We start from the raw sequence: 52,745 nt of genomic DNA, 5'->3' as shown, positions 1-52,745 counted from the left end.
GACCCACACCGACAGGGTCGTGAAGCCGAAGGGCCGCAGCATCAGCACCAGCGGCAGCTCCTTGACCGCGTCGATGAGCACCAGCGTCGCCGCCACCGCCACGCCGGGGCGGGCCAGCGGCAGGTGCACCTGCCGCAGCAGCCTGCCCGGGCCGGCGCCCAGGGTCATCGCGGAGGCGCTGACGCTGGGGGAGACGCGCGAGAAGCTCGCCTCGACCGCCTGGTACGCCGGCGCGGTGAACCGCACGACGTAGGCGACCAGGATGCCGAGCACCGAGCCGGTCGCCAGCAGGCCGGTGCCGCCCTCGACCCCGAGCGCGACCAGGGCGCGGTCGGCGCCCGCGAAGACGGCCAGCACGCCGATGCCGACCACGGCGCCGGGGACGGCGTACCCGAAGGTCGTGACCTGGGCGGCGCCGCGCACCAGCGCCCCGCCGCCCAGGCGCAGTGCGTGCGAGATGGTCAGCGAGACCACGACGCACACCACGGCGGCGATCGCGGCCACCACCAGCGAGCTGGTCAGGTTGTCGACGAAGCGCTCGTCGACGACCGCGCCGGCGTCGTCGCCCAGCGCCGAGACGGCCCAGGTGACCAGTCGCAGCACCGGCAGCGCGAAGGCCGCGCCGACCACGCTGAGTCCGGCGGCCGTGGCCGCGGCGGCGCGCCAGCCGGTGAGGCGGCGGCGTTCGAGGCCGCGCCCGCGCCCGCCCTTCTGGTGGTAGCGCGCCCGGCCGCGCAGCGCCCGCTCGGCGGCGAGCACGGCCACGGCGAAGACCAGCACCAGCACCGCCAGCGAGATGGCCGAGCCGACGTCGTAGGTGCCCTTCCAGGTCAGGTAGACCCCCACCGAGACGGTGCGCACGTTGAAGTACTGCACCGTCGCGAAGTCGGTGAGCACCTCCATCGTCACCAGCGCCAGGCCGGCGGCGAGCGAGGGCCGCGCCAGCGGCAGCAGCACGGTGCGGAACGCCCGGGCGCGCGAGGCGCCCAGCGTGCGCGCCGCGTCGTACGCCGTCGGCGCGAGCTCGAGGAACGCCGCGCGGGTCAGCAGGTAGACGTAGGGGTAGAGCGTGAGCACCAGCACGACGACCGCGCCGCCGAGCGAGCGGACCGGCAGCGCGCCCAGGTCGTCGCCGAGCACCGAGCGCAGCGCGCCCTGGACGGGCCCGGCGTAGTCGAAGGTGGAGAGGAAGACGAAGCCCAGGATGTAGGCGGGCATCGCCAGCGGCAGCACCAGCAGCCAGCTCAGCACCCAGCGCAGCGGGAACTCGTAGGCGGTGACCAGCCACGCCAGGCCGGTGCCGAGCGCGGCGGTGCCCACGGCGACCAGCACCAGCAGCGCGAGGGTGGTGGCCACCATCTCGGCGACCCCGCCGGGCATCCGCAGCCCGCCCTGGCCCACGGCGTAGGCGGCGACGGCCAGCACCGGGCTGGCCACCACCAGAGCGATCAGCAGGACCGCCAGCGACCAGCCGGGTCGCCCCGCGCCCCGGGCGGTGCTGCTCACGTCACCGGTACCCGGCCTCGTCGAGCAGCTCGACGGCCTCGGAGTTCAGCGAGCCGTAGGCGCGCGCGTCGACGGGCATCCGGTCGAACTCGCCGAAGGACGCCGCGAGCGGCTCGGGCTCGACCTCGGGGTTGACGGGCAGCTCGTGGTTGGCGTCGACGAAGGCGCTCTGCCCGTCGGTGGCCAGCCACTCGAGGAGCTGCTGGGCCTCCTCGGGGGCGTCGGTGCCCTCGACGAGGCCGGCGCCGGAGATGTTGACGTGGGTGCCGTCGCCCTCCTGGCTGGCCCAGTAGAGCTCGACGTCGAAGTCCGGGTCCTCCTCGAGCATCCGCGCGAGGTAGTAGTGGTTGCTGATGCCGACGTCGCAGCCGCCGGCGTCGATCGCCTCGAGCAGCTCGACGTCGTTGCTCATGATCTGCACGTCGTTGTCGACCCAGCCCTGCACGATGTCGAGGGCCTTCTCGCGCCCGTGCAGGTCGATCAGGCTGGCGACCAGGCTCTGGGTGTACGACGCCGTCTCGTCGCGCATGCAGACCCGCCCGGCCCACTGCGGGTCGCCGAGCGCGGCGTAGGTGTCGTTCGCGTCGAGGTCGGCCGGGTCGACGCTCTCGGGGTCGTAGACGACGGTGCGGGCGCGCATCGCCAGGCCGTACCACTGCCCGTCGGGGTCGCGCAGGTCCTGCGGCACCGCCTCGTCGAGCACGGTCGAGTCGACCGGCTGGAGGACGCCCTGCTCGGCGGCGTTCCAGAGCATCCCGGCGTCGACGGTCATGAAGATGTCGGCGGGGGTCGAGTCGCCCTCGGCCTTGAGCCGCTCGAGCAGCTCGGCGTCGTCACCGGAGAGGAACTCGACGCTGATGCCGGTCTCGTCGGTGAACTCGGCGAACGCCTCCTCGAGGTCGTAGTGCCGTGCCGTGTAGATCTGCAGGTCCGCGTCGTCGCCGCCACCCAGGGCCGAGCAGCCGGTGAGGGCGAGGACGGCCGAGGTGGCCACGGCGGTCAGGACGGGGCGGGCGCTGCGCTTCACGCGGGTTCTCCTGGAGCGGGGCGGGGGAAGGGCCGCGGACGGACGTGTCCGGGTGTTGGTGAGGCTAACCTTCCCACCCTGAGGGCGCCGATTCCAGGTCGGTGGGCGAGACCCTGCTCGAGCCCCGTCGTCCGGCCCCGGACGCACCGCGGGCGGGGGCGCCCTCCCGGACCGTGTGGGTCCGACGCCCCCGCCCGTGCGGGTCGTGCTGGTGTTGCGGGGTGGTGCAGCTCAGCCGGCCATCGAGGCCTCGACCTCGTGGGTCTCGCTCGCCTCGACGCCCTCGTCGACGGCCAGGTTGTTCGCCATCCCCCAGGCGACGGCCTGGGTGCGGCGCTCGACGTCGATCTTGCGGTAGGCCTGACGGATGTAGGTCTTGATCGAGTTGATGCTCAGGTTGAGCTTCTCGACGATCTCGCCGTTGGTCATGCCGGCGGTGATCAGGGTGAGGATCTCGAGCTCGCGCGGGGTCAGGCGGCTGCCGGCCGGGGCCTCGGGACGCAGCGGGGCCGGGGCCGGGGCCTCGACGACGGGCGCCTTCTCGGGGGCCGGGGCCTCGGGCACGCGGCGCCCGGAGACGAGGTCCTCGAGCGCGACCACGAGCTGTGCCGCGGTCAGCGTCTTCGGCAGGTACATGTTGGCCGGCGAGGCCGGCAGCTGGTCGCCGGTGGCCCAGCTGAAGACCACCGGGTGGGCCTCGGCCGAGCGCTGCAGGTCGCGCAGCATGGCGGCGCCGAAGGCGGACTGGCCCACGGGCTCGTAGAGCACCACGTCGAGGTCCTCGGGGTGCGCCAGCGCCTGGCGCATGTCCACCAGGCGCACCCGGTCGGCGTACGGCGTCAGCAGCGTCTGCAGGCCGGCGACGGCGAGGTCGTGGTCGTCGACCATGGTGACGGTCAGCGGGGCGGCGTTCTCGTGCGTCATTCTTCAACACCTCTGGGGTTCGGCTGTGACGGATGAGCTGTGTCTGTGTCTGTCTGGGGCGGCGCCGCGGCGTGCGCCGGACTGCCTACACCTCAGTCATGTCCGCCTGGTGCAGAGTTCAACCGTCTTCGGAGGTTATTTCACCCGTCGGGGTGGGCGGAGGTTTGAAGGCGGCGTGCAGGGGCACGGTGCCGCCTCAGGAGCTCGTGCCGTCCTCAGGGCCCTGCCGGGAGGCCTGGCGGCCGGTGCCGACCAGCGACCGGGCGGCGGTGACCGGGTCGCCCGCGAGCACCTCGGCACCCCACCTCTGGGCCGCCGCCTCGTCGGCGACCGCCCCGGCGAGGACCACCCGCGTGGCCCCCGCGAGCCGGCGCACGGCCTCCCGGTCGGCCTCGGTCACGTCGAAGGCGCCCGGGGCGGTGCCGGCCAGGACGAGCAGGTCGGGTGCCACGACCGCGACGGCGGCCTCGAGCGAGGCCACCGGCGTGCGCGGGCCCAGGAAGCGTGTGCGCCAGCCGGCCCGCAGGAGCACCACCTCGAACGCCTTGAGCGCGATGTCGTGCTGCTCGGTGGGCGGGCAGGCCAGCAGGGCCAGCGGGCCGCTGCGCGAGCCGGGCGCGATGGAGAGCGCGGCCAGGCGCGCCCTGACCAGGTCGCTGGCGAAGTGCTCGTCGGCGACGTCGAGCTCGCCCGCCGCCCAGCCGTCGCCCACGCCGGCGAGGAAGGGCAGCAGCACGTCCTTGATGGCCGTCTCGGCCGAGACCTCGGCGAGCACCCGGTCGAGCGCGGCGTGCATCGAGCTGACGTCGTAGGCCACCATCGCGGCCTGCAGCTCCTCGAGCGTGCCAGTCACGTCGAGGGCACCGCTGGTGGGGTAGCGGGGGCCCGGCGCGCCCGGCAGTCGGTGGTCGGACCGCTCGGCGGCCAGCACCTCCGCGGCCGCCTGCCCCGCCGGTACGCCGCGTCGCCGGGCGTCCTGCATGGCGCGGGCGCGGCGCTCGTCCTCGGGGCCGTAGAGGCGGTAGCCGGAGTCGCTACGGGTGGGGCTGAGCAGCCCGTAGCGCACCTCCCAGGCCCGCAGCAGCGTCTCGGAGACCCCGACGCGCGAGGCCAGCACGCCGATGCGCCAGCGTTGAGCGGGTCGGGAGGCCATGGTGTGCGGGAGTTTAGACGAACCCTGCACGGCGCTGCCGGGCGTCGGCGCCACCGTGGAGGCGTGGCGAGGGCTCAGACGGCCTCGGCCAGCGCGCCGCGCATCTGCGTGAGCACCCGCTGCAGCAGGCGCGAGACCTGGATCTGCGAGAGGCCGAGCCGCTGGGCGATCTCGCGCTGCGACAGCTCGTCGACGAAGCGCCAGCGCAGGATCTGCTGGTCGCGGTCGGCCAGCGAGGCGACGAGCGGTCGCACCAGCAGTCGTGCCTCGGCCTGCTCCTGGGAGCGGTCGGCGTCGTCGGCGACGTCGGGGGTCGGCCCCTCGCCCTCGCCCGCGCCGCCCGAGCTGCCCGAGCTGATCGGCTGGTCGAGGGAGAGCAGGCTGAAGCAGGTGCGGGCCGACAACGCCTCGCGCACCACCTCGACGGACTCCTCGACCTGCGTGGCCAGGCCCTCGAGCGTCGGTGTGTCGTAGCGGTCGAGGCTGGCGCCGGTGCGCACCAGCCGGGTGTGGGCGCGCTGCACGTCGCGGGGCGGGCGGATGGTCCAGCCGTGGTCGCGGAAGTGCCGGCGGATGTCTCCCTCGATGGTCGGCACGGCGTAGGCCAGCAGGTCGCGCGCGTGGGCCGCGTCGAAGCGGCGTACGGCCCGCACGAGCGCCAGGTAGGCGACCTGGGTGAGGTCCTCGACCGGGATGCCGCGCCGGGCGTAGCGGCGGGCCACCGCCTCGGCGACCCGCATGTTCACCCGCACGACCTCGTCGTGGTAGGCGCGGCGCTCGGCGTCGTCGTCGGTGGCGGCGGCGCGGGCCAGCAGGCTCGTGGTGGCCGCGGCGCGCTCGGCGTCGGAGGCGCGGAAGGTGGAGCGTCGCTCGGCGAGGGTGCTGGTCATGTCCTGCTGCCTTCCGTGTCCTGCTCGATGCCCTGCGGGTGTCCTGGCGAGATGTCCTGCGGGGGCGGTCTGCTGACCTGAACAGGAACCTACACAACCTTTGACAAACCTTCTACAGGGTCACCCCTCCGGGTCGGTGCGACATGATGCGCGGCGTGGAGAGCACCCGCCCGACGCCCGACGCCCGGCCTGCGCGCCGCTTCCGCACGCGGCGTACGCCGTTCGGCTCGTGGGTGCTCGGCACCGAGGCGCAGTCGCCGCGGCGGCTGCGGGTGCGCGTGCAGACCCTGCTGACCCTGTCGCTGACCCTGACCCACGGCATCGGTGCCGGGGTCGTGCTGCTGCTCTCGCTCTTCGTGGTCACCGCCCCGGCGCCGGAGGGCGCGACCTGGCTGGCCCTGACGATCTCGGTGCCGGTCTACGTCGGCGTCGCGCTCGTGGTCGGCACCGTGTGGGGCACCAGCGTCGCGCTGCGCGGCCTGCGGTGGGCCCTCGACGGCGCCGAGCCCACGCCGCTCGAACGGCGGCGGGTGCTGCGGGTGCCGCTGCGACTCACGGTGCTCGCCGGCGTGCTGTGGCTGGTCGCCGACGCCCTGTTCGTGGGGCTGTCGCTGTGGCTGCAGCCCGAGCGGGCGCTGAGCACCGGGCTGACCGTGGCCATCGGCGGCGTCGTGGCCTGTGCGGTGGCCTACCTGTTCTCCGAGTTCGCGCTGCGCCCGGTCGCCGCCCGGGCACTGGCCGGCGGCACCGCCCGCGAGTCCGCCGGCCGTCCCCGCGGCCTGGGCGTGGGCGGGCGGATGCTGATGTTCTGGCTGCTGGGCACCGCGGCCCCGGTCGTCGGGCTCTCGCTCGCGGCGCTGCTGGTGCTGGTCGGTGATTCCGTGAGCACCCGCCGGCTGGCCGTCGAGGTGCTGGTGCTCGGGGGAGTGGTGCTGGTGGTCGGGCTGCTGGTCACCGTGCTCAACGCCCGGTCGGTCGTGGCGCCGCTCGCCTCGGTGCGCCTCGCGCTGCTCGAGGTCGAGCGCGGCGACCTCGACCAGCGGGTCGCGGTCTACGACGCCACCGAGCTCGGCGAGCTGCAGGCCGGCTTCAACCGGATGGCCGAGGGCCTGCGCGAGCGCGAGCACCTGCGCGACGTCTTCGGGCGCCACGTCGGCCACGAGGTCGCCCGCGCCGCCAGCGGCGGCGAGGTGCGGCTGGGCGGGGAGACCCGCGAGGTCAGCGTGCTCTTCGTCGACCTCGTGGGCTCCACGACGATGGCGGCCGAGCGCGACCCGGCCGAGGTGGTCGCCGTGCTCAACGCGTTCTTCGAGGTGGTCGTCGACGAGGTCGACCGGGCCGGCGGGCTGGTCAACAAGTTCATGGGCGACGCGGTGCTCGCGGTCTTCGGCGCCCCCGTCGACCAGCCCGGCCACGCGGGCGCCGCACTGTCGGCCGCGCGCCGCATCGACGAGCGGCTGCGCGCCGAGCGTCCCGACGTGGCCGCCGGCATCGGCGTGTGCACCGGCCCGAGCGTGGCCGGCAACGTCGGCACCCGCAGCCGTCTCGAGTACACCGTCATCGGCGACGCGGTCAACGCCGCCGCCCGGCTCACCGAGCTCGCCAAGGCCGAGCGCCCACGGGTGCTCAGCACCCGCGAGACCGTGCTGGCCGCGCGGGCTGCCGGAGCCGACGACGAGGCGGAGCGGTGGGAGGACGCGGGGTCGACGGTGCTGCGCGGGCGCCCGTCGGCCACCGAGCTGGTGCGGCCGCGGCCCGACGGCAGCTGAGCAGCGGCTGCCGAGCGCCTGTGCGGGGCCTGTCTAGGGCCTGTCCGGGGCCTGTGAAGCCTGTCACGACGGGGGGTCGTGATTGCTGATCGGGCCTGCCGGGGCCGGACACTCGGAGTCGTGCACACCCCCCTGCCCGCCTCCGCCGCCCCCGTCGTCGCCGGCGCCGGCACGTCACGGGTGCTGTGGATCGACGTGGCCAAGGGCCTGTCCATCCTGCTGGTGGTGCTGCACCACGCGGTGGTCAAGAACCTCGAGATCGACGCCCCCGAGTCGCTGGCCGCGGTGGCGGCCGGCTGGGGCGCGGTGACCAGCGCCCTCAAGCCGGTGCGGATGCCGCTGTTCTTCGTGCTCAGCGGCTACGTGGCCGCCCGCGCCGTGCACCGGCCCTGGGCGCAGGTGCGCCGCCGCGCGCTGGCGCCGTACTACACCTACGTCGTGTGGCTGCTGCTGCTCGGCGCGTTCTTCTCGGTCGAGCGGCTGCTGCCGATGAACCGCACCCAGGACCTGGGCGAGCTCGCCGAGGACCTGGTCTGGGCCTCGACCGGCGTGTGGTTCCTCTACGCGCTGGCCCTCTACTTCATGCTCGCCAAGCTGCTGGCCGGGCTGCCCCCCGGCTGGGTGCTCGCCGGGGCCGCCCTGGTCTCCGCGCTCTCCTCCCAGCTGGGCATCGAGCAGTGGAACCGCTTCTCGGTGCTCTTCCACTTCACCTACTTCGCCCTGGGCGCGCTGGCGCCGCGGGTGGTGCGCCGCCTCGCCGAGGGCCCGAGCGCCAGGTGGGGCGGGGTGCTGCCGCTGACGGCGGCGTACGTCGCGCTCGCGGTGCTGCTGGCCCTCCTGCCCCTGTCGAGGAGCGTGCACCTGCTGGTGGCCAGCGTCGTCGGCGTGCCGCTGGGGCTGCGGGTCGCCGCGGTGCTCGCGCGCAGCGGGGCGCCGGCGCGGGTGCTGGGCTGGGTCGGTCGCCGCACGCTGCCGATCTACGTGCTGCACACCGTGGTGCTGGCGAGCATGCTGCACCTGCCGCCGCTGCTCGACCTCGAGCAGGGCTCGGTGGTGCGCGGCGTTCTGCACCCGGTGGCGCTGAGCACCGTCGCGGTGCTGGTGTCGCTGGCCGTTCACTGGGTGCTGCTGCGCCTGGGCGCGACCTGGTTGTTCACGATGCCCGGGCGGCCCGCGCGGGCGCGCCGTCAGGCCCCGCGCCGCTCCACCGAGGTGCGGGCGTCGAGCAGCGAGGGCCCGTACCAGGTCAGCAGCCGCCCGTCGACGAGCTCGCAGGGCGAGCGCAGGGCCTCGGGCCCGTCCGTGGCCGTGAACTCGTAGGGCTCGTCGGGCAGCAGCACGGCGTCGGCGCCGAGGGCGTCGATCTCCTCGACGTCGAGCGTCGGGTAGCGGCTCTCGGCGCCGTCGGCGGGCAGCGTCTGCCAGCCGAGCCGGCGGCACAGGTCGCTGGTGAAGGTCTCCGGTCCGACGACCATCCACGGGTCGCGCCAGATCGGTACCACCACGCGGCGGGTGATCTCGGGCAGCGGCCCGCGCCACAGCTCGCGGGCCCGCGCCAGCCAGTCGGGGCGCTCCCAGCCGATCCCGTCGAGGAGCCGCTCCATCGACGCCACGGCGCCGGGCACGGTCTCGATGTCGGTGACCCAGACCCGCACCCCCGCCTCGCGCAGCCGGCGCACGTCGAGCTCGCGGTTCTCCTCCTTGTTGGCCACCACCACGTCGGGCTCCAGCGCCCGCACCGCGGCCAGGTCGGGGTTCTTGGTGCCCCGCACCCGCGTGGTCTCCAGGTCGGTGGGCCGGATGCACCACTGCGTCGCGCCCACCACGGCCCCGCGGTCGACCGAGACCAGCGCCTCGGTCAGCGACGGCACCAGCGAGACCACCCGCCGTGCCGGGCGCGGGCCGTCGTACGTCGTCCCCAGGTCGTCCATCTCACCCATGTGCCCCACCTTCCTGACTCGTCCCAAATCTCACGCTGACCCGGCCCTAACTTCCCGCTGACCCGGCCCCAACTTCACCCTGACCCGGCCCCAATTTCACGCTGACCCGGCCCGAACTTCACCCTGACCCGGCCCGAACCGGCTGACTGCAGGTCCGGGCCGACTCGGCACGAAGCATGGGCCGGGTCAGCGGGAAGTATGGGCCGTCTCGGCGCGAAGTATGGGCCGGGTCAGCGGGGTGTGGGGCGGGTCAGACGTTGCGGCGGTAGGCCCCGCCGACCTCGAAGAAGGCCTCGGTGACCTGGCCCAGCGAGCAGACGCGGGCGGCGTCCATGAGGACCGCGAAGACGTTCTCGCCGGAGGTGGCCGCGGCCTTGAGGCGGGCCAGGGCCTCGGCGGCCTCGTCCTCGTGGGCGCGCTGGAACTCGTGCACCCGGCGCAGCTGCGACTCCTTCTCCTCGTCGGTGGCGCGGGCCAGCTCGACGTGCTGGGGAGTGGCGTCGTCCTCCACCTCCTTGAGGAAGGTGTTGACGCCGACGATCGGCAGCGAGCCGTCGTGCTTGCGGTGCTCGTAGAGCATCGACTCGTCCTGGATGCGACCGCGCTGGTAGCCGGTCTCCATCGCGCCGAGCACGCCGCCGCGCTCGTTGATCCGGTCGAACTCGGCCAGCACGGCCTCCTCGACGAGGTCGGTGAGCTGGTCGATGATGAACGAGCCCTGCAGCGGGTTCTCGTTCATCGCCAGGCCCCACTCGCGGTTGATGATCAGCTGGATGGCCAGCGCGCGGCGCACCGACTCCTCGCCCGGCGTCGTGACCGCCTCGTCGTAGGCGTTGGTGTGCAGCGAGTTGGCGTTGTCGTAGATCGCGATCAGCGCCTGCAGCGTGGTGCGGATGTCGTTGAAGTCCATCTCCTGCGCGTGCAGGGAGCGCCCGGAGGTCTGCACGTGGTACTTCAGCTTCTGCGAGCGCTCGCTGGCGCCGTACTTGTCACGCATCGCCACCGCCCAGATCCGGCGCGCGACGCGGCCGATCACGGAGTACTCCGGGTCCATGCCGTTGGAGAAGAAGAACGACAGGTTGGGCGCGAAGTCGTCGATGTCCATGCCGCGCGCCAGGTAGGCCTCGACGTAGGTGAAGCCGTTGGCCAGGGTGAAGGCGAGCTGGCTGATGGGGTTCGCCCCGGCCTCGGCGATGTGGTAGCCGGAGATGGAGACCGAGTAGAAGTTGCGCACCTGCTTCTCGATGAACCACTCCTGGATGTCGGCCATCATCCGCAGCGAGAACTCGGTGGAGAACAGGCAGGTGTTCTGGCCCTGGTCCTCCTTGAGGATGTCGGCCTGCACCGTGCCGCGCACGCTGGCCACCGCGTGGGCGGCCAGCATCGCGGTCTCGTCGGCGTCGGGCTCGCGGCCCTCGCGCTCGCGGAAGGAGTCGACCTGCTGGTCGATGACGGTGTTGAGGAAGAAGGCCAGCACCGTGGGCGCGGGGCCGTTGATCGTCATCGAGACCGAGGTGGTCGGCGCGACCAGGTCGAAGCCGTCGTAGAGCACCTTCATGTCGTCGAGGGTGGCCACGGAGACGCCGGAGGTGCCGACCTTGCCGTAGATGTCGGGGCGCTCGTCGGGGTCGCGGCCGTAGAGGGTCACGGAGTCGAACGCGGTCGAGAGCCGCTTGGCCTCGCCGTCGGCCGAGAGGATCTTGAAGCGGCGGTTGGTGCGTGCGGGGTCGCCCTCGCCGGCGAACATCCGCGCCGGATCCTCGCCGTCGCGCTTGAACTTGAAGACGCCGGCGGTGAAGGGGAAGAGCCCGGGCAGGTTCTCGCGGCGCCAGAAGCGCACCAGCTCACCCGCGTCGTCGTACGACGGCAGCGCGACCCGGGGGATCTTGTTGCCGCTGAGCGACTCGCGGGTCAGGGTGGTGTGGATCTCCTTGTCGCGCACCACCACGACCTGCTCGTCGCCGGAGTAGGACTCCACCACCGAGGGCCACGCCTCGAGCTGCTCGGCGACCTCGGGGTCGAGCTGGCGCCGGGCCTTCTCGAGCAGGGCCGGCACGTCGCCGGCGTCGTGGTCCTCGAGCTCGGCGGTGACGGCCTCGAGGCGCTGGACCCGGCGCGCCGCCTCGGCGAGCTGCTCGGTGCGCTGGTGGTAGCTGCGCACGGTCTCGGTGATCTCGGCCAGGTAGCGCACCCGGTCCTGGGGCACCACGGCGCGGATGCCGGAGGAGTGCTTGACCTCGACGGGGGCCAGGGTGCCCTCCTCGGCGGGCAGGCCCTTCTCGACCAGGACGCCGCGCAGGTGCTGGTAGAGCGCGGTGACGCCGTCGTCGTTGAAGGTGGCGGCGCTGGTGCCGAAGACCGGCATCTGGTCGGGCTGCTGGCCGAACGCCTCGCGGTTGCGCACCAGCTGGCGGCCCACGTCGCGCAGCGCGTCCTTGGCGCCGCGGCGCTCGAACTTGTTGATGGCCACGGTGTCGGCGAAGTCGAGCATGTCGATCTTCTCGAGCTGGCTGGCGGCGCCGAACTCGGGCGTCATCACGTACATCGCGGTGTCGACGAACGGCACGATCGCCGCGTCGCCCTGGCCGATGCCGGGGGTCTCGACGATGACCAGGTCGAAGCCGGCGGCCTTGGCGACGTCGATGACGTGCGGCAGGTGGTCGGGCAGCTCGTGGGCGCCGCGGGTGGCCAGGGAGCGGAAGAACACGCGGTCGCCGTCGAGGCTGTTCATCCGGATCCGGTCGCCGAGCAGCGCCCCGCCACCCTTGCGTCGGGTCGGGTCGACGGCGATCACGGCCACGCGCAGCTTGTCCTGCTGGTCGACGCGGAAGCGGCGCACCAGCTCGTCGGTGAGCGAGGACTTGCCCGACCCGCCGGTGCCGGTGATGCCGAGCACCGGGGCGTGGCTGCGCGCGGCGGCCTCCCGGATCGTGTCGAGCTCGCCGCCCAGGCGGCCCAGCTCGGCGCCGGTGATGGCGCGGGCCACCGCGAACCGGTCGCCGCTGAGCACCTGCTCGGCGGTGACCGAGCCGGCCTCCCACAGGTCGTGGTCGCAGTCGGCGACCACGCTGTTGATCATCCCGACCAGGCCCATCCGCTGCCCGTCCTCGGGGGAGAAGATGGTGACCCCGGAGTCGCGCAGGCGCTGGATCTCGTCGCGGACGATGACGCCACCACCACCGCCCACGACCTTGACGTGCCCGGCGCCGCGCTCGCGCAGCGACTCCACGAGGTACTCGAAGTACTCGATGTGCCCGCCCTGGTACGACGACACGGCGACGCCCTGCACGTCCTCCTCGAGCGCGGCGTCGACGACCTCGGCCACGGAGCGGTTGTGCCCGAGGTGGATCACCTCGCAGCCCTGGCTCTGGAAGATCCGCCGCATGATGTTGATCGAGGCGTCGTGGCCGTCGAAGAGGCTCGAGGCCGTGACGAGGCGGACGGGGTGGGTGGGCTGGTGCAGGTCGCTCATGCGGGCTCGCTCCGGGGAAGATAGTTGGACGTCCAACTATCTCAGCATAAGTGATGCCCGTCGCACCCGGAACCCCTACGTGCCGGTAGTCGGGTGGTCTGAGAGGCAGGGGTGGCTCAGTCGACCCGGTCGCCCGCGCTGGCGCGCAGCTCGCCCAGCAGCCGGGTCAGCTCGGCCGTCGACTCCGCGCCGATGCCGGGGGCGCCGAAGACGTCGGTGTTGAGCCCCTCGGTCGCGCGCTCGACGACCTCGCGCCCCGCGTCGGTGATCTCCGCCAGCACCACGCGGCGGTCGCCGTCGCCGCGCACGCGGCGTACGAAGCCCTGCTTCTCGAGGCGGTCGACCGCGCTGGTGACCGAGGTGGGGTGCACCTGCAGCAGCGAGCCCAGGCGCATCATCGGCAGCCGCCCGGCCGAGGAGAAGGACAGCAGCCGCAGCACCTCGTAGCGCGCGAAGGTCAGGTCGAGCGGGCGCAGCACCGCCTCGATCCGCCCGCTCAGCAGCTGCTGGACCCGCACCACCGACGTCACCAGCGCCATCCCGTCGGCGGCGTCGGCCCAGCCGTGGGCCACCCACTGTCGGTGGGCCTCGCGGATCGGGTCGCGCTCGCTCATGGGGTCGCAGTCTGGCAGGAGCTCCCCAGCCACCACAGAACTAGAACGTGTTCTCGCGCTCGGCGTACGATGCCGGCATGACCGCGCCTCCCGACGTGCTGGCCCCCGCGACCCTCGGCCCGGTGCGGCTGCGCAACCGCACCGTCAAGGCGGCGACGTTCGAGGGCCGCACCCCCGACGGCCAGGTCACCGACGCGCTCGTCGACTACCACCTCGAGGTGGCGCGCGGCGGGATCGGGATGACCACGGTCGCCTACCTCGCGGTCGCGCCCGAGGGCCGCACCCACCGCGAGCAGGTCGTCGTCGGGCCGGCCACCGAGGCCGGGCTGGCCCGCCTCGCCGAGGCTGTCCACGACGCCGGCGCCGCCGTCGCCGGCCAGGTCGGTCACGCCGGCCCGGTCGCCAACGGCCGCTCCAACGGGGCGCGCGCGATCGCGGCCAGCCGGATGCCCAGCCCGCTGTCGATGCAGATGGTCGCGGCGGCCACCGAGGCCGACCTGGCCCGCGTCACCGGGGCGTACGCCGCGACCGCGCGCACGCTGGTGCGCGCCGGCTTCGACTGCCTCGAGCTGCACATGGCGCACTCCTACCTGGTCTCCTCGTTCCTGGCCCCGGGGCTGAACCGCCGCACCGACCGCTGGGGCGGCTCGCTGGAGAACCGCGCCCGCCTGGCGCGCCAGGTCGCGCGGGCGGTGCGCGAGGAGGTCGGCGACGCGGTCGCGGTGACCGCCAAGCTCTCGCTCTCCGACGGCTTCCGCGGCGGCGTGACCACCGACGAGGCGGTCGAGGTGGCGCAGCTGCTCGAGGCCGACGGCTGCCTCGACGCGCTGCAGCTCTCGGGTGGCTCGTCGCTGATGAACCCGATGTACCTCTTCCGCGGCGACGTGCCGCACCGTGAGTTCGCGGCGGCGATGGGCGGCCTGGTCGGCTGGGGGATGCGCACCCCGGTGGGCCGCTCGTTCCTGAAGTCCTACCCCTTCGAGGAGGCCTACTTCCGCGACCGGGCGCTGCGAGTGCGCCAGGCCGTCGACCTGCCGCTGATGCTCCTCGGCGGCATCAACCGGCTCGAGACGATGGAGCAGGCGATGGCCGACGGGTTCGAGTACGTCGCCCTGGCCCGCGCGGTGCTGCGCGAGCCGGACCTGGTCGACCGGCTGTCCCGCGAGCGCGCGGCCGGGCGCAGTGGCGAGGGCGCCTGTATCCACTGCAACCTGTGCATGCCCACCATCTACGCCGGCACGCACTGCCCGGTGCGCGACGCCGCCGGTACCCCAGTGCCGGGAGGGCGCGAAACCCTTCCGCAGATCTAGAACGTGTTCTAGATTGCGAGCATGACACAGGTCGTCCCCGAGAAGCCCCTGCGCGTCGTCGTCTGGTCCACCGGCACCATCGGTCGCCACGCGATCGCCGGCATCGACGCCCACCCCGACCTCGAGCTGGTGGGGGTCTGGGTCTCCAACCCCGACAAGCACGGCCGCGACGCCGGCGAGCTGGCCGGCCTCGGTCGCGAGCTGGGCGTGCCGGCCAGCACCGACCGCGAGGAGCTGATGGCGCTCGCGCCCGACGCCGTCGTGCACGCCGCGATGACCGACGACCGGCCCTTCGAGGCCATCGAGGACCTGCTCTGGATGCTCGAGCAGGGCGTCGACGTGGTCTCCTCCGGGCCGGTGCTGCTGCAGTGGCCCGCCGAGATCCTGCCGCCCGACATGATCGAGCGGATCGCCGAGGCCGGGCGCCGCGGCGACGCCAGCCTCTACGTCAACGGCATCGACCCCGGCTTCGCCAACGACGTCCTGCCGCTGGTGCTGAGCAGCCTCTCGCAGCGCATCGACCTGGTGCGGGTCAGCGAGATCGCCGACTACTCCACCTACTACCAGCCCGTGGTGATGGGCGACCTCTTCGGCTTCGGCCGTCCGATGGAGGAGGTGGGGATGCTGTGGCAGCCCGGCATCCTCTCGATGGCCTGGGGCAGCGTGGTGCGCCAGATCGCCGCCGGCCTCGACGTCACCCTCGACGAGCCGCTGACCGAGGAGGTCGACCGGCGCGCCGCCGAGGTCGACACGCCCAGCGTCAGCGGCGACATCGCCGCCGGCACCATGGGTGCGGTCCGCTTCCGGGTGGTCGGCAAGGTCGACGGCGTCGAGCGGGTCGTGCTCGAGCACGTCACCCGCACCGCCCCCGATCAGGTGCCCGAGTGGCCGACCCCGCCCGAGGACGACGGCTGCTACCGCGTCGAGATCCTCGGCGAGCCGGTGCTGAAGCTCGACCTGACCCACCACGGCGAGCACGGCGACCACAACGTGTCGGGGATGATCACCACCGCCCAGCGCCTGGTGAACTCGCTGCCCGCCGTCTGCGCCGCCGCTCCGGGCCTGGTCACCGCCCTCGACCTGCCGCTGGTCACCGGGCGCGGGCTGGTGGCGCGCTGATGGGCATCCTCGAGCGCTTCACCCTCACCGACCACGTCGCCGTGGTCACCGGCGCCGGGCGCGGGATCGGCGCCGCCACCGCCGTCGCCCTCGCCGAGGCCGGCGCCGACGTGCTGCTCTCCGCGCGCACCGCCTCGCAGCTCGACCGGGTCGCCGAGGCGGTGCGGGCCACCGGCCGGCAGGCCCTCGTGGTGCCCGCGGACCTCTCCGACACCGAGGCGGTCGCCGCGCTCGCGGAGGCGGCGTACGACGGGTTCGGGCGGCTCGACACGGTCGTCAACAACGTCGGCGGCACGATCCCCAACGCCTTCCTCGAGACCGACGTGGCCTACCTGGAGGAGGCGTTCCACTTCAACGTCTCGACCGCCCACGCGCTCAGCGTGGCCGCGGTGCCGCTGATGCTGAAGGGCCCCGACGACGCGCAGCGCTCGATCGTCAACATCTCCTCGATGATGGGCCGCGCCTCCGGGCGCGGCTACCTGGCCTACGGCACCGCCAAGGCGGCGCTGGCGCACTGGGCCCGCCTGGCCGCCACGGACCTGGCGCCGCGCATCCGCGTCAACGGCATCTACGTCGGCTCGGTGATGACCAGCGCGCTCGAGTTCGTCGCCGGCCAGCCCGAGATGATGGACCAGCTCGAGACCAAGACGCCGCTGGGCCGCGTCGGGGAGGCCGAGGACATCGCGGCCGCGGTGCTCTACCTGGCCTCGCGCGCCGGCCAGTACGTCACGGGCAAGGTGCTCGAGGTCGACGGCGGCATCCAGCAGCCGAACCTCGACCTCGGCCTGCCGGACCTCGGGTGAGCCGTCCGGCGAGCGGGGCCTAGGGTCGGTCGGGTGACCGCGTCAACCAGTTCTCCCCAGCCCGATCAGCCCGGCCAGGCCGGCCGGCCCGGCCGGCCGCCCCGCGGCGGCACGCCCACGGCGTACGCCGTCTCGCCCGACTCCGGCGAGCACTGGACCGTCGAGGGTGCCTGGGAGGTCGCGCCCGGCATCCACCGGATCCCGCTGCCGCTGCCGATGGACGGCCTGAAGGCGATCAACGTCTACACGATCGAGACCGACGACGGGCTGACCCTGGTCGACGGGGGCTGGGCGATCCCCGAGGCGCGCGAGCTGCTCGACCGCTGCCTGAAGGGGATCGGGGCCGGCTTCGGCGACATCAAGCGGTTCCTGGTCACCCACGTGCACCGCGACCACTTCACGATGGCCACCGTGCTGGGCCGCGAGCTCGGCATCGACGTGGCGCTGGGGGCCGACGAGAAGCCGGCGCTCGACCTGCTCAACAACGCCGGCGACCTCACCGAGAACCCGTTCGTGGCCGTGCTGCGCTCGGCCGGCGCCCACGACCTCGCCGAGGTGTGGCTCGGTGTCGGCGAGGACGATCCCGACCTGGTGCAGTGGCAGTACCCGACCACGTGGCTCGACGGCGACCAGCGCATCGCGGTCGGCGACCGGGTGCTCGACGCCGTGCACACGCCCGGCCACACGCCCGGGCACTACGTCTTCGCCGAGGCCGACGCGGGGCTGCTCTTCGCCGGCGACCACGTGCTGCCGACGATCACCCCCTCGATCGGCTTCACGGTGCCGCCGATGGACCAGCCGCTGGGCCACTTCATGGCCTCGCTGACCCGGGTGCGCGCGCTCCCCGACCTGCGGGTGCTGCCCGCCCACGGCCCGGTCTCGCCGTCGACCCACGCCCGCGTCGACGAGCTGCTGGCCTTCCACGAGGACCGGCTCGACCAGAGCCTCGCCGCGCTGTCGGGCGGCCCCCTGACCAGCCACGACGTCGCCGGCCACCTCGGCTGGACCCGCCACGAGAAGGCCTACGACAGCCTCGACGTCTTCAGCCAGGGGATGGCCGCCATGGAGACCAAGGCCCACCTCGAGCTGCTGCACGCCCGCGGCCGGGTCACCCGCGAGGAGACCGCCGAGGGCGTCCGCTTCACCGCCACCTGACCCAGCGAGCGGCCTCGTTGGTCGAGCAGTGACGAGCGCCAGCGAGGAGCGTCGCCGAGACCCGGCGACGTGCCCGGTCGCCGTACGCCGGGTGGTTGCGGGGTCTCGGCGTCGCTCGAGCCTTCGGCCCTCGCTGCTCGACCAACGGCGGTGCCCCGGCGGCGGGCTACGCGCCGTGGTGGAGGCGCATCGGCACGTGCGGGATGCCGTCCTCGAGGAACTCCGCGCCGTCGGGGGTGAAGCCGAAGGTGGCGTACCAGCCGGTGAGCGGCGACTGGGCGTCGAGCACGACGTCACGGTCGGGACAGACGTCGAGGGCGGTGCGCACCAGCTGGTCGGCGAGACCGCGGCCGCGGGCAGCGGGGGCCAGCAGCACCCGCCCGATCCGCCAGGTCGTGGCGTCGTCGAGCACCCGCGCGTAGCCGACCAGCTCGCCGTCGTCGGTGAGCAGCACGTGGCGGGTGCCGGGCTCGGGGTCGCGGCCGTCGAGGTCGGGGTAGGCGCACTCCTGCTCGACCACGAAGACCTGCTGGCGCAGCCGCCACACGTCGTACGCCGCCAGCGCGTCGAGGGCGGCGAAGGGCTGGGCGCTGATGGCGAAGGTCATCGCAGGTGCTCCAGGGTCGTGGTCCAGGCGCGGGCAGCCTCGGGGATGCCCGGCAGCAGCGGGTAGACGTGGATGGCGCCGGGCTCCTCGACGTAGGTCAGGTCCCACCCGGCCTCCGCGGCGCGGGTGGCGAGCCGCCGACAGGCCGGCACCAGCAGGTCGCGGGTGCCGCACAGCATCAACGTCGGCGGCAGGTCGCCCAGGTCCCCTAGCGCGGGGGAGACCTCGGTGCGGGCCAGGTCCGGGTGGTCGTCGGGGGCGTCGTCGGGCAGTCCGGCCCACCACCGCGCGTAGAGCCGCAGCGACGAGCTGTGCAGCCACGGGTCGCGCCGGTCGAACCACGCCGTGGCCGGGCTCGAGGTGGTCAGGTCGACCCATGGCGAGACGAGCAGCAGCCGCTCGGGGCGCACCTGGCCACGCTCGCGCAGCGCCTGCGCGAGCGCCAGGGCGAGCCCGCCGCCGGCCGAGTCGCCGCCGAGCAGCAGCCCGCCGAGCCCCGGCCCGTTGGCCCACCTCGTCGCCAGCTCGACGAGCGGCTCGAGGGAGTCGCGCCAGGTGTGCTCGGGGGCCAGCGGGTAGTCCGGCAGCAGCACGCGTACGCCGAGCGCGTCGGCCAGGCGGGCGGCGTACCGGACGTGCACGGGGTCGAGCGGCGAGACGAACCCGCCCCCGTGCAGCCAGACCAGGGTGCGGGCCGGGGAGGTGCCGCGCCGGGTCAGCACGTGCACAGGGAAGCCCGCGGAGTCGTCGACCTCGTGCTCGTAGCGCAGCCCGAAGGCCGGGACCGTCCGGGTCGGCAGCCGCCGGTCGAGGCCGGCGTGGCAGGACTCGACCGAGGCGCGCTCGGCGGCGGGGTCGGTCACCGCGCCGGCGCCGCGCAGGCGCGGCACGACGAGGGCCAGCAGGTCGTGGCGCAGGCTCGGCATGCCGCCATCCCACCATGCGCCCGGCCACCCGGGCGGGCGGAGCCGACCGGGCAGGTCAGCCCTCGACCCCGCCGGATACCCTCGACCACGACAGACAGGGGAGCACCCGCCCGGCCCGGCCGGGGTGGTGCTGAGAGTGCGGACACGCCGCAGACCCTCCGAACCTGCTCCGGTTAAGACCGGCGAAGGGAGTCCAGATGCGACGCATGCGCATGCACATCCACCCGACGAGGACCGCGGTGGTCGCCGTCCTGGCGCTGGCCGTGAGCGGCTGCTCGCTGGTCGGCACGGGCGACGACGAGTCGGCCTCCGACCCCGCCGAGGGCGGCGGCGAGGCCGGCGGCACGGTCGTGCTCGTCACCCACGACAGCTTCTTCCTGCCCGAGAAGCTCGTGAAGGGCTTCGAGCGCGAGAGCGGCTACGACCTCGAGCAGCGCGCCGGCGGCGACGCGGGCGCGCTGACCAGCCAGCTCGTGCTCAACACCGACAGCCCGATCGGCGACGTCGCCTTCGGTGTCGACAACACCTTCGGCTCCCGCGCGCTCGAGGCCGACGTCTTCGAGCCGGTCGACATCGACGCCCCCGCCGGGGTCGAGGAGAACGCGCTGCCCGGCGACGACGAGGGCGCCCTGGTCGCCGTCGACACCGGCAACGTGTGCGTCAACGTCGACACCACCTGGTTCGCCGAGCGCGACCTCGAGGCGCCCGAGACCCTCGACGACCTCACCGACCCGGCCTACGAGGGCCTCTTCGTCACCCCGGGCGCCACCACCAGCTCGCCCGGCTTCGCGTTCCTGCTGACCACGATCGCGGCGTACGGCGACGAGTGGCAGGGCTACTGGGAGGACCTGCTCGACAACGACACGAAGGTCGTCAAGGGCTGGGAGGACGCCTACCAGGTCGACTTCACCCAGGGCGGCGGCAAGGGCGACCGGCCGGTCGTGACCTCCTACGACTCCTCGCCGGCCTTCACCGTCGACGGCGAGGGCGGCACGACCACCCGCGCGCTGCTCGACACCTGCTACGAGCAGGTCGAGTACGCCGGCGTGCTGCGCGGCGCCGACAACCCCGAGGGCGCCCGGGCGGTCGTCGAGTGGCTGGTCTCGCCCGAGGTGCAGGAGGCGCTGCCCTCGTCGATGTACGTCTACCCGGCCGTCGAGGGCACCGAGCTGCCCGCGGAGTGGGCCGACCTCACCGAGCGTCCCTCCGACCCGTGGTCGGTGGACCCCGACGAGATCGACGCGAACCGCGACGAGTGGCTGCAGGAGTGGAACGAGCCGGTCAGCCGCTGATGACCACCCCGCGCCGCCTGCTCGGCCTGGTCGCGTTGGCCGGGCTGCCGCTGGCGGTGCTCGGGGTGTTCTTCGTGCTGCCCGTGACCGGCATGGTCGCGCGCGGCTTCGTCACCGACGGCGACCTCGACGTCGCCGGGGTGCTGGAGGTGCTGACCCGGGCGCGCACCGGGCGGGTGCTGTGGTTCACGCTCTGGTCCTCCGCGGTGGCCACCGTGCTCGCGGTGCTGCTCGGGCTGCCCGCGGCCTACGCCCTGCACCGGCTGCGCTGGCCCGGTCGCGGGGCGGTGCGGGCCGCGCTGCTGGTGCCGTTCGTGCTGCCGACCGTGGTGGTCGGCGTCGCCTTCCGCCAGCTGCTGGGCGAGTCCGGCCCGGTGGTGGCCCTCACCGGCGGCCGGGTCGACCTCGACGGCACCGCCGTCGGGATCGTCATGGGCCTGGTCTTCTTCAACGTCGCCGTGGTGATCCGCGGCGTCGGCGCCGCCTGGGAGGGGCTCGACGCCCGGCCCGGGGAGGCCGCGGCCGCGCTCGGCGCCTCGCCGGCCCAGGTCTTCCGCACCGTGACCTGGCCGATGCTGCGCCCGGCGGTGGTCTCCTCGGCCAGCGTGGTCTTCCTCTTCTGCGCCACCGCCTTCGGCATCGTGCTCACCCTCGGCGGGCTGCGCTACTCCTCGGTGGAGACCGAGATCTACCTGCTCACCACCGAGCTGCTCGACCTGCAGGCCGCCGCGGCGCTGTCGGTGCTGCAGCTCGTCGCGGTGGTGGCGCTGCTGGTCCTCGCCGGGCGGCTGCGGGCCGTGCCCGACCCGACCCTGGCGCGCAGCACCGCCCGGCCGCACCGGCCCCGGCGCAGCGACGTACCCCAGCTGGTGGCGACGGCGCTGCTGCTGGTGCTGGTCGCGGCCCCCGTGGTCACCCTGGTCGTCGGCTCGTTGCGAGTCGACGGCGCGTGGTCGCTGGCCTACTACCGCGCACTGGGTGGCGGCGCGGAGCTGCAGGCGCTCCCGGTGCCGGTCACCGGGGCCCTGGTCACCTCGCTGCGCACCGCCGTCGACGCCACCTGGATGGCGCTGCTGCTCGGCGGCCTGATCGCCGTGGTGCTGACCCGCCGCTCGCGCAGCCGCTCCGAGCGCCGGGTGCGCTCGGTGCTCGACGGGCTCTTCATGCTGCCGCTGGGCGTCTCGGCGGTGACCCTGGGCTTCGGCTTCTTCATCACCCTCGACTCCCCGCCGCTCGACCTGCGCGAGTCGCCGGTGCTGGTGCCGCTGGCCCAGGCGCTGGTGGCGATGCCGCTGGTGGTGCGCACCCTGGTGCCCGTGCTCGCCGGCGTCGACGACCGCCAGCGCCAGGCGGCGGCGTCCCTGGGCGCCGGCCCGCTGCGCGCCATGGCCACCGCCGACCTGCCGGTGGTGTGGCGGCCGCTGCTGGCCGCCTCGGGCTTCGCGTTCGCGATCTCGCTGGGCGAGTTCGGCGCCACCTCGTTCCTGGCCCGCCCCTCCGACCCCACGCTGCCGGTGCTGATCTTCCGGCTGATCGGCCGCCCCGGCGAGCTCAGCTACGGCACCGCCCTGGCCGCCTCGGTGGTATTGGCCGCCACCACCGCGGTCGTCGTGCTTGCCGTCGAACGGCTGCGCGTGCCCTCCCTAGGAGCCTTCTGATGCTGTCCCTGACCGACGTCGACGTCTCCTACGACGGGGTGGCCGCGGTGCGCGGCGTCTCCCTCGACCTGCCCGACGGGCAGGTGCTGGCGGTGCTCGGCCCCTCGGGCTGCGGCAAGTCGACCCTGCTGCGCGCGGTCGCCGGGCTCGAGCCGAGCGGCGGGTCGATCCGCTGGGACGGCGAGGATCTGGCCCGGGTGCCGACCCACAAGCGCGGCTTCGCGCTGATGTTCCAGGACGGCCAGCTCTTCGGCCACCTCAGCGTCGGTCGCAACGTCGGTTACGCGCTGCGCCTGCGCCGCACCCCCGGCGCCGCCCAGCGCGTCGAGGAGCTGCTCGAGCTCGTCGGGCTCGAGGGGTACGCCGACCGGCTCCCCGCGACCCTCTCCGGCGGCGAGCGGCAGCGGGTCGCCCTGGCCCGCGCGCTGGCCGTGCAGCCCCGGCTGCTGCTGCTCGACGAACCCCTCTCGGCCCTCGACGCGGGGCTGCGCGAGCGGCTGGCCGGCGACCTGCGCGACATCCTGCGCCGCGCCGGCACCACCGCGCTGATGGTCACCCACGACCACGACGAGGCCTTCACCGTCGCCGACCGGCTCGCGGTGATGCGCGCGGGCCACCTGGTCCAGGAGGGCGGCATCGAGGATGTCTGGCGGGCACCGGTCGACACCGCCACGGCGCTGTTCCTGGGCTACGCCAGGGTGCTCGAGGGCGCGCCCGCGCGGCGGGTGCTGGCGGCCGCCGACCAGCGCACCCGCGAGGAGCAGCGCGCCGTCGCGGTCGCCGTACGCCGCTCGGCGCTGCAGGTGGCCGACGACGGCCCGCTCGGCGCGACGGTGCGCTCGCTGCGAGCCACCCCCGAGCTGCAGCGGCTCGTGGTCGACGTCGACGACGTGGGGGAGTGCGACGCGGTGGCCGGCCTCGACCGGCGCCTGGGCCCCGGCGACCGGGTGCGGCTGCGGGTCGACGCGACCCGCATGGCGGTGCTCCCCGCCGAGCTTCCCGACGAGCCCTCGGGCGCGCCGGGCGGGTCCTGAGCACCGTTCACTAGACTCCGACCCCGTGTACCGCCGCGCCTATGCCCTCCTCGTGGGCACTGCCCTCGTCATGGGCCTGTGGGCCATCATCACCGCCCTGGTCCTCGACAAGCGGCTGGTCGACCCCGAGGGCAGCTTCCTGGGCCCGTCGTGGCTGCGGCTGCCGCTGCTGCTGACCGGGGCGCTGCTGCTCGACCTGCTGCCGCGCTCGCTGTGGTTCGGCAAGGGCCACCCCGGGGCGATGGTGCGGGTGGCTCGCGAGCGGCTGCGCACCCACTGGAACCGCGAGCGGCTCACGCTGGTGGTGCTGGGCATCGTCAGCTTCTACGTCACCTACGTCTGCTACCGGAACCTCAAGTCGTTCCTGCCGTTCATGATCGAGACGAAGTACGACCGCGAGCTGCACCTGCTCGACCGGGCGCTGTTCTTCGGCAACGACCCGGCGATCGTGCTGCACGGCCTGCTGGGCACCGACGTGGTGGCCTACCTGCTGTCCTACATCTACCTGTGGTTCCTGCCGCTGGTGCCGCTGGCGCTGACCGCCTGGCTGGTGTGGTCGCGCAACATGTCCTACGGCTACTGGTTCGTCACCTCCCAGTGCATCGCCTGGGCCCTGGGCACCATGTCCTACTACGCGCTGCCGACGCTCGGCCCCGGCCTGGAGTACGTCTCGCTCTACGCCGACCTGGCGCAGACGCCCACCAACGACCTGATGGACTCGCTGGTCGCCTCGCGGCAGGGCGTCATCCTCGGCGGGCTGACCGGCCAGGTGCAGTCGGTCGCCGGGTTCGCGAGCCTGCACACCGCGATCACGCTGCTGGTGGCGCTGCTGGTGCAGTACACGCTGCGCTCGAAGGTGCTCAAGATCGTCTTCTGGGTCAACTTCGGCGTCACGGTGGTGGCCACGCTCTACTTCGGCTGGCACTACGTCGCCGACGACCTGGCCGGCATCATGATCGCGCTCGTCGCCTTCTACGTCGGCGGCCTGGCCACCGGCCAGAAGTTCGACCACGGCGGGCTGGCCTCGCACCCCACGACCACGACGTCGAAGATCCCCGTCTCCAAGGACTGACCAGCTCTGGCCCGCTCACCCCTGCCGGCCCAGTAGCGTGGGCCCATGTCGACCGAGACACCTGCGCCCGTCCCGCCCGCCGAGACCCAGGAGGTCCCGGCCCCGCCCAGCACCGAGCCCGACCCGGCCGTCGAGGGCGGCGGGTCGACGGAGGGTGCGGAGGGCACTGAGTCCCGTGCCGACGGCTACGTGCAGCCCGAGGTCGACGTGCCCGCCCTGCAGCGGCTGCTCGACGGCCGCTACGCCGAGGTGCGCGGGCTGGTGCGCCGCAACCTGGTCGAGCACGCCGACATCCTCACCGACGCCGAGACGATGAGCCGCGACGACTACCGCGACCGGGTCCGGGACCTCGTCGTCGAGATGGCCGCGACCGGGCAGACCGGCATGGGCTTCCCCGTCGAGCACGGCGGCGGCGGCGACCCGGGCGCCTCGGTCGCCGCCTTCGAGACCCTGGCCTTCGGCGACCTGTCGGTGCTGGTCAAGGTGGGCGTGCAGTTCGGGCTCTTCGGCGGCGCGATCCAGCAGCTCGGCACCCGGCGCCACCACGACGAGTACCTGCCGCGGGTGATCACCGGCGAGCTGCTGGGCTGCTTCGCGATGACCGAGACCGCGCACGGCTCCAACGTGCAGGCGATCGGCACCGTCGCGACGTACGACGTCGAGACCGGCGAGTTCGTCATCACCACCACGACCGAGGACGCCGGCAAGGACTACATCGGCAACGCCGCCGCGCACGGCGAGGTGGCCGTCGTCTTCGCCCAGCTCGAGGTGGGCGGCGAGGGCCGGGGCGTGCACGCCTTCGTGGTGCCGATCCGCGTCGCCGGGCAGCCGGCGCCCGGGGTGCGCATCGAGGACGACGGGCTGAAGATGGGTCTCAACGGCGTCGACAACGGCCGGCTGTGGTTCGACCACGTGCGGGTGCCGCGCGAGGCGCTGCTCAACCGTTTCGCCGACGTCACCCCGGCCGGCGTCTACGAGAGCTCGATCGAGAACCCCAACCGGCGCTTCTTCACGATGCTCGGCACCCTGGTCACCGGCCGGGTCAGCGTCGGCGCGGCCGGGATCAGCGCGAGCAAGGTCGCGCTCACGGTCGCGGTGAAGTACGCCCTGCAGCGCCGCCAGTTCGACGCCAGCGACGACGAGCAGGAGGAGCTGCTGCTCGACTACGGCATGCACCAGCGCCGGTTGCTGCCGCTGCTGGCGCGCACTTATGCCCTGCACTTCGCCCAGGAGGAGCTCACCGGGCAGCTGCACGACGTGCTGACCGGCCGGGTCGACGACGAGCAGACCCGGCGCGAGCTCGAGTCGCGCGCCGCCGGCACCAAGGCGCTCGGCACCTGGCACGCCACCCGCACCATCCAGGAGTGCCGCGAGGCGTGCGGTGGCGCGGGCTACCTGGCCGAGAACCGGTTCACCGCGCTCAAGGCCGACACCGACGTCTTCACCACCTTCGAGGGCGACAACCACGTGCTGCTGCAGCTGGTGGCCAAGGGCCTGCTCACCGACTACGCCAGCGAGTTCGAGGACATGGACCAGCTGGGCATGGCCCGGTTCGTGGCCGGCCTGGCCGTGGAGACCGTGGTGGAGAAGACCCGGGTGCACCAGCTGCTGGAGCGGGTGCGCGACCTGCTGCCCGGCGGCGACGAGTGGGACCAGGAGGCCGGGCTGCTCGACCCCGACTACCAGCTGGCGATGCTGCGCTTCCGCGAGGAGCACATGATCAGCGGGGTCGCGCGCCGGCTCAAGCGCGGCATCGACCAGGGCATGCACCCCGGTGCCGTCTTCTCCCGGGTGCAGGACCACGTCATCGGCGCCGCCGACGCCCACATGGAGCGCCTGGTGCTCGAGGCGTTCGTGGCCAGGACCCGCGCGCTGCCCGACGGCGACCAGAAGGTCGCCCTCAACCTGCTCTGCGACCTCTATGCGCTGTCGGTGATCGAGGCCGACCGGGCCTGGTTCATGGAGCACGGCCGGCTCTCGGTGCAGCGCTCCAAGGCGATCAGCCGCGAGGTGGCGTCGCTGTGCCGCAAGATCCGCCCGCTGGCCGACGACTTCGTCGACGCCTTCGGGGTGCCGACCGAGATGCTGCGCGCGACTGCGCTGGTCGGCGACCTGGGCTGAGGCCGCCCGCCGGGAGTTTTGTCGGGTACCCGACAAAACTCGCGCCGCCTGACCGAAGGTTCAGTCAGGCGGCGCGAGGTTCATCGGAGACCCGATGAACCTTCAGGCTGGTGGCTCAGTGACCGTTGGTCTTGGCCCGCTCGAAGGAGGCGACGACCTCGGCCTCGGCCTCGGTGCGGCCCACCCACTCGGCGCCCTCGACGGACTTGCCGGGCTCGAGGTCCTTGTAGACCTCGAAGAAGTGCTGGATCTCGAGGCGGTCGAACTTGGAGACGTGGCTGATGTCGCGCAGGTGCTCCAGGCGCGGGTCGGCGGCGGGGACGCAGAGGACCTTGTCGTCGCCGCCGGCCTCGTCGGTCATCCGGAACATGCCGATCGCGCGGCACTTGATCAGGCAGCCCGGGAAGGTGGGCTGCTGCAGGATCACCAGGGCGTCCAGCGGGTCGCCGTCCTGGCCGAGGGTGTCCTCGATGTAGCCGTAGTCGGCCGGGTACTGGGTCGAGGTGAAGAGGGTCCGGTCCAGGCGCAGGCGGCCGGACTCGTGGTCGACCTCGTACTTGTTCCGCTCGCCCTTGGGGATCTCCACCAGTACGTCGAACTCCAGCACGTATTGCCTCCGCGTGTCGGTCCGGCACGAGGGCCGGTCGTCAAAAGTCATGTCGGGCCCCGTGGCGGAGCCGCCGACAGTCTCGCGCACAATGGCTCGAAACGTGAACGGGGAGGTGCACCAGGTGGTCCGACGTGACCCACGCCACTCCTCGGCGACGGCGCGGGACGACGCCGGACGGGTCTCGACGTGGTGGGTGCTGCTGCTCGTCCTGGTGCTCGCCGCCGGCGCGGCCACCTGGCGCCTCGACCTCGCCGACCCCGCCCGCGAGCGCGTCGAGAGCCTCTACGAGCGGGTGCTGGGCGACGACGAGGAGCCCGACCCGCGCACCGACCCCGCCGCGGTGCCGCCGCCCCCGGGGCTGAGCCTGCCCGCGCTGGTCGACCCCGACCCGGTGGCCGACCCGGTCGACGCCGAGAGCGCCGGCGAGCCCAGCCCGACCGCCGTACGCCGGGTGCTCGAGCGGCGCCTGGGCGAGCAGCGGCTCGGCAAGCGGGTCAGCGTGGCGGTGGCCGGCGCGACCGGGGCACCGGCGTACGCCGAGGGCCGGGCGCTGGTGCCGGCCTCGACCACCAAGCTGCTCACCTCGGTGGCCGCGCTGGAGACCATCGAGCCCGGCACCACGTTCGCGACCACGACGGTGCTGCGCGGCAACCGGCTCGTCGTCGTCGGCGGTGGCGACCCCTTCCTGATGCGCGAGCCCGACGCGCCGGGCACCACCAGCGTGCCGGCGCGCGCCGACATCACCACCCTGGCCCGGCTCAGCGCCGAGGAGCTCGGCGAGCGCGGGGTGCGGCGGGTGCGGGTCGGCTACGACGCCACGCTCTTCTCGGGGCCGGCCTTCAACCCGCGCTGGCCCGACACCTATCGCGGCGACGTGGTCTCGCCGATCACCGCGCTGTGGGTCGACCAGGGGCGCCCCGAGACGGGCTTCGGCCGCGTCGACGACCCGGCGGCGGTCGCCGCGGAGGTCTTCGCGGCGGCGCTGGCCGACGCCGGGGTGCGGGTGCAGGGCTCGCCGTCGCCGGCGCGCGGGCGCGGCGACGAGGTCGCGGTGGTCGAGAGCGCGCCCGTCGACGACATCGTCGACCGGCTGCTGCAGGTCAGCGACAACGAGGCGACCGAGGTGCTGCTGCGCCACGTGGGCCTGGCCACGGGTGGCGCCGGCAGCTTCGTCGACGGCGTCCGCGGCGTCGAGCGCGTCCTCGAGCGGCTCGGGGTCCCCGCGCCGCGCCGCCTGTACGACGGCAGCGGGCTGTCCCGCGAGAACCTGCTCTCGCCCGCCACGCTGGTCGGCCTGCTGCAGGCCGTCGTCGGCGCTGACGAGGACGACCCGGTGCGGGCGGTGCTCGGCGGGCTGCCGGTGGCCGGCTTCAGCGGCTCGCTCACCTTCCGCTTCGACGACGCCCCGCCGGCGGCGGTCGGGGCCGTGCGGGCCAAGACCGGCACGCTCAGCGGGGTCAGCAGCCTGGCCGGCACGGTGGTCAGCCGCGACGGCGTGCCCATGGTCTTTGCGCTGATGCTCGACCGGGTCGGGGAGGCCGACGAGGGGTTCGCCCAGGCGGCGCTCGACAGCGCCGCCGCCGCCCTGGGGGCCTGCCGCTGCGCGCGGGGTGGGTCGGGCGCTGGCGGCGGGTGAGTAGGTTCGAGGCATGACGAGCCCGCCGCAGATCATCGACTGGGACCTCGCCGTCCGCCTCGGGACCAAGCTGGCCGGCGACGGCCCGGTCGTGGAGCGCGACGAGGCGGCCCGTGCCGTGGAGGAGCTGCGCGCCGGGGCGCACCGCTCGACCCCGCTGGTCGCGGAGTTCACCGGGCTGCACGCCGACGCCGACACCGCGCCGGTGCTGGTGGTCGACCGCGGCGGGTGGGTGCAGGCCAATGCCGACGCGTTCAGCACCGTGCTGGCGCCGATGGTGGCCAAGCTGGTGGAGAAGAAGCCGCCGAGCGGGGTCTCGCTCGCGGTCGGCTCGCGGATCACCGGCGCCGAGGTGGGCGGGCTGCTGGGCTTCCTGGCGGGCAAGGTGCTGGGCCAGTTCGACCCGTTCCACGACCCCGCCGGGCGGCTGCTGCTGGTGGCGCCCAACGTCGTGCAGGTCGAGCGCGAGCTGGGCGTCGACCCGAGCGACTTCCGGCTGTGGGTGTGCCTGCACGAGGAGACCCACCGCGTGCAGTTCACCGCGGTGCCGTGGATGCGCGACCACATCTTCTCGCTGGTCGAGCAGCTCAGCTCGACGATGGACAGCGCCAGCCTGCTCGAGGACGGGCTCGCCCGGGTCAAGGCCGCGATCAGCGGGGCCGGCCAGGGTGGGGCCGGGTCCGGCAGCCTGGTCGAGATGTTCAGCACCCCCGAGCAGCGGGCGCTGATGGACCAGGCGACCGGCGTGATGTCGCTGCTCGAGGGCCACGCCGACGTGGTCATGGACGGCGTCGGGCCCGAGGTGATCGGCTCGGTCGAGACGATCCGCGCGAAGTTCGACGAGCGCCGCAAGGGCGCCGGCGCCCTCGACCGGCTGGTGCGCCGGCTGCTGGGCCTCGACGCCAAGATGGCGCAGTACCGCGACGGTGCGGCGTTCGTGCGGGCGGTCGTCGACAAGGTCGGGATGAGCGAGTTCAACGCCGTCTTCGCCGGCCCCGAGAACCTGCCCAGCAAGGACGAGATCCACGACCCGCAGGCCTGGGTCGCACGCGTCCTGTGAGCCGGGCGTGAAGCTGCACCCGTCGGTCGCGGCGGTGCGGGTCGCGGTGCGCCGCGACCTCGGCGACCTCAGTCCCGGCGACACGGTCGTGGTGGCCTGCTCCGGCGGCCCCGACTCGCTGGCGCTGCTGGCGGCGACCGTCCACGAGGCGCGCGCCGGTGGCTGGCGGGTGGTCGGCGCGACCGTCGACCACGGCCTGCAGGAGGGCTCGGCCGAGCACGCCGAGCGGGTGGTCGCGCAGATGGGCGCGCTGGGTGCTGACGAGACCCTGACCGCGCGGGTGCAGGTCGGCGCCGACGCGGGCATCGGGCCCGAGGCCGCGGCCCGCCGCGCCAGGTACGCCGTCCTCGAGCAGGTCGCCGACCACGTCGGGGCCGCGGCGGTGCTGCTGGGCCACACCCGCGACGACCAGGCCGAGACGGTGCTGCTGGGGCTGGCCCGCGGGTCGGGCGGGCGCAGCCTGGCCGGGATGCGCCGGCGCTTCGACCGCTACCGGCGCCCGCTGCTCGACGTCTCGCGCGACGACACCGTCACCGCCTGCCAGGTCGAGGGCATCGAGACCTGGGACGACCCGCACAACCTCGACCCCGGCTTCGCCCGGGTGCGGGTGCGCCGCACCGTGCTGCCGGTGCTCGAGGAGCAGCTCGGCCCCGGCATCGCCGCCACCCTGGCCCGCACCGCCGACCAGCTGCGCGCCGACTCCGACCTCCTCGACGACCTCGCCGAGGCGACGTACGCCGACCTGGTCACCGCCGATGGCGCCCTCCCCGTCGAGGCGCTCGAAGGCGTCCCCGACGCCATGCGCCGCCGGGTGCTGCGCCTCGCCGCGCTGGCCGCCGGGGCCCCCGCCGCCGAGCTCTTCCACGAGCACGTGCTCGCCCTGGACTCCCTGGTCACGGCCTGGCGCGGTCAGAAGTGGATCGACCTGCCCGGTCACCTGCGTGGCACCCGCCGCGACGGGGTGCTCCGCGTGGAGTCGAGCAGGTAGTCGCCGAGCCGGCGCCAGTTCCTCGCCGAGCCGGCGCCAGCTCGGAACGGGCGCCGGCTCGCGGGTGCAACGGAACCGAAACGGCTCCGCGCCCGCCGCCCCAGCCCCATACTCAGCGCATGCAGACCACGACCCTGCGCCGCGCAGGCATCGCCGCCGTCGCCACCGCCGCCCTCGTGGCGCCCCTCGCCCAGGCGACCGGCGCCGAGCAGCCCACGGGCGCCCGCGCCCCAGCAGTGGGGGAGACCGGGCGTTCGATCATCCACGGCCAGGTCGTCGACTCGCGCACGGGCAGGGCGCTCGACGACGTCGAGGTCACCGCGCTGCGGGTGACCAAGCGGGAGCAGGTGGTGGCAGCCACCGACCTCAGCTACGCCAGCCCCGACAACGAGATCGAGCACGGCTACTTCGCCATGCACGTGACCGCCGGCACCTACGAGGTGGTGCTGACCCGCGCCGGCTACCGGCCGAGCCGGGTCGAGGTCGTCAAGGGCAAGCGCGACCGCGCCGGCCTCGGCACCCCGGTCGAGCTGGTCGCCCTAGCCCGCCCGACGGTCGAGCTCGGCACCACCGCGGGCAAGGGGGGCCTGACCGTGCGGGCCGGCAGCCGCGTCGAGCTCCTCGCGCAGCTGAGCGCCAAGGGCGGGAGCATCCCCACCGGGCCCGTCCAGGTCTCGCTCGAGCAGCCGAATAAGGGGACCGCCGCGGCCACCGACCTCCGGCGCAGCGACCGCGGCCGCTTCGTCGCCGAGCTGGGCCGGGTGCGCACCCCGGGCCGCTACGACGTCGTCGTCGACTACGCCGGTGACGACGCCCACCGGGCCACCTCGAGCACCTTCACCCTGCGCGTGGTCAAGAAGAAGGGGTAGCCGGGCCCGACGTCCGCGCCCACCCTTAGGCTTCCCCCATGGACTCTGCCCACGTGGAGCACGACCTCGTCAACGTCCTCTTCACCGAGGAACAGATCCAGGACCGGCTCAAGGAGATGGCCGCCCAGATCGAGCAGGACTACGAGGGCGAGGAGCTCCTCATCGTCGGCATCCTGCGCGGTGCGGTGATGGTGATGGCCGACCTTGCCCGTTCCTTCACCCGCCACCTCGAGATGGACTGGATGGCGGTGAGCTCCTACGGCTCGGGCACCAAGTCCAGCGGCGTGGTGCGCATCCTCAAGGACCTCGACACCGACATCTCCGGGCGCCACGTGGTGATCGTCGACGAGATCATCGACACCGGCTTGACCCTGTCGTGGCTGACCTCCAACCTCAGCAGCCGCAACCCGGCCAGCGTCGAGATCGCCACCCTGCTGCGCAAGCCCGAGGCGCTGCAGATGCCCGTCGACGTCAAGTACGTCGGCTGGGACATCCCCAACGAGTTCGTCGTCGGCTACGGCCTCGACTACCGCGAGAAGTACCGCAACCTGCGCGACATCGCCACGCTCGCCCCGCACGTCTACTCCTGAGCCCGACCCGGGTGCCGTCCCGGGCCCCCTCGATCACCAGTCGCCTGCGAGAATGAGCCTGACGCGGGCATGTACCGTCGTCGGTCCGTTCGACGTCTGAGACGAGAGAAGTCCGTGAAGCGCTTTGTCAAGGGTCCCTGGCTGTGGATCGTGGTCGCCGTCGTCGGCGTCCTGCTCGCCCTGCAGTTCCTGGCGCCCAGCAGCGGCGGGGACGAGATCCCCGCCTCCGAGATGGCCGCCTACATCGAGTCGGGCGAGGTCGAGGAGCTGACCTTCGTCGACGGCGACCAGGAGATCCGCGCGACCCTCGACGACGGCGTGCGCGAGGAGGGGGCCGAGGTCTTCTCCTACTGGGTGCAGGGCACCCAGCCGCGGCTCTACAACCAGGCGAGCCTCCAGGTCGAGGCCGGTGAGATCGACGAGCTCAAGACCGAGATCTCCCGCCCGAGCGCGCTGAGCTCGTTCCTCTTCTCGTTCCTGCCGCTCATCATCATCTTCATCGTCTTCCTGTGGCTGCTCAACAACATGCAGGGCGGCGGCGGCCGCGGCGTGATGCAGTTCGGCAAGTCCAAGGCCAAGCTGATCTCCAAGGACATGCCCACCTCGACCTTCGCCGACGTCGCCGGCGCCAACGAGGCGATCGAGGAGCTCGGCGAGATCAAGGAGTTCCTCCAGGAGCCCGCCAAGTTCCAGGCCGTCGGCGCCAAGATCCCCAAGGGCGTGCTGCTCTACGGGCCCCCGGGCACCGGCAAGACCCTGCTCGCCCGCGCCGTCGCCGGCGAGGCGGGCGTGCCCTTCTACTCCATCTCCGGCTCCGACTTCGTCGAGATGTTCGTCGGTGTCGGCGCCTCGCGGGTGCGCGACCTCTTCGAGCAGGCCAAGGAGAACGCCCCGGCCATCGTCTTCATCGACGAGATCGACGCCGTGGGTCGCCACCGCGGCGCCGGCATGGGCGGCGGCCACGACGAGCGCGAGCAGACCCTCAACCAGCTACTGGTCGAGATGGACGGCTTCGACGTGCGCGGCGGGGTCATCCTGATCGCGGCCACCAACCGTCCCGACGTCCTCGACCCGGCCCTGCTGCGCCCCGGGCGCTTCGACCGCCAGATCGGCGTCGACGCCCCCGACCTCGACGGCCGCCAGAAGATCCTCGAGGTCCACTCGCAGGGCAAGCCGATGGCTCCCGACATCGACCTGCGCTCCTACGCCCGTCGTACGCCCGGCTTCACCGGCGCCGACCTGGCCAACGTGCTCAACGAGGCCGCCCTGCTGACCGCCCGCAACAACGAGAAGCAGATCACCAACGTCGCGCTCGACGAGGCCATCGACCGTGTGATCGCCGGCCCGCAGCGCAGCTCGCGCCTGATGAGCGAGAAGGAGAAGCTCATCACCGCCTACCACGAGGGTGGCCACGCCCTCGTCGCTGCGGCGCTGCCCGGCAACGACCCGGTCCACAAGATCACGATCCTGCCGCGCGGTCGCGCGCTGGGCTACACGATGGTGCTGCCCGACGAGGACAAGTACTCCCAGCCCCGCTCGCAGATGCTCGACCAGCTCGCCTACATGCTGGGCGGTCGGGCCGCCGAGGAGCTGATCTTCCACGACCCGACCACCGGCGCCGGCAACGACATCGAGAAGGCCACCAACCTGGCCCGCGCGATGGTCACCCAGTACGGCATGACCGAGACCCTGGGCGCGATCAAGCTGGGCGACTCCGGCTCCGAGCCGTTCCTGGGCCGCGACCTGGGCCACCAGCGCAACTACTCCGAGGACGTCGCCGCCAAGGTCGACCAGGAGACCAGGAACCTGCTGGCCGCCGCCCACCAGGAGGCCTTCGACATCCTGGAGGAGAACCGCGACGTGCTCGACTCGCTCGTCCTGGTGCTGCTCGACAAGGAGACGCTCGACAAGGAGCAGATCGCCGAGGTCTTCGAGCCGCTGCGCCGCCGCGAGGTGCGCCCGGCCTGGACCGGCTCGCCCCACCGCCGGCCCTCCCAGGTGCCCGCCGTCGAGGTCCCACAGGAGATCCGCGACCGGGCCCGCGCCAACGGCAGCGACCGTGCCGGCGACGACTCCGGCGCCGGTGCGGTGGTGACGCCGCCGGGCTCCGGCGGCGACGTGCACGGCGGCACCCCCACGCCGAACGACGAGTCGCCGCGCCCGTGACCGACCCGATCGCGCTCCCCGAGCGGGACCCGGGCGACATCCCCGACTTCGACCAGCCGCGCGCCGAGGCCGCGGTGCGCGAGCTGCTGCTGGCCATCGGCGAGGACCCCGAGCGCGAGGGCCTCCTCGAGACGCCGGCCCGGGTGGCGCGGGCGTACGCCGAGGTCACCGCCGGGCTGCGGATGCGCGCCGAGGACGTCCTGACCACCACCTTCGACCTCGGCCACGACGAGATGGTGCTGGTGCGCGACATCGAGCTGTGGTCGATGTGCGAGCACCACCTGGTGCCCTTCACCGGGGTCGCCCACGTCGGCTACATCCCCGCCGAGAGCGGCAAGATCACCGGCATCTCCAAGCTCGCGCGCCTGGTCGACGTCTACGCCCAGCGCCCGCAGGTGCAGGAGCGGCTGACCACCCAGGTCGTCGACGCGCTGATGACGATCCTCGAGGCGCGCGGCGCCGTCGTGGTCATCGAGGCCGAGCACCTGTGCATGACCATGCGCGGCGTGCGCAAGGCCGGTGCGCGCACCGTCACCTCCGCCGTGCGCGGCACGATGCTGACCGACCGGGCCACCCGCGCCGAGGCGATGGCGCTCATCCACGGCACCACCCGCCGCTGAGCCGATGCACCCCGCCCTGGCCGTGCCGCTCGGGCGCCCGCGCGTGATGGGCGTCGTCAACGTCACCCCCGACTCCTTCTCCGACGGCGGCCGGTACGCCGCCCCCGCCGACGCGGTCGCCCACGGCCTCGAGCTGCTCGAGCAGGGCGCCGACCTGCTCGACGTCGGCGGCGAGTCGACCCGCCCCGGGGCGACCCGGCCCCTGGTCGCCGAGGAGCTGGCCCGCGTGGTGCCGGTCATCCGCGAGCTGGCCGCCGCGGGGGCGCTGGTCTCGGTCGACACGATGCGCCACGAGGTGGCCGCGGCCGCCCTGGAGGCCGGTGCGGTCGTGGTCAACGACGTCTCCGGGGGGCTCGCCGACCCGGCCGTGCTGGACGTGGTGGCCGACGCGGGTGCGACGTACGTGGCGATGCACTGGCGTGCCCACAGCGACCGGATGCGTGACTTCGCGGTCTACGACGGCCCCGGGGGCGTGGTGGCCGCGGTCTGCCGCGAGCTGGAGGAGCGGGTGCAGGCGATCCGCGCGGCCGGCGTCGCCGACGACCGGATCGTGCTGGACCCCGGCCTGGGCTTCGCCAAGGCGCCCGCGCACAGCTGGGAGCTGCTGCGCGACCTCTACCCGCTGCAGGCGCTGGGCCACCCGCTGCTGGTGGGCGCGAGCCGCAAGTCCTTCCTCGGCACCCTGCTGGCCGACGACGCCGGGCCGCGACCGGTCGGCGAGCGCGAGGCCGCGCACCTGGCGGTCGTGCTCGAGGTGGCCCGGGCCGGGGTGTGGGGGGTGCGGGTGCACGACGTACGGTCTGCTCGCGACGCGTTGGCCGCCCTGGCCGCGATGCGCACCGAGACCCCGTCGGAGGAGGACCGCCCGTGACCCGTGTACCGGACGTGACCGACCAGACCGACGAGATCGCCGTGCTGGGGGTCGAGTGCTTCGCCCACCACGGCGTGCTGGAGCACGAGAAGCGCGACGGGCAGATCTTCGTGCTCGACCTCGCGCTGGGCGTCGACACCGCCCCGGCGGCCGCCTCGGACGACTTGCGCGACACCGTCGACTACGGAAGTCTCGTGGCGGCGGTCAAGACCGCGGTGGAACGCGAGCCGGTCGACCTCATCGAGACGCTGGCCCAGCGGGTCGCCGATGTGTGTTTGGCCGACCACCGTGTTGAATGGGCCCGGATCACGGTCCACAAGCCGCACGCCCCCATCAGCGCGACGTTCTCCGACGTCACGTTGACGATCACCCGGAGACGCGAGGACTCGACGTGACTGAGACGCCCAACCCGCACATCATCAACGCCGACACCCTCACCGGTGAGATGCGCCCGATCCGTCGCGCCGTGCTGGCCCTCGGCTCCAACCTCGGCGAGCGGATGGCCACCCTCCAGGGCGCCGTCAACGCGCTGGCCGACACCCCCGACGTGTGGGTCACCGGCATCTCGCCGGTCTACGAGACCGAGCCGGTCGACTCGCCCGAGGACGCCCGCCCCTACCTCAACGCGGTCGTGCTCATCGACACCACCCTGGCCGCCAACCGGCTGATGGACCGCGCCCTGGCCGTCGAGGACGCCTTCGAGCGTGAGCGCAGCGACGTGCCCAACGCCCCGCGCACCCTCGACGTCGACCTGATCGTGGTCGGCGACCGCCGCAGCGACGAGCCGCACCTGCGCCTGCCGCACCCGCGCGCCGCCGAGCGCGCCTTCGTGCTCAAGCCGTGGTTCGACCTCGAGCCCGACGCGACCCTGCCCGGTCGCGGCCCGATCGCCGACCTGCTGGCCGAGACCGGCGTCGAGGGCATCACGCTGCGCGAGGACCTCGAGCTCGCAGTCGAGTGAGCGACCCCGGTCGACCGGGGGAGCCGGGCACGCCCGACGGACCCGAGGGGCCTGACCCGCGGCGGCTGCGGCCGACCTCGCCGGCGGCGCTGACCCTCGCGGTCGTCGTGGGGCTGGTGACCGGGTGGCTGGCCCGCCCGGTGAGCATCGCCTGGCTCGGCTCCGCCCCGGTGGTGACCTGGATCCAGCCGACCCTGCTCGCGCTGCTGGCCCTGGTCGTCGGCGTCACCGCCCGCCACACCCACGCCGCCCTGCAGGTGCGCCACGAGCCGATGGAGCCGCACCGGGCCGTGAACCGGCTGGCCTTCGGCCGTGCCAGCGCGTACGTCGGCGCCCTGGTCGGCGCCGGGTACGCCGGCTACGCGATGTCGTGGCTGGGCCTCAACGCCGAGCTGGCCGGCCAGCGGATGCTCTGGTCGGGCCTCGCGGCACTGGCCGGTGTGGGCGTCGTCGCGTGCGGGCTGCTGCTCGAGCGCGCGTGTCGCGTCCCGGGAGACGACTCGGGCGCCTAGCCTGGCTCCATGTCCACTTCTGTCGCTGGAGCCACGCAGGCCACGCCCGTCACATCCGCCACGCGGGCCTCGCGCCGCCGTCAGCGCTCGACCCGCCTCACCGTCGCCACGGTGCTGCTGGTCCTCTCGGCCGTGCTCGTGCTGGGCGCGGTCGCCAGCGGCTCGGCGCTGCTGGTCACCGTCGCAGCCCTGGCCGCGGTGGTGCTGGGCGCCGCCGCCACCCGCATCACCCACGCCGAGCTGCTGCAGTCGCGCCGTGACGCCGCTCGCGACCGTGCCGAGCAGGCCCAGGCCTACCGGAAGATGGCCGAGACCCGCGCCGACGAGCACGCCGCCCGCGTCGCCGAGCTCACCACCCGCCTCGAGGAGCGCGAGGGCGCCCTGGGCGACCTGCAGAGCGAGCTGGTCAAGACCCAGCGCACCGCCGCCGACAGCGCCCGCCAGGTCGACGTGGCCCACCGGCGCAACGTCGACCTCGAGAAGGAGGGGCGCCTGCTGAGCCGCAGCCTGGAGTCGGCCGAGGAGCGCGCCGCCGACGCCATCGTGCGCGTCGCCGAGCTCGAGGCCGAGATCGACGTGCTGCGCGCCGAGATCGAGACCGTCACCGCCGCCTGGCGCACCGCCGAGGCCGGCGTCCGCCGCCGCGCCTGACCACCAGCCCGACCGGGCGAGGCGGCGTACGGCATCATGACCCCCGTGAACGACGAGGACCTGCTGCCCGACGAGAACCGCTTCGAGAGCGACCCGGGGGAGATCCTCGACGACCTGCCCCTGCCTGAGGGGTGGGAGGTCGGCACGCCCGACGCGGAGGACCGCTTCGAGGTCGCCCGGCTGACCCACCTGCTGCGCGCCCACGAGCGCCACGGGCGCGGCTGGGCCGGGGCCGGCGTCGACGACGTGCTGGTCGAGGTCTCCGAGCACGGCCTGCGCACCCGCGCCAACGTGGTGATCCGCGACCCCGAGGGCCACATCCAGGCCTGGGGCAGCGTCCACGACCGCGCCGGCGGCCGGATGCTCTACTCCCACATCGTCAGCCGCGAGCTGGCCCCGCCGATCGCGCGCCGGTGCTCCGACGCCCTCTTCGACTGGGCGGCCGGCCAGGCCCGCGCCGTCGGCGAGGCGCGCGGCCTGCCGACCCAGCAGATCGACACCGGCGCCTTCGAGGGCGACGAGCGCCAGTACGACTGGCTGACCCGCGCCGGCTTCCGCAAGGTGCGCACCTGGTGGCAGATGAACCGCCCTGTGGCCCCCGAGGAGCGCGACCTCGTGCCCGACAACGAGGAGTGGGAGGCGCGCGGCGTGCGCTTCCGCCTGGTCGACCGCGAGGGCCAGGGCCTGCCCGACGAGGCCGACCTGCGTGCCGTGCACGACGTGCTCGAGCAGTCCTTCACCGATCACTTCAACAACTTCGAGGAGTCCTTCGCCGAGTTCCTGCACCGGCTGCGCGAGGACCCCGGCCACCGCTGGAACCACTGGTGGCTGGCCGAGATGGTCGAGGACGTCCCCGAGGGCCTGGAGCCCGCCGAGGAGGGCCGGCACCCCGCCGTCGGTGCGCTGATCGGCACCGTCTCGGAGAACGCGACCGGCCCCGACTCCTCCTACGTCTCCTACATCGGTGTCATCGAGGCCGCCCGCGGCCGCGGCGTCGCCAAGGGCCTGCTGCGCACGATCATCTGCGACGCCGCCCGCCGCGGCCGCACCGGCGTGGGCCTCGAGGTCGACGCGGACTCCTCCACCAACGCCCACGAGCTCTACACCTCGATGGGCTGGCGCACGAAGTACGTCACGGAGTCCTGGCACCGCGACGTGCCGGTCGAGGGCTGAGGCCGCGCTTCCGACAGGCCGCTAGGCCTGCTCGGCCAGCGAGGCGCGCAGGGCGCGGTGCACCCCGTCGGGGGTGAGCACGCCGACGAACTGCACGCCGTCGCGGACGCCGACCATGCCGCGGTCGTCGCGCAGCAGGTGGGTCAGCGCCTCCTCGAGGGTGCTGTCGAGGTCGATCGCGGCGCCGAGCTGGCCGGCGCGCACGCCGTCCATCGGCTCGAGGTGCTCGCGGCGCAGGGGTACGACGCTCAGTCGCCGCAGGCTCTTCTCGGAGCCGACGAAGTCGGCGACGAACTCGTCGGCGGGCTCGCCGAGCAGCTCGGCGGGCGTGCCGTACTGCGCCAGCCGGCCGCCCTCGGCGAAGACCGCCACCCGGTCGCCCATCTTCACGGCCTCGTCGATGTCGTGGGTGACCATCACGACCGTCTTGCCCAGCTCGCGCTGCAGGCGCAGGAACTCCTCCTGCAGCCGCACCCGCACGATCGGGTCGACGGCACCGAACGGCTCGTCCATCAGCAGCACCGGTGGGTCGGCCGCGAGGGCCCGCGCCACGCCGACGCGCTGGCGCTGGCCGCCGGAGAGCTGGTGGGGGAACCGGTCGGCGTACCGCTCGGGGTCGAGGCCGACCAGCTCGAGCAGCTCGACGGCGCGGGCGCGCGCGTGCGCCTTCGACTCGCCGTACAGCAGCGGCACGGTCATCACGTTGGTGACGATGCGCTGGTGGGGGAAGAGCCCGATCTGCTGGATGACGTAGCCGATGCCGCGGCGCAGCTTGACCGGGTCGGCGGTGGTGACGTCCTGGCCGTCGATCTCGATGGTGCCGGTCGTCGGCTCGACGAGGCGGTTGATCATCTTCAGCGTGGTCGACTTGCCGCAGCCCGACGGGCCGACCAGCACCACCATCTCGCCGGCGAGCACCTCGAGGTCGAGGTCCTGCACCGCGACGGTGTCGTCGTCGAAGCGCTTGCCCACGCCCGAGAGCCGGATCATCACGGTCGCGGCTGACGACCCGGTAGCGTCCATGCGGTGACCCTACTCGCGCAGTCCGACGACGGTCCGAGCTGCTACGGGCGCCTGACCAACGAGTGGGTGTGCTGGGACTACGTCGTCGACTACCGCCCCGAGATCGTCGAGGCGACCACCCAGCACGTGGCCATCACCATCGCCTCGGTGCTCTTCGGGCTGGCCCTCTCCTTCCCGCTGGCGCTGCTGGCGCGGCGGCTGCCGCGGCTGGAGAGCACGGTCCTGGGCGTCAGCACCGGCCTCTACACGGTGCCGTCGCTGGCGCTCTTCCCGCTGCTGGTGCCCTTCACCGGCCTGAGCGCGACCACGGTGGTCATCGGGCTGGGCCTCTACGCGCTGACCGTGCTGGTGCGCGCGATCCTCGAGGGGCTGCGCGCGGTGCCCGAGGACGTGCGCGAGTCGGCGCGCGGGCTGGGGTACGGCGACGGCCGGCTGCTGCTGCGTGTCGAGCTGCCGCTCGCGGTGCCGGTGGTGATGGCGGGGCTGCGGGTGGCCACGGTCTCGACCGTGGCGCTGACGACCGTCGGGTCGCTGGTGGCCTACGGCGGGCTGGGCAACCTGATCGCCGAGGGCGTGCAGAGCAACTTCCGCGCCCAGCTGCTGACCGCGGCGGTGCTGTGCGTGGTCCTGGCGGTGCTGCTCGACGTCGTGATCGTGCTGGCGCAGCGGGTGCTGACGCCCTGGACCCGGACGGCGGGCTGATCTCGTGGGCGTGCTCCTCGACGCGCTGGACTACCTGCGCGACGCCGACAGCTGGACCGGTCGGGGCGGGATGCTCGAGCTGCTGGTCCAGCAGCTGCTGGTCACCCTGACCGCGCTGCTGGCCGCGATGGTGGTCGGGCTGCCGGTCGCGTTGTGGCTGGGCCACCTGGGCCGGGGCGGCTTCCTGGCCATCAACATCTCCAACGTCGGGCGCGCGGTGCCGACGTTCGCGCTGCTGGCGATCTTCGTGGCCGGCGACCCCTGGGGCTGGACCGGCGGCGCGTTCCCCGGCACCGGCGACGTCGGCCCCTACGGCCGCGCCGGCATCTCCACCCTGGTCGCGCTGGCGCTCTTCGCGCTGCCGCCGCTGATCACCAACGCCTACGTCGCGATCCGCGAGGTGCCGCCCGACGTGCGCGAGTCGGCGCGGGGCATGGGCATGAGCGGCTGGCAGCAGTTCCGGCGCGCCGAGCTGCCGCTGGCGCTGCCGCTGGTGATGTCGGGGGTGCGCCTGGCCCTGGTGCAGGTGTGGGCGACTGCGACCATCGCGGCGCTGGTCGCCGGGCCCGGGCTGGGCCGGGTGATCACCGACGGCTTCTTCCGCACCGACTACGGCAAGGGCATAGCCGGGGCGATCGTGGTGGCCGCGGTCGCGCTGGTGCTCGAGCTGTGCGCCGCCGCGGTGCAGCGCTTCCTCGACCCGGTGCGCCGCGCTGCCCGGAGGGGTGAGGGAGAGGTGTCCCCGGAAGTGTCTACCCTGGGACAGGCCGGCCACGAGGACGGCTGAGCAGTGGGCGTCGCCTGCTGACCGGACACGCGCGGGGCCCAGCCCCGCGGGACACAGAAGGTAGGACCCCACATGATGGTGCGACGTTCCCTCGCGGCGGTGCTCTCCGCCGGAGCGCTGACCCTGGCCGCCTGCGCCGGCGACGACCTCGAGGCCAGCGCCGGTGACGACAGCGGCTCCGAGGCGAGCGGCGGCGGGCCGGTCACGATCGCCTCGCAGTCGTTCCCCGAGGCCGCGCTGATGGCCTCGATGTACGAGCTGCTGCTCGCCGACGCCGGCTACGAGCCCACCGTGCAGCTCGTCGACTCCCGCGACGCCTACATGGCCACCTTCCCCGGCGACGTCGACGTGGTCCCCGAGTACGTCGGCGGCATCGTCAACTTCCTCAACTCCACCTCCGACCAGGGCAGCGGTGAGCAGCTGACCGCCGGCGACGGCGAGGAGCTCGCCGAGGCCGGCGAGGAGCTGCTCGACGAGGCCGGCATCGAGCTCCTCGAGCTGTCGGAGGCCACCGACACCAACGCCTACTTCGTGACCGTCGAGCGCGCCGAGGAGGAGGGCTGGGAGGCCCTCTCCGACCTCGAGGGCGAGTCGGTCGTGCTGGCCGCGGCCCCCGACTGCGAGGGCCGCCTCGACTGCGAGGCCGGGCTGCGCGAGGAGTACGGCATCGACATCACCAAGGTGCTGCCGCTGGGCTACGCCGGCGACCAGACCTACCAGTCGGTCATCGATGGCGAGTCCGACCTGGGCCAGACCTCCACCACCGACGGCACTCTGGAGTCGCTGGGCCTCGTCGTGCTCGACGACGACCAGGAGATCCAGCCCGCCCAGAACCTGGTGCCGGCCGTCGCCGAGGACTTCCTCGAGCAGAACGAGGGCGTCGCCGACATCCTCAACGAGCTGATGGCCGCTCTCGACACCGAGACCCTCACCGAGCTCAACGGCCGGATGGCCGTCGACCGCGAGAAGCCCGAGGACGTCGCCCGCGACTTCCTGGAGTCCGAGGGGCTGCTCTGACCTGACGGTGGTCTCGAGACGGGACGTCGTCCCTCCTCGACCAACGGCGACTCAGCGCTCGTGCGCGCGCAGGGCCACGGCCTCGTGCGGCACGGGCGCTGCGTCGTCCCCGAGCGGTACGTCGATGACCGCGCCCGCCGGTGTGTCCCGGCGCGGGACGGGCCCGGGGTGCCGGGCCACGTAGGTCATCACGGCGGCGGCGTCGGCGCGGCGGCCCTGCTCGACCAGCCAGCCGGTGAGCCGGTGCACGGGGGTCAGCCCGGAGTGCACCAGCGACCGCTCGCCCCACAGCGAGACGACGCCCTCGTGCAGCAGCGCCCACCACTCGTCGTCGCAGCCGGGGATCTCGGTGAAGTAGCGGTGCAGGTCGCCGGCCAGGACCCGGTCGAGGAACACCTCGGTGACCGCGGGGGAGCCGTGCTCGCGCACGCTGGCCAATGACATCTGCTTGGTCACCCAACGGTCGCGCAGGTCCTCGACCGAGGAGCGCTGCTGGGTGATCGAGGAGCCGTCCGAGCGGATCCGCCAGTGGTAGACGACCTCCGGCAGCACCGCGAAGCGGCGCGCGGCCAGGAACGCGCGGGTGGTGGTGGGCTGGTCCTCGTAGCGCAGGCCCTCGGGCCACGAGAGGCCCTGGTCGTCCCAGAAGGAGCGCCGCACCAGCTTGTTCCACGCGAACACGTCGCCGAGCACCTCGGGGTGCTCCTCGATCGTGACGGTGCGCCGCTCGCCGTGCAGGCGCCGCATCCAGGGCGGCTCGACGAGTGCGTCGCCCTCCCACCGCACGATCGAGCCGGTCGCGAGGTCGACGCCGCGCCCGCGCAGGGCGCGCGCCAGCACGTCGTACGCCTGCGGCGGGACGACGTCGTCGGAGTCGGCGAAGGCGAGCAGCTCGCCGCGGGCGTGCGCGACGCCGGTGTTGCGGGCGGCGCCGAGACCGTGGTTGTCGGTGTGCACGACCCGGACCTCGTCGTGGCGCTCGGCCCACTCGTCGGCGATCGCGCCGGAGCCGTCGGTGGAGCCGTCGTCGACGACCACGACCTCGAGCGGGCGGTAGGTCTGGGCGAGCAGGCTCTCGAGGCACGCGGGCAGGTAGTCGGCCACGTCGTAGACGGGCACGACCACGCTCAGCAGCGGTGCGCGCCGCCCGAACTTCATGGCCCCACGCTATCCAGGACGGGCGCTGCGGCGCGGGCGGGGATAGCATCGCCTCCCGTGAGTGCCGACCCCTTCGCCGTGCCCGCCGACCCGGACCCGTCCAGCTACCCGCGCAAGGTCCTCTTCGTCGCGGGCGCAGGTCGCTCCGGCACCAGCACCATGGCCGGGCTGATGAAGATCCTGGGCCTGCACGTGCCGCAGCCCGAGGTCGAGCCCGACGAGACCAACCCCAAGGGCTTCGCCGAGCCCGCCTGGGCCGTCGAGCACCACTCGCGGCTGCTGCGCGAGGCCGTGGTGCAGGTCAGCGACTCGCGCCCCGACGCGTGGTTCGAGACCGGCCGGGTCTCGGCGCGCGAGCCCGAGCGGATCGCCACCGCCGAGTGGCTCGAGGGCCACTTCGCGGTCAACCCCGAGCTGGTCGTCAAGGACCCGCGGCTGAGCTGGTTCCTCTCGCTGTGGCGGGTCGCCTCGATCCGCTGCGGGGCCACCCCCGTCTTCGCCACGATGCTGCGCCCGCCCTCGGAGGTCGTGGGCAGCAAGCAGAAGTACTACGCCAACCGGCTCGGCTCGGCGCACCTGGCCGCGTCGTGGCTCAACATGCTGCTGCACACCGAGCGCGCCACCCGCGAGTCGGTCGCCGACGGCGGCCGGGTCTTCGTGCGCTACGGCGACCTGCTCGACGACTGGGTCAAGGCGACCAGCCACGTGGGGGAGACCCTCGGGCTGCAGCACGTCGTCAACGCCAAGTCCGAGCGGATCCGCGACGGGCACCGCTTCGTCGACCCGGGCCTGCGCCGCGTCTCGGGCTCGCTCGACGACCTGGCCCTGCCCAAGCGGCTGCACGAGCTGACCGCCGAGACCTGGAACGAGCTCAACAAGCTCGCCGAGCCCGGTGGCGACCAGCCCGAGGTGCACCAGGCGCTCGACCAGCTGCGCGAGACCTACGTCGACCTCTACGAGGAGTCCGAGGCCATCTCGCGCTCCTCGGTGGTCGCGGCCGAGCAGAAGACCCGGCGCGGGCGCGACAAGGCTCCCGCCCCTGCGGCCCAGGCCGCCGGGGCGCCCGCCGCCCCGGCGTCGGGCTCCGCCGTCGACCGGATCCCGCACGGCCTGCGCGCCGCGATCCCGCCGAGCGTACGACGCGGCCTGCGCAAGGCCGCCGGGCGCGAGCGCTGAGCCGGTCGTGAACGCGATCCGCAACCCCGAGGGCCTGCGCAACATCGAGGGGCACACCGACTTCGACATCACCTGGCCCTGGAACCGCCCCGGCGGGCTGCGCCCCGGCGCCACCGCCGTGCTGCGGGTCAAGGACGAGTCGATGGCGCTGCCGTTCGTGCTGCCGCCGCTGCTGCGCGCCACCGACCACGTGGTCGTGGTCGACAACGGCTCGACCGACGGCACGCCCGAGGTGGCAGCCCGCGCGGCCGCCGACGCCGGGCTGGCCCACAAGCTGACCCAGCTGACGTACCCCTTCGAGGTGGCCCGCGCCGGCGCCGAGCACCTCGCGGTGCACGAGCTGTCGGTGCACTCGCTGTCGTACTTCTACAACTGGTGCTTCGCCCAGGTCGGCACCCGCTACTCCTGGAAGTGGGACGGCGACATGGTGCTGACCACCGAGGGCGAGGTCTCGATGTCCGACCTGACCTGGCAGGTCGGCGGCGTGCAGTCGATCATCCGGGTGCCGCGCCACGGGCTCTACATCGAGGACGAGTCGCTGGCCTACCTCGACCTGGGCCTGCGCAACGCCGAGGAGTGGGGCTACCCGGTGGGCCCCGACTTCGTCTTCACCAAGGCCTTCGAGTGGGAGATCCGCTCGACCCCCGACAACTGCCGCACCATGGGCCTGCCGCACGGGCTGTGCGTGGAGCTCAAGGACCTGCACGGCGACGAGTTCGCGCACTGGACCGACCCGACGTCGTTCGCCACCTCGTGGCGCAACCGCCGCAAGCGCCGCGAGTGGGCGGTCTTCCACGCGCTCAAGGAGGGCACCGTGCCGCCGGGCGTGCACGAGATCCGCGCCCCCGAGGGCGTGCACGTGGTCGACCACGTCACCCACGACTGGCTGCCCCGCGCCCCCCGCCCCCTCCAGGTCGGCTGACCCGCGCACCGTTGGTCGAGCAGCGACGAGCGCCAGCGAGGAGCGTCGCCGAGACCCGGTGACTGACGTGCCCGCCGTACGCCATGGACTCACGGGGTCTCGGCGTCGCTCGAGCCTTCGGCCCTCGCTGCTCGACCAACGGTTCGTAGGTCGAGCAGCGACGAGCGCCAGCGAGGAGCGTCGCCGAGACCCGGTGAGGTGCCCACGTGCCGTACGCCGGGTGGTTGCGGGGTCTCGGCGTCGCTCGAGCCTTCGGCCCTCGCTGCTCGACCGACGGCGGCCCTGCTCGACCAACGTCTGCGGTGGGCCAGGTCACACCGCCGCGGGTTACGCGTGTTGCCGGAGCGGCGTACCGTTCATGGGGTATCTGACGGACACGACGTCCGGTACCCACCCCGGCCCCCGCGCCAGCAGCCCCGGCTGCACCGACGAGGGGGTGGTCGGAGGGACTGGAACGAAAGGTTCTGACATGTCTCTCCCCGCACTGCGGGTGGGGGTGATCGGCGCTGGGCGCGTCGGCGCCGTCCTCGCTGCCCGCCTGCGCGACGCCGGCCACGAGGTCGTCGCCGCGGCCGGAGCCTCCGACGCCACCCTGGGTCGCATCGCCGCACTGCTGCCGGGCGTGCCCAACGCCAAGCCCACCGCGGTCGCCAGGGCCTGCGACCTGCTGCTGCTGACCGTGCCCGACGACATGCTCGACAACGTCGTCACCACGCTCGCCGGCGCCGGCGCGCTGCGCGAGGGCCAGCTGGTCGTGCACACCTCGGGCCGCCACGGCCTGGCCGTCCTCGAGCCCGCCCGCGCCGCGGGTGCGCGCACCGCCGCGATCCACCCCGCGATGACCTTCACCGGCACCGCGCTCGACCTCGACCGGCTCTCCGGCTGCGTCTTCGGCCTCACCGCCGGCGCCGGTGAGCGCGAGGTCGCCGAGCGCGTCGTCGCCGACCTCGGCGGCCGGGCGATGTGGGTGCCCGAGGAGATGCGCACGCTCTACCACGCCGGTCTCGCCCACGGCGCCAACCACCTGGTCACGCTGGTGACCGAGGCGATGGAGGTGCTGGCCGCCGCCGGCGCCGACGACCCCGCCGGCACCCTGCGCCCGCTGCTGGTCGCCGCCCTCGACAACGCCCTCGAGCACGGCGACGCCGCGCTGACCGGCCCGATCGTGCGCGGCGACGTCGGCACCGTGCGCGCCCACCTCCACGACATCACGGCCAACGCCCCCCAGACCAAGGCGTCGTACGTCGCCCTCGCCCGCGCCACGCTCGGGCGGGCGGTCACCGACGGGCGGATCGTGCCGCTGCGCGCGATGCGCATCCACGAGCTGCTCGACGAGCACTCCGCCACCCAGGTTCAGTCGGCTCATCCCGCGGCGGCGCGGGAGGACCGGTGAGCGCCCCGACCCTCGTCCGCACCCGCAGCGAGCTCGCCGAGCGCCTCGCACCCGCACGCAGGGACGGCCTGCGGGTCGGGCTGGTGCCGACGATGGGCGCCCTGCACGAGGGGCACGCCTCCCTGGTGCGGGTGGCGCGCGAGCACGTCGGCGACGGCCCGGTCGTGGTCTCGGTCTTCGTCAACCCGCTGCAGTTCGGCGAGGCCGCCGACCTCGAGACCTACCCGCGCACCCTCGAGGCCGACCTCGAGGTGTGCGCCCGCGAGGGGGTCGACGTCGTCTTCGCGCCCTCGGTCGACGAGGTCTACCCCGGCGGCGAGCCCGAGGTGACCGTCGAGCCCGGCCCGCTCGCCGACGTGCTCGAGGGCCGCACCCGCCCGGGCCACTACCGCGGCGTGCTGACCGTGGTCGCCAAGCTCTTCGGGCTGGTGCGCCCCGACGTGGCGGTCTTCGGCGAGAAGGACTACCAGCAGCTCGTGCTGATCCGCCGGATGGTCGCCGACCTGTGCCAGGGGGTGGAGGTCGTCGGCGCCGAGACCCGCCGCGAGGCCGACGGCCTGGCGATGTCGAGCCGCAACGTGCACCTCGACGACGAGCAGCGCGAGCAGGCCGTCGCGCTGAGCCGCACCCTGCTCGCCGCCGTCGAGGGATCGGCGTACGGCGCGAAGGTCGCCCTCGACGCAGCCCGCGGCGAGCTGCGGGACGCCGAGGGCGTCGACCTCGACTACCTCGAGATCACCGACCCGTCCCTGTCCGCGCTGCCCGACGACGTGCCGGCCGGCACCGACGCGCGGGTGCTGATCGCCGCCCGCGTCGGCAGCACCCGCCTCATCGACAACCTCCCCCTCGTCCTCGGTCGCCCCGCGGCCTCCCCCGACCAGCCCCACCACCAGGAGTGATCCGCATGCTGCGCACGATGATGAAGAGCAAGATCCACCGCGCGACCGTGACCCAGGCCGACCTGCACTACGTGGGCTCGGTGACCGTCGACGAGGACCTCCTCGACGCCGCCGACCTGCTCGCCGGCGAGCTGGTGCACATCGTCGACATCACCAACGGCGCCCGTCTCGAGACCTACACGATCGCCGGCGAGCGCGGCTCTGGCGTGATCGGCATCAACGGCGCCGCCGCGCGCCTGGTGCACCCCGGCGACCTGGTGATCCTGATCGCCTACGCCCAGATGGAGACCGCGGAGGCAAAGGAGCTGCAGCCGCACGTCGTCTTCGTCGACGGCGACAACAAGATCATGGCCACCGGCTACGACCCGGCCGAGACCTTCGACGGCCCCGGCCTGGTGCGCGGCGACGTCACCGCCGGTCGCTGAGCCGCCACGCCAGAGCCGCCGCGACCGCCTGCGACTAGCCTGACCCGATGCCCACCACCAGTCCCGTACGCCGCGTGCCCGGGCGCCTGAGCGCGCCCGAGCCCGGCTGGACGACCTCGGCCGACGTCGTGGTCATCGGCTCCGGCATCGCCGGCCTGACCGCGGCCCTGCGCCTCAAGGACGCGCTGGGCCCCGGCGAGAAGGTCCTGGTCGTCACCAAGGACGTGCTCTCGGCGGGCTCGACCCGCTGGGCCCAGGGCGGCATCGCCGCGGCGCTCGGCCCCGAGGACACCCCCGAGCAGCACGAGCGCGACACGCTCGTGGCCGGTGCCGGCGGCTGCGACCTCGAGGCGGTGCGCGCGCTGGTCACCGAGGGGCCCGAGGCGGTGCACGAGCTGATCGGCCTGGGCGCCCAGTTCGACCTCGACCCGCAGGGCGAGCTGTCGCTGACCCGCGAGGGCGGCCACCACCGCGACCGGATCGCGCACGCCGGCGGCGACGCCACCGGCGCCGAGATCCAGCGGGCGCTGGTCGCGGCCGTGGAGCGGGCCCCCGAGATCGAGGTGGTCCAGCACGCGCTGGCCGTCGACCTGCTGCTCGCCGCCGACGGCGGTGTCGCGGGCCTGACCCTGCATGTGATGGGGGAGGGCCAGCGCGACGGCGTCGGCGCGGTGCGCTGCCGCGCGGTGGTGCTGGCCAGCGGCGGGCTGGGCCAGGTCTTCTCGCAGACCACCAACCCCGCGGTCTCCACCGGCGACGGGATGGCGCTGGCGCTGCGGGCCGGGGCGACCCTGCGCGACCTCGAGTTCGTGCAGTTCCACCCCACCGTGATGTACCTGGGCCCCGACTCGGTGGGCCAGCAGCCGCTGATCTCCGAGGCGGTGCGCGGCGAGGGCGCCGTGCTGGTCGGCCCCGACGGCGACCGGTTCATGCAGGGCGCGCACCCGCTGGCCGACCTCGCTCCGCGCGACGTGGTCGCCAAGTCGATCATGCGGCGGATGCTCGAGACCGGGCTGCCGCACATGTGGCTCGACGCGACCCGCATCGGCGGCGACGAGCCCGCGGCGAGCTTCTGGGAGCGTCGTTTCCCGACCATCCTCGCGGTCTGCCGCAGCCACGGCGTCGACCCGGTCACCGACCTGATCCCGGTCGCCCCGGCCTGCCACTACGCCTCGGGCGGGGTGCGCACCGACCTGTGGGGCCGCTCCGACGTGCCGGGCCTCTACGCCACCGGTGAGGCGGCGTGCTCCGGCGTGCACGGCGCCAACCGCCTGGCCTCCAACTCGCTGCTCGAGGGCCTGGTCTTCTCGCGCCGCATCGCCACCGTGCTGCCCGGCGAGCTGCGGCCCTGGGCCGACCCCGCGCCCGACCGGCGCACCGCGGGCCTCGTGGCTGCCGGCGTACGCCGCTCGGTGCAGGAGGTGATGACCTCGCGGGTGGGCGTGCTGCGCACCGCCGCGGGGCTCGACGAGGCCACCGCCCAGCTCGACGCCCTGGCCTCGACCCCCAGCGACACGGTCGACGTGGCCGCCTGGGAGACCACCAACCTGCTCACCATCAGCGCCGCCCTGGCCGACGCCGCCACCCGCCGCGAGGAGACCCGCGGCTCGCACTGGCGCGAGGACCACCCCGAGCGCGACGACGCCGACTGGGCCGGCCACCTCGACGTGGTGATGCGCGACGGCGTCGGCAGCGTCGAGTTCCACCCCGAGCCCGCCAGCGACGCGCTGGTGGCCGCCGGCGCCACCCCGGAGGGAGCCCGATGATCGCCCGCACCTCGCTCGGCGACCTGCCGCGCGCCCTGGTCGAGGAGCTCGCCGCGGCGGGCCTGGACCCCCGCGCCGTGCACGCCCACGTCGCCGACGCCTTCGAGGAGGACCTGCCCGGCGGCGCCGACGACGTCACCAGCGCCGCGATGCCGCCGATGGGCCACGCGGTCGCCGACGTCGCCGCCCGCGAGGCCGGCGTGGTCGCCGGGTTGGGGGTCGCCGAGCTGGCGTTCCGCTACGGCCTCGGCGACGACCTCGAGGTGCTGCACCGGGTGCCGGACGGCACCCGGGTTAGCCCCGGCGACGTGGTGATGACGGTCGCCGGCCCGGTCGCGGCGGTGCTGACCGCCGAGCGCACGGCCCTCAACTTCGCCTCCCACCTCTCCGGGGTCGCCAGCGCGACCGCCGCCTGGGTCGCTGCCCTCGAGGGCACGTCCGCGCGGGTGCTCGACACCCGCAAGACCCTGCCAGGCTGGCGCTCGCTGCAGAAGTACGCCGTGCGCTGCGGCGGCGGGCTCAACCACCGGATGAGCCTGGTCGACCGGGCGATGGTCAAGGACAACCACGTGGTCGCCGCCGGCGGCGTCGTCGAGGCCTACCGCGCGGTGCGCGCCGCCAGCCCCGACGTGCGCGTCGAGGTGGAGGTCACCGACCTCGACGAGCTGCGTGCGGTGCTCGAGGCCGGCTGCACCGAGGTGCTGCTCGACAACATGGACGACGCCACGATGGCCGAGGCGGTGCGCCTGACCGCCGGCCGCGCCACCCTGGAGGCCTCCGGCGGGCTGACCCTCGAGCGGGCGGGTGCGGTGGCCGCCACCGGCGTCGACTTCATCTCCGTGGGCGCGCTGACCCACTCGGTGCGCGTCTTCGACCTCGGCCTCGACTTCCGCGAGGACTGAGCCGTGGTGCTGCTGGCCGCCGACATCGGCAACGCCCACACGGTGCTGGGACTCCTCCAGCCGGCGGCCGAGGGGCCCGGCCACGACGTGCTGGCGCACTGGCGGGTTGGCACCGACGAGCGGCGTACGGCCGACGAGTGGGCGGTGCTGCTGCGTGGGCTGCTGGGCCGGCAGAGCTCCGAGATCGAGGGGCTCGCGGTCTGCTCGACGGTGCCGTCGGTGCTGCACGAGTGGCGCGACATGCTCGGCTCGCACTTCGACGACGTGCCCCGGGTGGTCGTCGAGCCGGGCGTGCGCACCGGCATCCCGGTGCTGATGGACAACCCGCGCGAGGTCGGCAGCGACCGCATCATCAACGCCCTGGCCGTGGCCACCCTGCACTCCGGGCCGGCCGTGGTCGTCGACTTCGGCGGCACCGCCACCACCTTCGACGTGGTCAGCGCGCAGGGCCAGTACGTCGGCGGCGCGATCGCCCCGGGCATCGAGATCAGCCTCGAGGCGCTGGGTCGCCGCGGCGCCCAGCTGCGCAAGGTCGAGCTCGCGCGGCCCCGCTCGGTGATCGCCAAGAACACCGTCGAGGCGCTGCAGTCGGGGATGGTCTTCGGCGCCGCCGCCCAGGTCGAGGGCCTCGTGCACCGCATGGTCGCCGAGCTCGGGGTGCACGCCGACGACATGACCGTGGTCGCCACCGGCCACCTGGCCCCGCTGGTGCTCGAGGAGTGCTCGGTCTTCACCGTGCACGACCCCTGGCTGACGCTGCGCGGCCTCGGCCTGGTCTACGACCGCAACCGCTGACGCGCTCCTCGGGTCGTGGTCCGGGTCGTGGTCCGGGTCGTGGTCTGGGTCGTGGCCCGTGGCCGCGCCAGGGCGCGTCCTGGGTCACACGACTCGAACCACGAGGCAAACCACGAGGCAGACCACGACCCGGACCACGACTCATTTGCCGCAGGCAATCCCGCAATTCGGTGAGTGCTTTTACAAGGAATGTCCGGGGACGACTCGGAATTGCGGGTAAAGAAAACCGCGTCGATTGTTTGCGAACTGCGCGCAATGGCATGATGTCGAATGCTGCACAGCGAAACGCAGCTATTGCCCCGCATTCGACTTCGACGTCCGCGGGTTTATTGTCTCTGTTCGAGCGACAGCAAGGAAGAACAAATGGCGCAGAAGGTCCAGATCATTCTCGAGGACGACCTCGACGGCACCGAGGCATCGGAGACCGTCTCCTTCGCACTCGACGGCACTTCCTACGAGATCGACCTGACTGCCGAGAACGCGGCCGAGATGCGCGACGCGTTCGCCCGCTACGTCGGCCACGCCCGCAAGGTCTCCTCCTCGCGCCGCGGCTCGGGGCGTCGTACGTCGACCGCCGGCTCCGGGTCCGCGGGCGGCTCGGGCCCGAGCACCAAGGACATCCGCGACTGGGCGCGCGAGCAGGGCATGGAGGTCTCCGAGCGGGGCCGCGTGAGCAGCGAG

The 52,745-nt window shown here is 73.6% G+C and carries 48 protein-coding genes, 1 pseudogene and 1 riboswitch (1 of these 50 cut by a window edge); of the genes and pseudogenes, 36 read left to right on the top strand and 13 right to left on the bottom strand.

Annotated features, from left to right (window positions below):
* From QWJ41_RS14640 to QWJ41_RS14620, 5 genes are all read right to left on the bottom strand, one after another.
* A partial coding sequence (locus tag QWJ41_RS14640; protein ID WP_302709143.1) for an ABC transporter permease occupies nt 1-1,506 on the bottom strand: 1,506 nt, incomplete at its 3' end.
* 1 nt (nt 1,507) lies between these two features.
* Nucleotides 1,508-2,533, bottom strand: coding sequence for an extracellular solute-binding protein (locus QWJ41_RS14635; RefSeq protein ID WP_302709142.1), 1,026 nt, complete (start codon nt 2,531-2,533; stop codon nt 1,508-1,510).
* 231 nt (nt 2,534-2,764) lie between these two features.
* Entirely contained in the window at nt 2,765-3,457 is a 693-nt protein-coding gene (locus QWJ41_RS14630) for a response regulator transcription factor (protein ID WP_302709141.1), read from the bottom strand.
* Nucleotides 3,458-3,653: 196 nt separating this feature from the next.
* The gene (locus tag QWJ41_RS14625; RefSeq protein WP_302709140.1) at nt 3,654-4,610 is read right to left on the bottom strand and encodes a MerR family transcriptional regulator; all 957 of its coding nucleotides are present in this window, start codon (nt 4,608-4,610) and stop codon (nt 3,654-3,656) included.
* 74 nt (nt 4,611-4,684) lie between these two features.
* Nucleotides 4,685-5,500 (bottom strand): sigma-70 family RNA polymerase sigma factor, encoded by an 816-nt coding sequence (locus QWJ41_RS14620; RefSeq protein ID WP_302709139.1) that lies wholly within the window; start codon nt 5,498-5,500, stop codon nt 4,685-4,687.
* A 155-nt stretch (nt 5,501-5,655) separates the two neighbouring features.
* Between QWJ41_RS14620 and QWJ41_RS14615 the strand changes: the two genes are divergently transcribed.
* On the top strand, nt 5,656-7,269 hold the full coding sequence (locus tag QWJ41_RS14615) for an adenylate/guanylate cyclase domain-containing protein (protein ID WP_302709138.1): 1,614 nt from the start codon (nt 5,656-5,658) through the stop codon (nt 7,267-7,269).
* 78 nt (nt 7,270-7,347) lie between these two features.
* Nucleotides 7,348-8,382 (top strand): annotated as a pseudogene (locus tag QWJ41_RS14610) (acyltransferase family protein); the annotation flags it as partial.
* Between the two features lie 74 nt (nt 8,383-8,456).
* Here the strand turns inward: QWJ41_RS14610 and QWJ41_RS14605 are convergent.
* The 3 genes from QWJ41_RS14605 to QWJ41_RS14595 all read right to left on the bottom strand — a co-directional run bounded on the left by QWJ41_RS14605 (nt 8,457) and on the right by QWJ41_RS14595 (nt 13,295).
* The gene (locus QWJ41_RS14605) at nt 8,457-9,209 is read right to left on the bottom strand and encodes a helical backbone metal receptor (protein WP_302709137.1); all 753 of its coding nucleotides are present in this window, start codon (nt 9,207-9,209) and stop codon (nt 8,457-8,459) included.
* Nucleotides 9,210-9,459: 250 nt separating this feature from the next.
* Nucleotides 9,460-12,681, bottom strand: a complete 3,222-nt coding sequence (icmF, locus tag QWJ41_RS14600; RefSeq protein WP_302709136.1) for a fused isobutyryl-CoA mutase/GTPase IcmF — start codon at nt 12,679-12,681, stop codon at nt 9,460-9,462.
* Nucleotides 12,682-12,797: 116 nt separating this feature from the next.
* Nucleotides 12,798-13,295 carry a MarR family winged helix-turn-helix transcriptional regulator gene (locus QWJ41_RS14595; protein WP_302709135.1) on the bottom strand — a complete coding sequence of 166 codons (498 nt, stop codon included), beginning with the start codon at nt 13,293-13,295 and terminating at the stop codon, nt 12,798-12,800.
* Nucleotides 13,296-13,372: 77 nt separating this feature from the next.
* On the opposite strand from QWJ41_RS14595, the gene QWJ41_RS14590 reads away from it, so the two are divergent.
* The 4 genes from QWJ41_RS14590 to QWJ41_RS14575 are packed head-to-tail and all read left to right on the top strand — an operon-like array spanning nt 13,373 to nt 17,682.
* Nucleotides 13,373-14,605, top strand: a complete 1,233-nt coding sequence (locus tag QWJ41_RS14590) for an oxidoreductase (protein WP_302709134.1) — start codon at nt 13,373-13,375, stop codon at nt 14,603-14,605.
* Between the two features lie 21 nt (nt 14,606-14,626).
* On the top strand, nt 14,627-15,724 hold the full coding sequence (locus tag QWJ41_RS14585; protein ID WP_302709133.1) for an NAD(P)H-dependent amine dehydrogenase family protein: 1,098 nt from the start codon (nt 14,627-14,629) through the stop codon (nt 15,722-15,724).
* Complete coding sequence (locus QWJ41_RS14580; protein ID WP_302709132.1) at nt 15,724-16,527, top strand: SDR family oxidoreductase; 804 nt, start codon at nt 15,724-15,726, stop codon at nt 16,525-16,527. The genes QWJ41_RS14585 and QWJ41_RS14580 overlap by 1 nt, the downstream gene beginning before the upstream one ends.
* A 33-nt stretch (nt 16,528-16,560) precedes the next feature.
* Nucleotides 16,561-17,682, top strand: a complete 1,122-nt coding sequence (locus tag QWJ41_RS14575) for an MBL fold metallo-hydrolase (protein ID WP_302709131.1) — start codon at nt 16,561-16,563, stop codon at nt 17,680-17,682.
* A gap of 166 nt (nt 17,683-17,848) precedes the next feature.
* Here the strand turns inward: QWJ41_RS14575 and QWJ41_RS14570 are convergent, their stop codons facing one another.
* Nucleotides 17,849-18,289, bottom strand: coding sequence for a GNAT family N-acetyltransferase (locus QWJ41_RS14570; RefSeq protein WP_302709130.1), 441 nt, complete (start codon nt 18,287-18,289; stop codon nt 17,849-17,851).
* A complete protein-coding gene (locus QWJ41_RS14565; RefSeq protein WP_302709129.1) occupies nt 18,286-19,215 on the bottom strand; it encodes an alpha/beta hydrolase in 930 nt (309 codons plus the stop codon). Before QWJ41_RS14565 ends, QWJ41_RS14570 begins: the two co-directional genes overlap by 4 nt.
* An 86-nt stretch (nt 19,216-19,301) precedes the next feature.
* Nucleotides 19,302-19,423: riboswitch (TPP riboswitch) on the top strand.
* On the opposite strand from QWJ41_RS14565, the gene QWJ41_RS14560 reads away from it, so the two are divergent.
* The 5 genes from QWJ41_RS14560 to QWJ41_RS14540 all read left to right on the top strand — a co-directional run bounded on the left by QWJ41_RS14560 (nt 19,413) and on the right by QWJ41_RS14540 (nt 26,392).
* Entirely contained in the window at nt 19,413-20,507 is a 1,095-nt protein-coding gene (locus QWJ41_RS14560; protein WP_302709128.1) for a thiamine ABC transporter substrate-binding protein, read from the top strand. It overlaps the preceding riboswitch by 11 nt.
* Nucleotides 20,483-22,165 carry an ABC transporter permease gene (locus tag QWJ41_RS14555; protein ID WP_302709127.1) on the top strand — a complete coding sequence of 561 codons (1,683 nt, stop codon included), beginning with the start codon at nt 20,483-20,485 and terminating at the stop codon, nt 22,163-22,165. The genes QWJ41_RS14560 and QWJ41_RS14555 overlap by 25 nt, the downstream gene beginning before the upstream one ends.
* Complete coding sequence (locus QWJ41_RS14550; protein WP_302709126.1) at nt 22,165-23,199, top strand: ABC transporter ATP-binding protein; 1,035 nt, start codon at nt 22,165-22,167, stop codon at nt 23,197-23,199. Before QWJ41_RS14555 ends, QWJ41_RS14550 begins: the two co-directional genes overlap by 1 nt.
* 52 nt (nt 23,200-23,251) lie before the next feature.
* Entirely contained in the window at nt 23,252-24,271 is a 1,020-nt protein-coding gene (locus QWJ41_RS14545; RefSeq protein WP_302709125.1) for a phosphatase PAP2 family protein, read from the top strand.
* Nucleotides 24,272-24,316: 45 nt separating this feature from the next.
* A complete protein-coding gene (locus QWJ41_RS14540) occupies nt 24,317-26,392 on the top strand; it encodes an acyl-CoA dehydrogenase family protein (RefSeq protein ID WP_302709124.1) in 2,076 nt (691 codons plus the stop codon).
* 115 nt (nt 26,393-26,507) lie between these two features.
* Here QWJ41_RS14540 and QWJ41_RS14535 read toward each other — a convergent pair whose 3' ends face one another.
* Nucleotides 26,508-27,050, bottom strand: a complete 543-nt coding sequence (locus QWJ41_RS14535) for an inorganic diphosphatase (protein ID WP_439117331.1) — start codon at nt 27,048-27,050, stop codon at nt 26,508-26,510.
* 73 nt (nt 27,051-27,123) lie between these two features.
* On the opposite strand from QWJ41_RS14535, the gene dacB reads away from it, so the two are divergent.
* The 13 genes from dacB (at nt 27,124) to QWJ41_RS14470 (ending at nt 39,099) form a co-directional block, all read left to right on the top strand.
* Nucleotides 27,124-28,638, top strand: a complete 1,515-nt coding sequence (gene dacB / locus QWJ41_RS14530) for a D-alanyl-D-alanine carboxypeptidase/D-alanyl-D-alanine endopeptidase (protein WP_302709123.1) — start codon at nt 27,124-27,126, stop codon at nt 28,636-28,638.
* 13 nt (nt 28,639-28,651) lie between these two features.
* A complete protein-coding gene (locus QWJ41_RS14525) occupies nt 28,652-29,698 on the top strand; it encodes a zinc-dependent metalloprotease (protein ID WP_302709122.1) in 1,047 nt (348 codons plus the stop codon).
* Between the two features lie 7 nt (nt 29,699-29,705).
* Complete coding sequence (gene tilS, locus QWJ41_RS14520) at nt 29,706-30,686, top strand: tRNA lysidine(34) synthetase TilS (protein ID WP_302709121.1); 981 nt, start codon at nt 29,706-29,708, stop codon at nt 30,684-30,686.
* Nucleotides 30,687-30,805: 119 nt separating this feature from the next.
* Nucleotides 30,806-31,555 (top strand): carboxypeptidase-like regulatory domain-containing protein, encoded by a 750-nt coding sequence (locus tag QWJ41_RS14515; RefSeq protein WP_302709120.1) that lies wholly within the window; start codon nt 30,806-30,808, stop codon nt 31,553-31,555.
* Between the two features lie 38 nt (nt 31,556-31,593).
* A complete protein-coding gene (hpt, locus tag QWJ41_RS14510) occupies nt 31,594-32,145 on the top strand; it encodes a hypoxanthine phosphoribosyltransferase (protein ID WP_193669948.1) in 552 nt (183 codons plus the stop codon).
* A gap of 69 nt (nt 32,146-32,214) precedes the next feature.
* Nucleotides 32,215-34,311: an ATP-dependent zinc metalloprotease FtsH gene (ftsH, locus tag QWJ41_RS14505; RefSeq protein WP_302709119.1), complete on the top strand. Its 2,097-nt coding sequence runs from the start codon at nt 32,215-32,217 to the stop codon at nt 34,309-34,311.
* Entirely contained in the window at nt 34,308-34,931 is a 624-nt protein-coding gene (gene folE / locus QWJ41_RS14500) for a GTP cyclohydrolase I FolE (protein WP_302709118.1), read from the top strand. Before ftsH ends, folE begins: the two co-directional genes overlap by 4 nt.
* 4 nt (nt 34,932-34,935) lie before the next feature.
* Entirely contained in the window at nt 34,936-35,802 is an 867-nt protein-coding gene (gene folP / locus QWJ41_RS14495) for a dihydropteroate synthase (protein WP_302709117.1), read from the top strand.
* Nucleotides 35,799-36,197, top strand: coding sequence for a dihydroneopterin aldolase (gene folB / locus QWJ41_RS14490; RefSeq protein WP_302709116.1), 399 nt, complete (start codon nt 35,799-35,801; stop codon nt 36,195-36,197). The genes folP and folB overlap by 4 nt, the downstream gene beginning before the upstream one ends.
* On the top strand, nt 36,194-36,763 hold the full coding sequence (gene folK / locus QWJ41_RS14485; protein WP_302709115.1) for a 2-amino-4-hydroxy-6-hydroxymethyldihydropteridine diphosphokinase: 570 nt from the start codon (nt 36,194-36,196) through the stop codon (nt 36,761-36,763). The genes folB and folK overlap by 4 nt, the downstream gene beginning before the upstream one ends.
* Nucleotides 36,760-37,275 (top strand): DUF3180 domain-containing protein, encoded by a 516-nt coding sequence (locus QWJ41_RS14480; RefSeq protein ID WP_302709114.1) that lies wholly within the window; start codon nt 36,760-36,762, stop codon nt 37,273-37,275. The genes folK and QWJ41_RS14480 overlap by 4 nt, the downstream gene beginning before the upstream one ends.
* Before the next feature lie 9 nt (nt 37,276-37,284).
* Nucleotides 37,285-37,926, top strand: a complete 642-nt coding sequence (locus QWJ41_RS14475; RefSeq protein ID WP_302709113.1) for a hypothetical protein — start codon at nt 37,285-37,287, stop codon at nt 37,924-37,926.
* 45 nt (nt 37,927-37,971) lie between these two features.
* Nucleotides 37,972-39,099, top strand: coding sequence for a GNAT family N-acetyltransferase (locus QWJ41_RS14470; protein WP_302709112.1), 1,128 nt, complete (start codon nt 37,972-37,974; stop codon nt 39,097-39,099).
* A 21-nt stretch (nt 39,100-39,120) separates the two neighbouring features.
* Here the strand turns inward: QWJ41_RS14470 and QWJ41_RS14465 are convergent, their stop codons facing one another.
* On the bottom strand, nt 39,121-40,122 hold the full coding sequence (locus tag QWJ41_RS14465; RefSeq protein WP_302709111.1) for an ABC transporter ATP-binding protein: 1,002 nt from the start codon (nt 40,120-40,122) through the stop codon (nt 39,121-39,123).
* Nucleotides 40,123-40,125: 3 nt separating this feature from the next.
* Between QWJ41_RS14465 and QWJ41_RS14460 the strand changes: the two genes are divergently transcribed.
* The 3 genes from QWJ41_RS14460 (at nt 40,126) to QWJ41_RS14450 (ending at nt 42,628) form a co-directional block, all read left to right on the top strand.
* On the top strand, nt 40,126-40,824 hold the full coding sequence (locus QWJ41_RS14460; RefSeq protein ID WP_302709110.1) for an ABC transporter permease: 699 nt from the start codon (nt 40,126-40,128) through the stop codon (nt 40,822-40,824).
* A 4-nt stretch (nt 40,825-40,828) separates the two neighbouring features.
* Complete coding sequence (locus QWJ41_RS14455; RefSeq protein ID WP_302709109.1) at nt 40,829-41,611, top strand: ABC transporter permease; 783 nt, start codon at nt 40,829-40,831, stop codon at nt 41,609-41,611.
* Nucleotides 41,612-41,683: 72 nt separating this feature from the next.
* Complete coding sequence (locus QWJ41_RS14450) at nt 41,684-42,628, top strand: ABC transporter substrate-binding protein (protein ID WP_302709108.1); 945 nt, start codon at nt 41,684-41,686, stop codon at nt 42,626-42,628.
* Between the two features lie 51 nt (nt 42,629-42,679).
* On the opposite strand, the gene QWJ41_RS14445 is transcribed toward QWJ41_RS14450, so the two are convergent.
* A complete protein-coding gene (locus QWJ41_RS14445; RefSeq protein WP_302709107.1) occupies nt 42,680-43,786 on the bottom strand; it encodes a glycosyltransferase family 2 protein in 1,107 nt (368 codons plus the stop codon).
* A 57-nt stretch (nt 43,787-43,843) separates the two neighbouring features.
* On the opposite strand from QWJ41_RS14445, the gene QWJ41_RS14440 reads away from it, so the two are divergent.
* From QWJ41_RS14440 to QWJ41_RS14400, 9 genes are all read left to right on the top strand, one after another.
* Entirely contained in the window at nt 43,844-44,962 is a 1,119-nt protein-coding gene (locus QWJ41_RS14440; protein ID WP_302709106.1) for a sulfotransferase family protein, read from the top strand.
* Nucleotides 44,963-44,969: 7 nt separating this feature from the next.
* Nucleotides 44,970-45,884 (top strand): hypothetical protein, encoded by a 915-nt coding sequence (locus tag QWJ41_RS14435; protein ID WP_302709105.1) that lies wholly within the window; start codon nt 44,970-44,972, stop codon nt 45,882-45,884.
* 469 nt (nt 45,885-46,353) lie between these two features.
* A complete protein-coding gene (locus tag QWJ41_RS14430) occupies nt 46,354-47,277 on the top strand; it encodes a Rossmann-like and DUF2520 domain-containing protein (protein WP_302709104.1) in 924 nt (307 codons plus the stop codon).
* On the top strand, nt 47,274-48,176 hold the full coding sequence (panC, locus tag QWJ41_RS14425; RefSeq protein WP_302709103.1) for a pantoate--beta-alanine ligase: 903 nt from the start codon (nt 47,274-47,276) through the stop codon (nt 48,174-48,176). Before QWJ41_RS14430 ends, panC begins: the two co-directional genes overlap by 4 nt.
* A 5-nt stretch (nt 48,177-48,181) precedes the next feature.
* Nucleotides 48,182-48,601 (top strand): aspartate 1-decarboxylase, encoded by a 420-nt coding sequence (panD, locus tag QWJ41_RS14420; protein WP_193669933.1) that lies wholly within the window; start codon nt 48,182-48,184, stop codon nt 48,599-48,601.
* Between the two features lie 47 nt (nt 48,602-48,648).
* Nucleotides 48,649-50,367, top strand: a complete 1,719-nt coding sequence (locus tag QWJ41_RS14415; protein WP_302709102.1) for an L-aspartate oxidase — start codon at nt 48,649-48,651, stop codon at nt 50,365-50,367.
* Nucleotides 50,364-51,269 carry a carboxylating nicotinate-nucleotide diphosphorylase gene (nadC, locus tag QWJ41_RS14410; RefSeq protein WP_302709101.1) on the top strand — a complete coding sequence of 302 codons (906 nt, stop codon included), beginning with the start codon at nt 50,364-50,366 and terminating at the stop codon, nt 51,267-51,269. The genes QWJ41_RS14415 and nadC overlap by 4 nt, the downstream gene beginning before the upstream one ends.
* Before the next feature lie 3 nt (nt 51,270-51,272).
* Nucleotides 51,273-52,064: a type III pantothenate kinase gene (locus QWJ41_RS14405; RefSeq protein ID WP_336623295.1), complete on the top strand. Its 792-nt coding sequence runs from the start codon at nt 51,273-51,275 to the stop codon at nt 52,062-52,064.
* A 363-nt stretch (nt 52,065-52,427) separates the two neighbouring features.
* A protein-coding gene (locus QWJ41_RS14400) for a histone-like nucleoid-structuring protein Lsr2 (RefSeq protein ID WP_302709100.1) crosses the window boundary here: on the top strand, nt 52,428-52,745 show its 5' portion. It continues 30 nt past the right edge of the window; only the first 318 of its 348 coding nucleotides appear in the window; it begins with the start codon at nt 52,428-52,430; its stop codon lies off the right edge, out of view.

Source organism: Nocardioides cremeus (assembly GCF_030518195.1).
In the GTDB taxonomy this organism is placed as follows: Bacteria; Actinomycetota; Actinomycetes; order Propionibacteriales; family Nocardioidaceae; genus Nocardioides; species Nocardioides cremeus.
This window is presented reverse-complemented; position numbering and strand designations above follow the sequence as displayed.

Coding starts and splice junctions, on each gene's coding strand:
- QWJ41_RS14630 (WP_302709141.1), bottom strand. CDS start 3,457: ATGACGCACGAGAACGCCGCCCCGCTGACCGTCACCATGGTCGACGAC.
- QWJ41_RS14625 (WP_302709140.1), bottom strand. CDS start 4,610: ATGGCCTCCCGACCCGCTCAACGCTGGCGCATCGGCGTGCTGGCCTCG.
- QWJ41_RS14620 (WP_302709139.1), bottom strand. CDS start 5,500: ATGACCAGCACCCTCGCCGAGCGACGCTCCACCTTCCGCGCCTCCGAC.
- QWJ41_RS14605 (WP_302709137.1), bottom strand. CDS start 9,209: ATGGGTGAGATGGACGACCTGGGGACGACGTACGACGGCCCGCGCCCG.
- icmF (WP_302709136.1), bottom strand. CDS start 12,681: ATGAGCGACCTGCACCAGCCCACCCACCCCGTCCGCCTCGTCACGGCC.
- QWJ41_RS14595 (WP_302709135.1), bottom strand. CDS start 13,295: ATGAGCGAGCGCGACCCGATCCGCGAGGCCCACCGACAGTGGGTGGCC.
- QWJ41_RS14590 (WP_302709134.1), top strand. CDS start 13,373: ATGACCGCGCCTCCCGACGTGCTGGCCCCCGCGACCCTCGGCCCGGTG.
- QWJ41_RS14585 (WP_302709133.1), top strand. CDS start 14,627: ATGACACAGGTCGTCCCCGAGAAGCCCCTGCGCGTCGTCGTCTGGTCC.
- QWJ41_RS14580 (WP_302709132.1), top strand. CDS start 15,724: ATGGGCATCCTCGAGCGCTTCACCCTCACCGACCACGTCGCCGTGGTC.
- QWJ41_RS14570 (WP_302709130.1), bottom strand. CDS start 18,289: ATGACCTTCGCCATCAGCGCCCAGCCCTTCGCCGCCCTCGACGCGCTG.
- QWJ41_RS14565 (WP_302709129.1), bottom strand. CDS start 19,215: ATGCCGAGCCTGCGCCACGACCTGCTGGCCCTCGTCGTGCCGCGCCTG.
- QWJ41_RS14560 (WP_302709128.1), top strand. CDS start 19,413: ATGCGACGCATGCGCATGCACATCCACCCGACGAGGACCGCGGTGGTC.
- QWJ41_RS14550 (WP_302709126.1), top strand. CDS start 22,165: ATGCTGTCCCTGACCGACGTCGACGTCTCCTACGACGGGGTGGCCGCG.
- QWJ41_RS14540 (WP_302709124.1), top strand. CDS start 24,317: ATGTCGACCGAGACACCTGCGCCCGTCCCGCCCGCCGAGACCCAGGAG.
- QWJ41_RS14535 (WP_439117331.1), bottom strand. CDS start 27,050: ATGACTTTTGACGACCGGCCCTCGTGCCGGACCGACACGCGGAGGCAA.
- QWJ41_RS14525 (WP_302709122.1), top strand. CDS start 28,652: ATGACGAGCCCGCCGCAGATCATCGACTGGGACCTCGCCGTCCGCCTC.
- QWJ41_RS14515 (WP_302709120.1), top strand. CDS start 30,806: ATGCAGACCACGACCCTGCGCCGCGCAGGCATCGCCGCCGTCGCCACC.
- hpt (WP_193669948.1), top strand. CDS start 31,594: ATGGACTCTGCCCACGTGGAGCACGACCTCGTCAACGTCCTCTTCACC.
- ftsH (WP_302709119.1), top strand. CDS start 32,215: ATGTACCGTCGTCGGTCCGTTCGACGTCTGAGACGAGAGAAGTCCGTG.
- folP (WP_302709117.1), top strand. CDS start 34,936: ATGCACCCCGCCCTGGCCGTGCCGCTCGGGCGCCCGCGCGTGATGGGC.
- QWJ41_RS14475 (WP_302709113.1), top strand. CDS start 37,285: ATGTCCACTTCTGTCGCTGGAGCCACGCAGGCCACGCCCGTCACATCC.
- QWJ41_RS14465 (WP_302709111.1), bottom strand. CDS start 40,122: ATGGACGCTACCGGGTCGTCAGCCGCGACCGTGATGATCCGGCTCTCG.
- QWJ41_RS14450 (WP_302709108.1), top strand. CDS start 41,684: ATGATGGTGCGACGTTCCCTCGCGGCGGTGCTCTCCGCCGGAGCGCTG.
- QWJ41_RS14445 (WP_302709107.1), bottom strand. CDS start 43,786: ATGAAGTTCGGGCGGCGCGCACCGCTGCTGAGCGTGGTCGTGCCCGTC.
- QWJ41_RS14430 (WP_302709104.1), top strand. CDS start 46,354: ATGTCTCTCCCCGCACTGCGGGTGGGGGTGATCGGCGCTGGGCGCGTC.
- panD (WP_193669933.1), top strand. CDS start 48,182: ATGCTGCGCACGATGATGAAGAGCAAGATCCACCGCGCGACCGTGACC.
- QWJ41_RS14415 (WP_302709102.1), top strand. CDS start 48,649: ATGCCCACCACCAGTCCCGTACGCCGCGTGCCCGGGCGCCTGAGCGCG.
- nadC (WP_302709101.1), top strand. CDS start 50,364: ATGATCGCCCGCACCTCGCTCGGCGACCTGCCGCGCGCCCTGGTCGAG.